Origin of the sequence: Leptospira bandrabouensis, assembly GCF_004770905.1 — a bacterium.
Lineage (GTDB): Bacteria > Spirochaetota > Leptospiria > Leptospirales > Leptospiraceae > Leptospira_A > Leptospira_A bandrabouensis.
In genome coordinates this window covers 2,028,014-2,085,684 of record NZ_RQHT01000014.1, presented here as the reverse complement: position 1 = coordinate 2,085,684, position 57,671 = coordinate 2,028,014, and the positions used below count along the sequence as shown (strand labels likewise).

Genomic DNA, 57,671 nt, shown 5'->3' with positions numbered 1-57,671 from the left:
TTTCTCCAACCGAAGAAATCCAAACGACCCAAACGGATATTATGTGTTACGTCTTTATAATCTCTAAATTTTGCGAATAAAGTATGTCTATACTTTCTTCCAAGAACCCAAACGGAAATTTGTCTTACTTTCCCTTTGATGATGTATTCATGAGGAGGATATAATTCCACACGATCCAAACCTTTAGCAGCAAAATGTGTTTTGACTCCTAAAATATGGTTTTTTTCGACTTTATCACCACCATCTTCTGGAACGGTTTTTTCATCGAATACATCTTTGATGAGCCCGCGTTGAACGAGTTTCAAAGTTCTTGTTTCTCCGAGTGGAGTGGTAGCTTTGACTCTCCAATCCTCAGCCTCTTCAAAATCATCTAAAACGATTTTTCGAAGAGGGCTATCCTCATCATTTGCAGTGTTAGCTGTATTTTGTCCGCCAGTATCTGCCTGTGCGTACAACATTCCTATTGAAAGGAAGAGGCCTAACAACAGTTTGGTCATTCCTAATTTCCCCATGAAACTCACTCCTAAAAGGCTCCTAACTCCGGGTCTTTCGTATTCTCATTATCGGATATCCGGCTTTTAAATTGATTCAAGATTTCGATCATTCGATCGATTCCTTCTGCCGGAAGAAAGATCGAGGATTTTTTGCTATTCGACCACTCCGATACTTTCAGGTAGAATCCAGCCTGGTTTTTCTTCAAATCCACCAAGAAGGTCTTATTTTGTGTTACGATCTTCTCGGTTAGGATTTCGGGGTCCACCATGCATTCCTTCTCCCTGCCTACGTAAATAGTATCGGAATCCAAAACCCATTCCTTAGCTGTATTAAGTAGAAACTGAGGAATGGAAAAGGTTTTTTCGATAGTGATCGATAAAAAATCTCAATTTGATTCGATTTTGCCTATTCTTATGCGAAGACAGGCTTTTTAAGCAAAACGTTTCCTAAGTTCCCGGGCATAAGCCAGGTCATGCGTTAACTTTCGGAGTCTGCGAATGTAATAATGGGTCACTTCCTTGTAAAATTTGAGTTCCATTTCTTTGTTTTTGGAAAACATATCTTTCAAATCGGCGTAACGAAGTTCATAAAGTTCGGAATTTTCTTTGGCTTCTACTTTGGCTGACCGTTTTTCATCATCAAAAAAAGGCAATTCCCCAAAATGGTCCCCTTCCCCGAGAGTGATGAGGTTTACGTCGTCTCCGTGGCTAGTCGCTGTGGAAATTTGCAAAGTTCCATACTTCACAATGTACATGGACTCAGCCTCCTCCCCCATATCGTACAAAACATTTCTAGGAGGTAGGTGGACTTCCCGGATTTTTTCGGCAATGTGTAACAGTTCGTCTTGGTTTAACTTTTGGAAGAGATATATTTTTTTGAGACTCTCTACTTTAGTATTCATTCATACTCCTAGGATTTCTCTGAAAATGGGGGAATTTAACGAATTTGCAAGAGAAAATTAAGTAGATAGACCCACGATTTTTTATGGACAAACGGAACGGAATAGTACTAATATTTTCAATTCTCCTCGTCTACTAGGGGGAAACGCTAGGGACAAAATGGTTCCTGGTTCCATAAAAAGGGAAATTTATGACACCTAAAAAAAAGGTATTACTGGTCGAAGACCACGCAGTCACTCGCGTCGGCGTAAAACATGTTGTGAACTCTTCGGCTGATTTTGAAGTCGTGGGAGAGGCGGAACATTCATCTCAAATTGCCCCTCTCTTAAATGATACTAGGCCTGACTTTGTTCTCCTCGATTTGCGAATTCCGGGTGAGAACGTGCTCAATATGGTGAAGGATTGGAAAAAGGATCATCCCCACTTGAAAGTGGTCACCCTCACCATGCTCGATGAACAACCGATTGTTCATTCTGCGATTGAGGCCGGTGTAGACGGATATCTTTTGAAAAGCGATGACTTAAGTAGCCTTACCAAAAACCTGAATGAAATTGCTTCCGGAAAAACTGTTTATTCCAAAAACCTAAAACTCAGTTTCAACCGCAAACCCCAAGACGGGAAAGTGGCAAACAAAAAGGAAAAACAAATTTTGACCCTGCTTGGCCATGGAAAAACCTACCAAGAAATTGGAACAGAAATTGGTCTTTCCAAACGAACTGTGGAATACCATGTAGGCCGACTCAAAGACCGTTTTAATGCAAAAACTGTGGCCGAACTCATCGGCCGGGCAAAAGAACAAATGTTAATCTAGGTTTCTAGATCTAACAATTTTTTTACGAGTTCTACCAACTTTTCATCAGGAGATGTTTTTGTTAAAAAAGCATCTCCACCGATTTCAATCACTGTTGTTTCTAGTTTATAACCAGTGTTAGGATCTGTATGGGAACTAGAAACAAGGAGAGAACGGATTTCTTCCATTTCTGAGTTGGAATACAAATCACGTAAAAAATCGATCCCTGTTTTTTCTGGCATAGAATAGTCCACGATGATGAGGTCAGGTTTCAATCTACCTACAGAAAGAAGGGCATGGTCGGGATATTCTTCCTCCCAGAGAATACAAGGTAGATCTTTTAAAACTTTTCGAATTTGTTTTCGGTAACCAGGATTATCGTCTAAAACCAAAACTATTTTCTCAAAATTAGGTAGTAATAACTCTACAGAGGTTCCCTTGTCTTCTTCGGACTGGACTATGAGTTCGGCACCGTGACGCTCTGCCACTTCTTTACAAAAGGCAAGACCCACACCCGCACCCATCTCATCTGCTGTACCTTTTCGAACAAAAAGAAATCCTTCTTCCAGAATATGGTCGGCCCAATACCTAGGCATACCAATCCCCGTATCAATCACTTTTAAACTCCAATGTTTATTGGATTCAGTTAAAGAGATTTCGACCGTTCCCGATTCTTTTGTGAATTTCACAGCATTGGTGAGTAAATTCCAGATCAAATGTTCAATTAAGTTGGGATCGCCAATCCCAATAGAAGACTCTTCCATATGAGTGATGATAGAGATATTTTTGGGACCAGCCATCTCTTGGACTCGTTCGATGAGCTGGTCTGTGATTTGGCGAAAATCAAAAAGTTGGTAATCGGGAAATACCGATGCGTTTTGGAACCTTGAGTATTTGATGAGCTCCTCCACCATACTCAGGATGTTTTTAAGGCCTGTGGAAGCCTCCCCTAATACTTGTTTGGCCCTTTCCGGCGAAAGAGAGGGTGGAGATTCGGTAAGTAAATTAAAAACAGAAGAAATTCCAAACAGTGGAGAACGGATATCATGAGAAACAATGGAGATAAATTTATCTTTGAGTTCTCCGGTTTTTTCAGCCTTTTCTTTTTCTTTTTTGAGTTCTAAGGTTTTCCATTCTACTTCTTTTCGTAAATTTAGTGTTAGGTATTCGGCAGTTTCCCAAGTATGCGCATTTTGTTTCGAAATCACGATGGCAAGGCACATACAAAAAATGGCAAACCCTAGTTCCGTGAGCATGGGCAAGTCCCAACGTTTAAAAAAAACAACAGAGTCGTAGATGGTTGCAGACAGAATGACAACTGTCCCAAATAAAATAATACTTCCAATGTATCTAGTTTCTCTTTGCAAACAAGAACGGAACGCCGCAATCAAAGCAATGAAAAGAATGAAAGCCATATACGTCTGGCTAAAGATGAGAAGTTTTGTGTACACAGCGTACGGAGTCGTAGCTATCACCAAAAACTCAATTAAAATGGGTAATAAAAGATACCTTTTGTATTTATCCGGAAAAAAGTTTCTTTGGTTTTGGAAAAAAAACAAAAGACTAAAGATTTGAATCCCACAAAATGCAATGTATTCCAATCGAATCTGAAGCATCTCGAGCCAATCAGAGGCAACAAACCAATCTCTAGACACTCGATCAAAGAGTAAAATGCGAATGAGCCAGGAAATACAAAGTAAAGAAAACCATAGCGGAGATTTGTCTTTTTTACGATGGATAAAAAGAAATAAGTGAGAGATGGCAAGGACCAAAAAGGTGGCAAAGAAAAATGCTTTTTTTCTCTCTTTGAATCTTAAGTATAATAGTGTTTTTCCCACTTCACCGAGCACAGGGGAATAATAAGGACCACCACGAGAGTAAAGGTAATTGGAAATTTGTAAGTAGATGACTGTGGAAGGAGTGGCTCGTAAAGAACGAGCTGTTTCTAAATAATAACCAACAGATCCTTCTTTGGTTTTCGATACCTTCCCCGCTTGACCAAGTAAAACAAGCCCCCTTTCCGCATTATAGTAGTAAGCTCTGTAAGCCGAAGAAGTTTCTCTTAGGTAAAACATTAAGTTAATTGGTTCGTTTACCTTCAATTTCAAACGGTAAGTGACATACCCATGTGCCGGTAGGTTTTGATTTACCCAATAGGCAGGAACCGCAAGTCTTGTGGGTTCCTTCTTTTCAAGGGCCAGGAACTCTTCTTCTGTTTCAGGAAGTTCTCCAGGAAACGCATCCCACTCCCCCGCTAATGGGAATGGATCCAAAGTTTTTGGGTCTTCCTGGGAAAGATCAAGCACCCCTTTCGTTATGGTCTTAGCCGGGCCTAAGGTGGGGATGGAACGGTTACATTGGATGAAAACAGAAAGTAAAAAAGGTAAAATGAAGAGTTGGGGAAGGGATAAAAATGGGATACGTGCCACGTCCAAACCTTACAAGGAATTTCGAAAAACTCAAATCATATTAGTACGTGTACGAGAAATTTATTCTTTCTGTCCTAATTTTTTGGACCTATCACCCCACTAGAATCTTGTCATAGAAAACATTGACGAGGGATTCAAAACTCCAAGGAATAGAGGATTCGGGGGAAGTAATGTCTAAAAAATCAGATGCATTTGTTTCTAAAATTAAGGAAGGATATCCGACCCAAGGGGCGCTTTATTTAGGCGCAGGAGTCTTCGATGGGGAAACACATAAAGAAGCTTCCGTTTCTATCCCTCTTGCCACACTCAACCGGCACGGTCTGATTGCTGGTGCCACAGGAACCGGTAAAACCAAAACCTTACAACTCCTAACGGAGGCACTTTCTGAGGCGGGAGTTCCCGTTGTGCTCATGGACATCAAAGGGGACCTTTCGGGCCTTGCCGAGTCAGGTGAAGAAAATGACAAAATTAAAGAGCGAACCAAAGCCCTTGGGATCGAGTGGAAACCTTCTTCTTATCCAGTAGAATTTTTATCCCTTTCTGCGGAACCTGGGGTTCGGCTTCGGGCCACCATTGCCGAATTTGGACCTGTCCTGATTTCTCGGATTTTGGAATTAAATGATACACAAAGTAGCGTAGTCTCTCTTGTTTTCAAATACTGTGATGACTTGGGTCTTCCCATCCTTGATACCAAAGATTTTAAAAAAGCCCTGCAGTACATCAATGATGCAGGAAAAGAAGAATTGGAAAAAGAATACGGAACCGTTTCTTCCCAAAGTATCTCTATCATCTTACGAAAACTGATCGAACTCGAAGGCCAAGGGGGGGAAGATTTTTTTGGGGAACCATCTTTTGATGTGAATGATCTTATGCTTTCAAAATCCAAAAAAGGAAATGTATCCATCATTCGCCTCACAGACATTCAAACCAAACCACGCCTATTCTCTACGTTTATGTTATCTCTTCTCACAGAAATTTATGCGACCTTTCCTGAAGAAGGAGATTTGGAAAAACCAAAACTAGTTTTATTCATTGATGAAGCCCATTTGGTTTTTGATGAAGCTTCAAATGACTTACTCAAACAACTAGAAACCATGGTGCGACTCATTCGTTCCAAAGGTGTGGGTATTATTTTTTGTACCCAATCCCCTACAGACATACCTAAAGAAATTTTAGGACAACTTGGTCTTAAAATCCAACATGCACTTCGGGCTTTTACAGCTAACGACCGAAAGGCGATTAAAACCGCTTCGGAAAACTATCCCGAAACAGAATTTTATGACACCAAAGAAGTGATCACCACACTGGGGATTGGGGAGGCTTTTATTACAGCCCTTAGCCCCAAAGGAAGTCCGACTCCACTGGTTCATACCTTGCTTGCGCCACCTGCTTCTCGGATGGGAACTTTGACACCAGACGAGCTGAATTCCAAAATCAAAAAATCTGACCTGGTGAAAAAATACGAAACCACCCTCGACCGGGAAAGTGCCCACGAAATGCTATCTAAAAAAATGGAAACCATTGCCGACGAAACAGAGGCCGCCGAAGAGGAGTCAGGTGAGAAGAAAACCAAGTCCAAACGATCCAAGGAAAAAGAAGACCCTAGTTTTGTGGAAACCCTTTCCAAAAACCCACTGGCTCGGGAAGTCGGTCGCACGGTCGCCAAAGAGGTCACTCGCGGCCTCCTTGGAATGCTCGGCGTCACTCCCAAACGAGGCTCCAAACGCAAAAAAACCGGACTTTTCGGATTCTAAGTCTCCATTAGCACTCTTCGATTGAAAGTGCTTGACGAATCCTAGGCCGAATCATTTGATGGTACCAGAGTTTAGCACTCTTTTTAGATTGTTGCTAAACTCGGAATCATTAGTAGATTGCATACAAGGAGTTACTCATGGCATCAATCAAACCTTTAGGCGACCGAGTGGTCGTAGAGCCAAAGAATGAGTCGGAAGAAAAAATCGGATCCATCATCGTACCAGACACAGCGAAAGAAAAACCACAAGAAGGGAAAGTCATCGCCGTAGGACAAGGTCGTTATGAAGACGGAAAACTCGTTCCTTTAGAGGTAAAGGTAGGAGATACAGTTCTCTACGGAAAATACTCCGGAACAGAGATCAAACAAGGCGGACGTGATCTACTCATTATCCGTGAAAGCGACATCCTCGGTGTTGTGACAAACTAAATCTAAAAGGAAATAATCAATCATGGCTAAAACAATTGAATTTGATGAATCAGCACGTAGAAAACTTCTTAGTGGAGTAAACAAACTCGCTAACGCAGTAAAGGTGACTCTCGGACCAAAAGGTCGTAACGTAGTCATCGACAAAAAATTTGGTTCCCCTACCATCACAAAAGACGGTGTGACAGTTGCAAAAGAAATCGAATTAGAAGATGCAATTGAAAACATGGGCGCGCAAATGGTGAAGGAAGTTTCTACAAAAACTAACGACATCGCAGGCGACGGAACAACCACTGCAACCATCCTTGCACAAGCCATCATCAACGAAGGTTTGAAAAACGTAACTGCGGGTGCAAACCCAATGGCTCTTAAACACGGGATTGACAAAGCAGTTCTTGCAGCTGTAGAAGAAATCAAAAAACACGCTATTAAAATCAATAGCAAAGCAGAATACGCAAATGTTGCAACTATCTCTGCAAACAATGATCCAGAAATCGGTAACCTCATTGCGCAAGCTTTTGACAAAGTAGGTAAAGAAGGTGTGATCACTGTTGATGAAGCAAAATCAATTGAAACTACTCTTGATATCGTAGAGGGTATGCAATTTGATCGTGGATATGTTTCCCCTTATATGGTAACAGATCCAGAAGCAATGATCGCTACTTTTAACGATCCATTCATCTTAATTTACGACAAAAAAATTGCTTCGATGAAAGACCTTCTCCCTGTGCTTGAAAAAATTGCACAAGCGGGAAGACCACTTGTTATCATCGCAGAAGAAGTAGAAGGCGAAGCTCTTGCTACTATCGTGGTAAACACTCTTCGTAAAACTATCCAATGTGTGGCTGTAAAAGCTCCAGGGTTTGGTGACAGAAGAAAAGCAATGTTAGAAGACATTGCCATCCTTACTGGTGGACAAGTGATTTCTGAAGACCTCGGAATGAAACTAGAAAACGCTGATGTGAAGATGCTTGGTCGCGCTAAAAAAGTGGTAGTGGACAAAGAAAACACAACCATCATCGAAGGTGCTGGAGCTTCTAAAGACATCCAAGGCCGCGTAAACCAAATCAAAAAACAAATCGAAGATACAACTTCTGATTACGATCGTGAAAAACTCCAAGAACGTCTTGCAAAACTTGCTGGTGGTGTTGCTGTGATCCACGTTGGTGCGGCTACTGAAGTCGAAATGAAAGAGAAAAAAGCTCGTGTAGAAGATGCTCTTTCTGCAACTCGTGCTGCTGTGGAAGAAGGAATTGTTCCTGGTGGTGGACTCACACTACTACGTGCACAAGATGCAGTAAAAGCTCTTAAACTTACTGGTGACGAACAAACAGGTGCTAACATCATCTTACGCGCATTAGAAGAACCTATTCGTATGATCACTTCCAATGCAGGTCTTGAAGGATCTGTGATTGTGGAACAAGCTCGTGCGAAAAAAGGAAACGAAGGATTTAACGCACTCACTATGGTTTGGGAAGACCTAATCAAAGCTGGTGTGGTTGACCCTGCGAAAGTAGTTCGTTCTGCCCTTCAAAATGCAGCTTCGATTGGAGCGATGATCCTCACCACTGAAGTGACCATTACAGACAAACCTGAGCCGAAAGATGCTGCTGGTGCTGGAATGGGCGGCATGGGAGGAATGGGTGGTATGGGAGGAATGGGCGGCATGATGTAAATCATTCGCACATTCTCTTTCCAGGTCCGTCGATCTCTTATGGAAATCGTCAGACCGAAAGACCAAAGCCTTGGAGTTACTTCCAAGGCTTTTTTTATTCCTTCAGATGTAAATGGATGATGGTGATATCATCGTGGGGAGCACCTGAAAGACCCGTAAAATAATGAAAGTTTTCAAGAATATTAGCCATTGGATCTAAAGATTGTTTGGTGATCGTTTCTAAAAAGGATCTAGCAAGACGTTTATCGCCGTATTCCAATCGGTCTGCATTTTCCTCTTCGGTAAGTCCGTCCGTATAAAATAAAAATTGGTCCCCAGGCCCAAAACTATATTCCTCTTCTCCATAAGTAAGCCCCGAAAGAATTCCAAGTGGTTTTCCTTTGGGTTTAATTTCCACAAGTTCTTTTGACTGGGCTTTCCAATGAAAAAAGGAAGGGTGGCCAGCACTGGAAACCATAAACTTCCTCGATTCCAGATCGATATAAAAGTAGGTCGCCGTTGTAAAACGACCAAAAGATTTTTTCACCAAATCTTCGTTCATTGCTGTTAGTAAAAAAGATGGATTCCCCCAATCTTTGTATGCTGTAAAAAAAGCAAACTTAGAAAGCGAAGCAATGATGGAGGCACCAAGTCCATGCCCTACGACATCCGCAATGAGTATCCCATACTTTTTTCCACCTAATGCCTGAAAGTCGTAAAAGTCCCCTCCTACCTCGTGAGAAGGTTGGTAATACACAGAAATATCCATTTGGTCCCAATGAGGAGGAGAAGGAGGTAAAATAGCACTTTGAATTCTGGCAGCGGTAATGATTTCTTTCTGTAAAGTTGCATACTTTACCTCGGAATTACGAAATAAATTTTCCCCATACAGAGTGAGACAAACTACAAAAATAAAAAATCCCCAATGGGAGGACCTTGGGACTGAATCCAAAATTCCAAGAGAGGATAAAATATCATGTGCATTGAGGATAAATAGAGCCGAAGCTCCTATCACTAACAAAATGGCCTTTGGTTTTTTGGCAGAAACTTGTCCCCAAGCAACTATGATTTGAACCACGAGTGTAGGCAAACACAACCAAACAAAAGTGATAATCGCAAGTGACAGTGGTATCGTTTCTGTAAATGCTAAAGCAAGAATCACAATCGAAAACAAAACATGAAACTGCCACAACATTCGAATGACATTCCATCTTCCAGAACCAACCAATTGTTCAAAAAAATACAAACAACTGATAGGAATTAAAAACAATGTAAAAATAAAAATGATAAAACTAGGAAGGATCGAATCATAATAGAATAATCCAAAAAATCCAGACTGTGATAAAAAGTGAATCCCCGATATAGAAGAAAACCAAGTAAACGCAAGTAGTTGTTTTTTCTTTCGCCTTTCGAAAAGATAGAAGGAAAATAATCCAAGGACTAAAAAGAAAAATCCTAAAGAGGCAAAAGACTGGCTTCTATTGGCAATAGCTTTTTGATGTTCGGTTGGATCTCCCAAAAGAGGAGGTTCCGAAAAACCAATTGGTAGAATACCTTCGGAAAAAAATACGATATAAACATAATTACCTAAACATTCTTTGGGAAGGGAGAGGATTGGCACAAAACTTCGGTTATATGTAATATTTAATTTTGGATTTGCCGAATCTTTTTCCATTGTGGAGTAAAAAAACTGAGATTGTAACTTTACCTCTCCACAATAGGCATCAAAAAAAGTAACAAGCCCATATAACAATAACGCTGATTCTTCATATCCCATCGAATCACGAAACCGTATCCGAGCTGATAAATATTTTGAACTAGATTTTTCTAAACTTACATAAGGTATAGTGTAGGTTTGGTATTCTAAGGAGAGGTCCTCTATCCCTGGACTAAAATGGACTAATTCCTCTTGTGTTAGAAATCGGTATTCCCATCCGAGAGACCACTTTAAAGATTGGTAAGGGAGAAAAGAATCAAAACAAGATACAAAAAAGATAGGGAAAATAAGAACAATGAAATATGATTTTACATAGGTTCGTTCCATTCCGATTTTTTTATCTCCAACTTCTTCTTCAAAGATTTGCGATACTTATCTTGTTTTTTCTTTCGCAGTTTTTGTAAGTCAGAGTCGGATTTAGAAGGATCCATTTCTTTTTCCAATTCCAAACATAACAAATCTCTCGCTTTATAACGGTTAAGACCTTGGGTTCTATAGACGGAACATTTGATTTGTTTCCCAGAAGGTGTGTGAACCAAATGTACGGCAGTAGAAACCTTATTTACGTTTTGTCCGCCTTTACCACTAGACTTTACAAAACGTTCTTTAAGATCCGCTTCTGTAATTCCTAGTACTTCCATCCGTCTCTGTAGTGATAAATTCTTTTCAACAGAAACGGGAAAGGTTAAGGGCATTTGAGGATAGAGTTTAAATAGATTTGGTCAAGAAATTTTTTTCCTAAGGATCAATGAGCAGATGATTCAATTTCTAAAATGCGTTTTCTAAGATCAGAAGCCGTCTCATAATTTTCAATTTGAATCGCATTGAACTTTTGTATGTAAAGTCCAATGAGTTCATCACCCATTTTTCCTGGAACCGTGAGAGCTTTTTTAAAATTATCAATATCAAGAGTAGGATGGTTGTTATGGAAGTAGTCTACGATCCTTTCCATTTTTAACCTAGTAGCTTCCCTAGCAATTCCTGATGTATTTCTAAATTCTAAGGAAAGACTTGCCAATGTTTCCAAAGGTTCACTCACCTGCTCTAGATGTTCAGTAAGACTTGTGGTTTGTGTTTTCTTTTCTTTGGCCTTACAAAACTCCACATAACGCATCACCATGGAGTTGAACTGTTCCATTCTCTCTTGGATGTATTGGTTAGCAGATTCCTTGTTCTCTGGCATTTGAAAATCCGGGAGTTGTACTACATCGTACAAATGGATGTTATCAGAGAGGATTTTCATAAGCTCCTCTTTAGAAGGAAGAGCCACTGGCGGGAAGGTAACCACCGGGTAGTTGTCCCCTATTTTTAAGAAACTAACTACCACATTCGATGCTATGATTTTACCACCGGGAGCAATCGGGTTTTCTCCGAATACATGGCAGTATGCGATTAAGTTACCTGTAGGATTTGGTTTGGAACCGCGTTCAAAATTCATAGTATATCCTTTAGACTAAGAAAGACGGAAGAAGAAACAAGTGATTTTTAATCTTCCCACTGGGCTATTTGGTCTTCCAAATTTTTTGCAATGCGGAAATAAGCCTGTTGCAATGGGGAATCTTTTGCGTCAAGTAGGGCTGGTTTTCCAGATTCTCCAGAACTCATCACATCCAAAGTCAAAGGAACAGAGCCAAGTTCCGGTACTCCTACTTGTTTCGAAAGTTTTTCCCCTCCCCCTTTGGAGAAAACATCAGTTACATGACCGCATTTAGGGCAAGCAAAACCTGACATGTTTTCCACAATTCCGAGAATTGGTACTTTTACTTGTTTAAACATCGCCGCAGCACGCCCTGCATCAAGGACTGCTACTTCTTGCGGAGTTGTCACAATCACCGCCCCGTCCAAATCAATGAGTTGGGCGAGTGACAGTTGGACATCTCCTGTTCCCGGAGGTAAGTCAATAAATAAATAATCCAACTCTCCCCAGACAACATCGTATAAGAACTGTTCAATGGCTTTTCCAAGCATGGGTCCACGCCAAACGACTGGTTGGTCTTCTGTTACAAGAAAGGAAAAAGAAATCAGTTTGATTCCATGTTTTTCAATGGGATAAATTTTATCTTCTTCGGATTTTAAAGCAACGCGACCATTGATTCCAAACATCTTACCAAGCGAAGGGCCGTAGATATCTGCATCAAGAATCCCCACCTTCTTGCCGTTACGTGCAAGAGTGGAAGCAAGGTTTGCAGTGACAGTTGATTTTCCAACCCCACCTTTTCCGGATCCGACAGCAATTACCTTTTTAACACCAATAATGCGATTTCCATCTTCCATCTTTAGGTTTTGGTCTACTTCAAATTTGATTTTGACCTTTCCTGCACCTTCGATTTTGGAAATAAGCTGTCTTGTTTGTGCTTCCAGTCCGATTTGTAATCGTCTGTCAGCATTTGGTGTTTTGATTAAGATTTCAATTCCATCATCTGTAGGAGTTACAGATGCAACCATTCCCAAACTTACGATATCTTTTTTTAACTCAGGGTGTTTTACTTGCATGAGTTGTCTTTGGATTGTTGTTAAGTCGATTTTTGAATTAGCCATAGTTTGTCCTTTTAGATGACCCCTTCCGATTCTTCGTAAAAAATTGGATTAGTCTCGATAAATTTGTCTTCGGAATAAATAAAACGACGGTAATGTGTTGATTTCTCCATCTCAATTAAGTGAAATCCACATTCATGGTTTCTATCTGAGAGTCTAGTACTCGATGCTGAGTTTACAATGGGAAAAGAAGTGTTAGGCCCTGGGAGTTTCACCCAATTGGTATGTGTATGACCATGTAAATACAACTCAGGAGGATTGGTTTTTAATTTCTCTACCACCTCAGCTCTGTTAGTCATCTGATGTGTTTTGGATTCAATTTCCGTTTTGGGATTCCAAAGGGGATGGTGGCATACAAGAACATAAGGTTCTGTAACATGGTTAAGAGTTTTATCGATGATCTCGGGAGATACGTAACCACTGGCAGTGATCCTCGGAATGGCATAATTAGAATCCCATCCTATAAACAATTTCCCACCAATTTTTTTAGAGCGAATGTATAATTTGGAATCAAGAGAGGTCCCAAGCCATTCACTGAATGTTTTTTCAAATAAGGGGTTTGGTCCAACGGCTCGTTTGTGGTAACGGTCATGATTTCCGGGAATGATAAATGTTTTTTCAGTAAGCAGAGGACTTAAAATTTCTTTTGCATTTTGAAACTCACCTGGATGAGAAACATTTGTCAAATCACCAGAGATGATAAGTGCATCATATTCTAATTTGCTAATAGCTTCAACCATAGCAGAAATCAGTACAAGTGGATGTTTTGATTTTCGTCTCAACCGGTAGCTGAGGTATCCGACAATAGCTTTTCCACGAAGAGAAAACAAAGGAAGTTTCTTCGGGAAATGTAAGTCAGAAATATGGAGGATTTTCATTCGTTAATATCCATGATTCCGAGGATATCTCCTTTTTTCACTACCGATCCTTCTTCCATTATGATTTTTTTTAGGATTCCTGAATAGGGAGATTCGACGGGAAAGGCGGCTTTGTCGGTGACAAGTTCGATCATTTCGTCCCCTTGGGATACGGAATCACCTTCCTTTCGGAGCCAACGAACCAATTCGATCTTTTCTGTATCACCCAAATCTGGAGTTTTTAAAAGGAATTCTTTCATGGACACAATCCTTTGTCACGGAATTGAAAACTGGTTTACAAAACCCTGTTTTCCCGTTTTTTTAACATAAAAGTTTAGCGAACCTCAATGGGAAACGAGAAAATCAAATATAAAGGCACCGAAATCATCGAAAACTTGGACGAGTTGATTCAAAAGGACTATTTCCATTTTGAACTAAAAGGTCTGACCAAGTCAACACGAGATATCGTCAATGAAGTAGTTCAAGGAATCTTAAACCGAGTAGGTGCAAATCCTCTTACTTCATTTCATTTGTTTAGCGGTCTGATGGAAGCCCTCTTAAATGCTGTAAAAGCAAACACGCGTTTTGTGATTTTTCAAGATGAACTTTTGAATAAACTCACAGCACAGGGACAAACTCCAGAAGAAGAAGCAGAAGAGTTACTCGACATTATTTTAGAAACAGAACCACTTCGGGATGCAATGCAACGTTACATTGTGCCAGATAAAATCAAAAAAGTGGTTCAAAAGATTCTAACTTTATCGGATAAAAAAAGATCAAAAAAACACAACCTCTCTGTAGACGAAAAAGAATTCTTAACAATTGTTAGAGAAAAGGTAAAAAAATATGATCTAAAAATTTCAATGAAAATTGAAATCAGACCAACATCAGTTTACATTCGAATTAGAAATGATTCCCCCATTATGGGAATGGATTTAAACCGAATTCGCAAAAGTAGAGAAAGACATGCGGAACTTGCCAAACAAGGAAATTCTGCTGAATTTTTCAGGCCTGACTTTTTGGATGAAAAAGAAAGTGCTGGGTTTGGAATTGCAATGATTGATGAAGGTTTTTATAACTTAGGACTTGATCCATTGGAATGTTTCGATATCCAAACCAGTAAAAAAACAACGACGGTGTACCTCAACTATCCGTTAGAGGCTCTCCAAAAGATGGAGTTTTGATACAGGTTTCAGAATTTACTTGGGAGTCTTTTGAGAAAGAATACCGAAATATTGGTGGCCTTCTCTTTGAAGACTCTCGTAATGAACCAGGTTTTACCATTTGCGATTGGTATTTTGACTTACATGAGGAAATAGAAATCCTCTATACAGAAAAAGAACCAGTCGCAGAAACCATCATAAAAAACTTATCCAAGTTAGACGACTACCGAGAGAAAGGATTTTATCCTTGTGGTGCCTTATTTTTTGAACTTGGGTATTTTTTTATCGAAGGATTGAATTTAAAACATTCTTCTCTCGCAGAAGGAACTCCCCTCCTCCAATATTCCATTTACAAACAAAAAAAAAGAATCAAGTATCCGAAACCTTCTTTTCTCAACCTTGAAAACACGGCATTAAAAAATATAACTGCCTTATGGGATAAAGAAACCTACAAAGAACGATTTAAAAAAACAAGAGAAGCACTTTTACTTGGTGAAAGTTATGAATTGAATTTATGTTTTCCCGTTTCGATTTCCATCGAAGGGGATTTGTTTTTATACTACCAATCGTTAAAAGCAAAACAAAAAACAAAATACTCTGTTTATTATCCTTTTTTAGATACAAGGACTCTCTCTTTATCACCAGAACTTTTTTTTGAAGTAAATGGCGATAAAATAAAAACAGAACCTATGAAAGGAACAATCCTTCGAGGTTTTACATCCAAACAAGATAAAGAATATAAATCACAACTCGCAACTTCTGACAAAGAAAAAGCCGAAAATGTAATGATTACGGATTTATATCGAAACGACTTGGGAAGGATCGCCAAACAAGGAACAGTGAAAGTTACCGATCTTTTTTTAATCAAAGGTCTGGAAACGGTTTGGCAGATGGTTTCCAAAGTGGAAGCCAAATTAAAAAATCCTTTTTCTTGGTTTCCCGTCCTTCAGGCACTTTTTCCTTCAGGCTCTGTGATTGGTGCACCGAAAAAAAGATCCTTTGAACTTTTACGAGAACTAGAAAACACAAACAGGGGATTGTATACAGGATCCATCTTCGTCTCGGAAATGTTAGATGGTGTTCCTTGGGTTCGTTCCAATGTTACGATTCGAACCTTACATTTAAAAAAAGAAAACAATCTTTGGAAAGGAAACTATGGAGTGGGAAGTGGGATTACAGTTCTTTCCGAAGCCGAGGCAGAGTATAAGGAATGCCTATCCAAACTAAAGTTCATCACTAACCCCAACCCTCCCTCTTTTGAAATTTTAGAAACGATACGATTCAGAAAAGGACATTATTTTTTAAAAGATCTCCACTTGGAACGAATGGAAGAAACGGCAAATCGTTTTGGTTATCCCTTTTCTAAACAAAAGGCGGAGGCCTGTTTAAAAACACATAACCATTCTTACAAAGACGAAGGTGTTTTTCGACTACGGTTTTTACTAAATGAAAAGGGAGAATTTCGTTTGGAAAGTTTTCCGCACACAAAACCTAAATTTCGCCCGAGAATCCGACTTGGACTAGCGAGTCGGCCCGTGGATTCCAACGATTTGTTTTTATACCACAAAACAACAAACAGGTCTTTTTATCAAAAGATGTTAGATGAATGCAAAACCAAATCCATTGATGACTGTGTTTTGTATGATCAGGATGGGCGGATCCTAGAAACCAATATTCGAAATCTATTTTTGAAAAAAGGAAAGTTTTGGTTTACCCCAACACTGGAAACCGGCGGCCTCCCCGGTGTGTTCCGAGAAGCGCTACTCCGAAAGGGATGGGTCAAAGAAACGGATCTTTTCCAATCAGATTTGTTAGATGCGGAAGAAATCCTTGTCGGGAATTCCCTTCGCGGTTTTGAAAAAGTGGATCTGGTTCATTAACTGATAAACATTAAAAGAAATCGAAAGAGGCAAATAGTGGATTTGCCTCTTTTAAATTATAAAATGAACCGGCTTAAGTCCTTATCTTCGATGATTCCTTTTAGTTTGGATGACACATAACTTTCGTTAATAACAACCTCTTTTTGGTCTTCAGGCAAGTCAGGTGCATCAAAACTTGTATCTTCTAATAGTTTTTCCATAATGGTATTGAGTCTTCTTGCCCCAATGTTTTCATTTTTTTCATTCATCTGAAACGCTAGTTTGGCAATCTCGGCAATCCCGTCCGTTGTGTAGTTGATTTTTACACCTTCTGTGGCAAGAAGGGCTTCATATTGTTTGGTGAGAGAAGATTTGGGAGTGGTAAGGATTTTGATAAAATCAGATTCTGTGAGTGTTTCCAGCTCCACACGAATGGGAAACCGACCTTGGAGTTCCGGAATCAGGTCAGATGGTTTTGTCATATGAAAGGCACCTGCCGCGATAAAAAGAATATGATCGGTTTTAATCGGACCAATCTTTGTATTCACTGTCGATCCTTCGACGATAGGAAGTAAGTCTCTTTGGACTCCTTCCCGGGATACATCGGCACCTTGTCTTCCTTCCCGACCGGCAATTTTATCAATTTCATCTAAAAAGATAATTCCCATCTCTTCCACACGCCTCACGGCTTCCGATTGGATTTTGTCAGCATCGATTAGTTTTTCTGCTTCCGATTCGGTGAGAAGTTTCCCAGCATCAATTACTTTTACTTTTCGTTTGCCCGATTTTTTCGGCATCAAATCACCGAGTAAACTTTGTAATTGGTTGTCCATATCTTCCATATTCCCGGCACCAAACACTTGCAACATGGGCATTCCCGTTGGCGCCGAAGGTTTGGGAATATCGATTTCAATTTCCCTATCATTTAAGATACCTTTCCGAAGTTTTTCTCTAAACTTTTCTCTAGATTCTTTATAACTGGATTGTCTTTCTTTTTCCTCTGGATTTAGGTCTTCCTCTTTTTTATGGAAGATGGGAGGTAAAATGGCATCGAGGATTATCTCTTCCGCCTTTTCTGTAGCTTTGTCTTTGACACGGTCTCGAAATTCGGCTTTCACCAAATTCAACGCACCCATTGCCAAATCACGAATCATGGATTCTACATCGCGACCAACATAACCTACTTCCGTATACTTAGTGGCTTCTACTTTTAAAAAAGGTGCACCACATAACTTTGACAGTCGACGTGCAATTTCCGTTTTTCCTACACCTGTGGGTCCAATCATAATGATATTTTTCGGATAAATTTCTTCTCTTAGAGACTCGTCGAGTTTACGACGTCTGGAACGATTGCGAAGGGCCACTGCCACAGCACGTTTGGCTTTGGTTTGCCCAATGATATGTTCATCTAATTTTTCTACAATTTGACGAGGAGTTAGTTCCTCAGCTGGATTTTGTGATCCTGCAACTTCTGCGATTATCGTAGGGTATGTCATTTTATAATTCCTCAATCACCAAATTATGGTTAGTGTATATACAAATATCCGCAGTGATCGCCATTGCCTTGGTAATGATGTCTTTTGGATCCATATCCGTGTTTTGTACAAGAGCACGAGCAGCCGAAAGCGCAAAATTCCCACCAGAACCAATGGCAAGCACTCCATCATCCGGTGAAATCACATCTCCCGTTCCGGAAATTAAAAAAGATTCATTGGCATCACAAACAATAAGAAGTGCCTCAAGCCTACGAAGCATCCGGTCCATCCTCCACTCACGAGCAAGCTCCACTGCTGCCCGAGAGACAGATCCACCATGTTCGATTAATTTTTTTTCAAAAAGTTCAAATAGAGTGAAGGCATCTGCGGCACTTCCAGCAAATCCGGCAATCACCTTACCGTTGTAAAGTCTTCTGACTTTTTTTGCGGTATGTTTCATTACCGTATTTCCCATGGATACTTGACCGTCTCCCCCTACGGCAATTTTACCGTTTTTACGAACAGAAAGGATGGTCGTTGCGTGAATTGTTTCCATAAGGATAAAATTCCAAAATGGTGAGTGTTGTCGAGAAAAATGGAGGTTACTTTCTTTTGATGAGAACCATTTGGTTCCCTACGTCAAAAGATTGGTCGAGGAAATAATAGTCCGTGAGTTCTTTAATCATAAAAAGTCCAATCCCATGTTCTCTGTAGTCGCTAAGATCAAAACTACGAAGTTCGCCCGGTTCCACTTTTTTTCCATAATCCCGCAATCGAATTTCCACACGGTCTTTATCAAATTGAAATTCAATAAAAATGGGTTTGCCTGTGTTTCCGGAATAGGCATGGCGGATGACATTCACAATGGCTTCCCCGATCACGAGTTTCAGGTCGAGTGAATCATAAAGAGAAAATCCATGTTCTAAACAAAGATTAAAAAAATAATTACGAGTATGAGATACAAAACGGGGGTTGGAAGGGATTTGGATACGGACTACTTTACCGTAGTCCGTGGGTTTCTTTTGTGTCGACATTATCCTCTCGGATGGAATTTCTTATGAACTTCCTTCAGAGTTTTATTTGCCATATGAGTATAAATTTGAGTCGTCGAAATATCGATATGACCCAAAAGTTCCTGAACCGATTTGAGATCTGCATGGTTCTCAAGAAGGTGAGTAGCAAAAGAGTGGCGAAGAGTGTGTGGTGTTACTTTTTTCTTTATTTTTGTGCGTTTGATATAATGGTTTAAAAGGCGCCATACCGACTTACGGTTGATATACGACCCTTTTTTAGAAACAAATACAAACTCACAAGTTCTTTTTTTCAAAATTTCTGTGCGACTTTCACTTAGGTATTTTTTCAAAATATCCAATGACTTTTCACCAAAAGGAACAAGGCGTTGTCTTCCCCCTTTTCCTTCTACAGTGATTGTCATGTTTTCCATGTCGATATCGGTCATTTTTAAATTACATGCTTCCGAGATACGAAGCCCAGAAGAATATAAAAGTTCAAAGATACATTTGTCACGAAGTTCGTACAAATTGTCCTCTTTGATATTACGAAAGAGTTCATCAATTTCGGTTTGAGTTAAATAATCAGGGATGGTTCTTGCAACTTCGGGAGTTTCAATTTTTTCGGTTGGATTGGAATCTAACCTTTTTTCATCTCGAAGATACTTATAAAACTGTCTGATGGCAACCACTTCTCGAGCCAATGTTTTAGCGGAAATTTTACGTTCTCTTTCTTCTTCGAGAAACCGCATAATATCATTTGCTTTTACTTCTAAGAAATTGATATGTTCCTTTTCCAAGAAGATCGCAAACTTATTGAGATCGTATCCGTAGGAATATATCGAATTATCGCTCAGTCCTTTTTCTACGGACAAGTATTCTTGAAATGTTTGTAAAAGCTGATTTTGAGAAACTGGCAATTTGGAACCCATCTTTACTCTCTTATGTTACTTAAAGAGTCGGACAAAAAGCTTAAAGAGACTTATTATTTTTTTTGCCACAAATGGCTATGTCAGGAAAAAAGGAGATGTGGTTCATAGAAACTCCCTTATTTTTTTACTCACGTTTGCCAGTCTGTTAGTCGTTAATTGCGGCCGAAAGGAAAGATCCCTTTTCGAAGAGGGTAAAAAATGGGAAATGGCTGGAGAAAAGACCAAAGCCCTCTATTATTACGAACTTTCCCTGCGTGAGAACCCTGATTACGATCCTGTTCTGAAACGAATGGGACTCCTACTTGCAGAAAGTAACCAATCCATTGCCACAGCCATTTTTTATTTGGAAAAATATCACAAACAAAAAAGGGACGACACAGAAGTACAAAGGGAACTCTTTCGGCTTTATCTTACCACAGGATACGAAAAAGAGGCATTGGAAATTTTGGAAGAAATTCGGTTCCAGGGAAAAAAAGAAACTTTGGAATTTTTCGAAACCACTTACCTTTGCCTTACTAGAGGGTTCAAACAGAAGGACTACCTACTGACCTTGGAAAAAAGTCCTCTCGCAGGGGATCCCTACTATGCGCCGTGGGTTCGGGCTTGCGAAACAAAATAGACGATGACCCCATAAACTTTAAGTCTAAACAATTAAGAACAAGATACAAAACAGGAGAAATTATGAACCATAAAGTTGTCATCATCGGATCCGGTCCCGCAGGACATACCGCAGCCATTTACGCTGCAAGAGCCAATTTAAACCCGGTGATGTATGAAGGATTTATGGCAGGAGGAGTGGCTGCCGGTGGACAGCTCACCACCACGACAGAAGTGGAAAACTTTCCCGGTTTTCCAGAGGGAATTGATGGAACCAAACTCACCCAACTATTTCGGGAACAATCGTCTAAATACGGAACGACTATCCACACCCAAACCATTACTAAAGTGGATTTTTCCAAACGCCCATTTACTCTTTGGTCAGACGATGAAGAAATCAAAGCAGAATCCGTGATCATTGCCACTGGTGCCACTGCAAAACGGATGCACGTCCCAGGGGAAGAAACCTACTGGCAACGCGGGATCTCTGCCTGTGCCGTTTGTGATGGTGCCCTCCCGATTTACCGCAACAAAGCACTTGCCGTTGTGGGTGGCGGTGATTCCGCTGTAGAAGAAGCAAACCATCTGACTAAGTTTGCATCCAAAGTGTATTTAGTGGTGAGACGTGACCAACTCCGTGCTTCCCAAATCATGCAAAAACGGGCCATGGAACATCCAAAAATCGAAATCCTTTGGAACCAAACTGTGGTAGAAGCAAAAGGTGGTCCTGGAGGCCTTACTTCCATCGTTTTAGAAAGTACAAAAGACAAATCCAAAAAGGATTTAGAAGTGGGTGGTCTTTTTTATGCGATTGGACATGTGCCCAACACAGAAGTGTTCCAAGGACAATTGGATTTAGATGAAACTGGTTATATCGTTACAAAACCGGGAACCACACAAACCAATGTGGCTGGAGTATTTGCGGCAGGGGATGTTCAGGACAAAGTGTACAGACAAGCCATTACCGCAGCAGGTAGCGGTTGTATGGCGGCTCTAGAAGCCGAACGTTGGTTAGAAGGTCACTAAGGAGTGACCTGTTTTCCATTTATGTCCAAATAGGATTTTGACTCCAAATTAAAAAATATCACCGAATCTCCCTTCGGTGATATATATTGTTTTTTCCCATCTTCCCATTCAATCAGTGTAAAATTAGAACCTCGGAAAAGTATTTGATTTCCCGGGAAAACATTTGCTTCAAAGGAATCTCCATACCAACGGTAGTTCCCTTTTTTCCAAAGATAAAAATAACTGGAATTTGGACCGAGAAAATCTCCTTCTAATTTACCTGAATATGTTTCCACATTTGCCGGAAAGATTTTTTGCAAACTAGGTAAGTCTGTATAAGATTTGATATCCACTGCCGATTCAGGTAAACTAAATCCTTTGTCTAAAAAGTTCTTATATTCATTAGGAAATTTAGAGTTCATAGTAGTAAAACCTGCTAACTGCAGTTTTTTTCCATTCCGAAGGATAGAATCTTTTTCTTTTTCAAAACGAGACAAACTATCTTTTAAAATTTGGTCGGGAGAAACACCTGTGGCGTTTTGTAAGGCAAGGAGGGGTGATACTCCTACACATGTCTCCTTTTGGTAAGAAATGATGGCTTCTTTTCCATAGGTTTCATGGATATGTTTGATAAGAAGTGGTCCAATAGAATAAGGAAGTAAATCTTTGAATTTTGCATCTAACAATGCTTTGAAGGATTTCGGAACTTTGTTTTCTCGAATTAACTTTTCTGCATCATTATAAATATGGAATTGTTTTCGCTCGTAAAATTTTGCCTCCGCATAGTTGGCAAGTCCCTCTTCAAACCAAGGATCTAAAATATCGGTTTGTGGAAATTTACCTGTTTCTGTTTGGATTTTTAGACAAGAGATTTGTTCTAAGTTGTGAACTGCCTCATGGTAAAAAGTCCCAAAATGAATGCGTCTAAGTGCATCGGAATCAAACTCCAAAACCCCAGTGGGTTGTGGCATTTTTTCCCCACAACATAAAGTAATGGAATCCCTACCTCCAAAACCACCCTCTTCGGAACCGCCGGGAATATCAGCACCAATATAATCTTTAATTTCCTCATATTTATCGAATAACAAAACAGGGATTTTTCCTCTGTTTTCCAATTGAAACTCTGATTTCATAAAAGAAAGAAAAGGTTTCATTTTAAAATTATCACCAAACACTCGTAAATACTCGGACCATTTTTCAGATCCGTAAAATACATAGTTTCCGAATTCTAATTTTGGTTTTCCAAATTTAGTTTCACTCACGAGAAGATAGTTTTCGAATGCAATTGGTTTTTGGCGAATGTAGTCGTATTCTTTTCGATGTGCCATCCAGTATTTAGTGACTTTCGTTAAATCAGGATAATTCCAGATGAGTGTCGACAAACATCCATTACATGAAGCTGGTGCCGAAACAAAACCTGTGCCCGAGGGAAAATCTAATTTAAATGTTCCGTTGGCCCACTCTGTATAAACACTACCATCCGCACGTTTCCATTGGTAATGGTTTTTGGCCCATTGGTATACTTCTCCCCCGTCTGGCCCTTGGTAATACCCAGGAGTGGGTTCTAAAAAACCTAAATGCAAATCTTCTAATTTGGGTTCCTGGAGTCTTTCTACACCAAGATAAGAACTGGGTGCAGTTTCTCCAAAATCGAAATACAATACATCGGCGCCGGGTCCCCTTTTCAGAGAAACCTTGGATCTTTCGACTTCAGAATAGATAACGGAAGTTAGGAGGACAAGTGTGTAGGTTATAATTTTACGAATCATGGGGCTTAGTGGCACTCACTTTAACGCCCCAATGATCTAAGAAAATGAGAACCCTGTCAAGTGGATTCTAAACGGCGTTTTGGTTGCGATAGGCGATCGCAATTTGCCCCGTACGAGAAATTTCGCGGATTCCAAAAGGTTTAAGCACAGAGATGATATTACTCACCTGTCTCGAATTTCCGGAAAACTCAATAAGAAGTGAGTCTTCTGTCATTTCTAAAATTTTAACATCAAATCCATTACAAATGGTAAGGGCTTCACTTCGGTTGGTTTCAGAAATCGAAAAGGAAATGAGCACCAGTTCCCTTTGTACAGAACTTGCATATGCCATGTCCTGTACTCGCAAAACATCGGGAAGTTTAAGGAGTTGGTTTTTCACCTGACCCACTATAAAATCATCCCCATTCAAAACTATGGTCATAGAGGATACATCTACATTGTCAGTCACACCAACGGCAATGGAATCAATATTGTATCCGCGACGTGTGAAAAGTCCAGAAACATGGCTCATGACGCCTGGATGGTTATTTACTAAAATACTTAGAGTGTGTTTCATTTTTTCAATTTCCCCAAGTCTTTAAATTCGATTAGGTCTTGTTGTGATTTTCCAGCAGGGATCATTGGGAATACTTTTTCTTCTGCAGGAATCATGACTTCAATGAGAGCTGATCCATTATCTTTTAAGAAAAATTCCACACCTTTCTCAATTTCAGATTTGTGTTCGATTCTCATGGCAGGAATGCCATAAGCATCAGCAAGTTTAACAAAGTTTGGATTGTATGTCCATTGCGACTCACTGAATCTCTCTTCATAAAATAGTTCCTGCCATTGACGAACCATACCAAGGAAGTTATTATTAAATAGTAAAATCTTTACACCTAACTGAGATTGTGCGATCGTTGCTAGTTCCTGAATACACATTTGAAAGGAACCATCTCCTGTAACACAAATCACAGTTTTATCAGGGTTTCCAAACTTAGCACCAATGGCCGCAGGAAGTCCGTAACCCATAGTTCCGAGTCCCCCAGAGGTTAACCAAGTATTTGGTTTATCAAATAAATAATACTGCGCTGCCCACATTTGGTGTTGCCCCACATCGGTAGAAACAATGGCTTCTCCCTTGGTTTTGGCATACACTTTTTGTAAGAAGTCTTGTGGTTTGATACTGTCCCCACTATTGTCAAAATCGAGAGGATGATTTTTCTTTAGGTTCTGAATATTTTCAATCCAAGAAGTACGGTCTCCCCCTTTCACAAAAGGAAGGATTTCGCGGATGGCATCCTTTAGATCTCCATGAAGGATATGATCTACATTCACACGTTTGTTAAACTCAGCAGCATCAATGTCTACGTGGGCGCGAACGGCATTCGGAGCAAAGTCTTGGTATTTGGCAACACGGTCATCAAACCTGGCACCTAAGTTTAAAATATAATCACATTCTAACACTGCTTTGTTGGCATAAGCAGTTCCATGCATTCCAAGCATTCCTACAGAAAGTGGATGGGTACCAGGAAAGGCACCAAGTCCCATCAGAGTTGTTGTTACGGGAGCATTTGCTTTTTCTGCCAAAGCTTTGATTTCCGCTGACGCAAAGGAATTGATCGCACCACCACCTACATAGAGTAACGGGCGTTTGGCTTGGTTCAAAGCATCTGCAAATTCTTGTGGGTCCCCTTTGACTTTTGGTCTTTCATAATGATGGGGAGCAATTTTAAGTGCAGATGCTTTTCTGACAGTTGTTTTTTCCAATTGCACATCTTTGGGAAAATCCAAAAGCACAGGGCCAGGTCTTCCACCCATTGCAATTTTGATGGCTTCTTCAAAATGGCGAGAAAGATCATCTGCTTTTTTGATCAGTGCATTGTATTTAGTAATCGGTATGGTGATTCCAAAAATATCGGCTTCTTGGAAAGCATCAGTTCCAATGGCATCTGTTGCGACTTGGCCTGTGATGGCAAGGATGGGAATGGAATCTAATTTGGCATCGGTAAGCCCTGTGATTAAATTGGTAGCACCAGGGCCGGAAGTGGCAATACAAACACCTAACTTACCTGTAGACCTGGCATAACCTTCAGCCATATGAATGGCGCCTTGTTCGTGGCGAACCAAGATGTGTTTGATTTTTTTGCTATGATAGAGTTCGTCGTAGAATGGGAGGATGGCACCACCAGGGTATCCAAAGACGATCTCCACACCCGCTTCTTCCAATAGTTCGACCATCAATCGGCCGCCAGTAATTGCTTCGGTTGTAGATGACATACCTTCCCCCCTCTTTGTCATTTCTTCAAAAAAGAGCCTGTTGTCAATGTTCTCACGTTTTTGAGTCGATTTTTACTGTCTAAAAAAGAATGCTGAAAATTGGACAGGGATATGGAAAATACAGATACCGAAAAGCCACAAGAAGATGAAAAGTTCACAAAAATAAAATCTCTAGCAAAAGAGGCTTATCGTTTTCTGGATCAGGGTCGTTTTAAGGAAGCGAAGGAACGATTAGACATATTACTGGATGAAGATCCAGCAAATACTTACGGCCTTGTTGGTCTCGGTGATTATTACGCAAAAACAAAACAACCGGAACAGGCCATCCAATACTACCGCAAATGTTTGGTTGGAGATACCACCAATAAGTTTTCCCTTATGGGACTTATGAATGCCTACAGAGATTTAAATAGCCTCAAAAGAATCATTGAAGTAGCGGAAGAATTTCACCACATAACAATTACAGACGCAAGTATCCTTTCTCGTGTTGCCGATGCTCATAGAAAATTAAAAAACTTTAAAGAATCCGAAGTGTATTACATGGAAGCACTTCAAATCAATCCAAACGATCAGTATGTGATTGTAGGACTTGGGCATTTATACTTTGCATGCCAAAGGTATGTGGATGCCATCCATTGGTGGGAAAAATTACTCTCAAGCCAACCAAACAATATCAAAATCCTAACAGAGATCGGAAACAGTTACCGCAAAATTAAAGACTTCGATAAAGCCATTCTCTATTACGACCGTGCCAAAGAACTAGATCCCAAAAACTTTTTTGCCCTCTATGGACTTGCCGAATCCTATCGTGGTAAAAAAGATTTTAAAACTGCCATCACCTATTGGGAAAAAATTCTCGAATCTGATCCCGATAACAAACTCATCATCAACCGCTATGCCGATTCCCTCCGAGGACTTGGTAATTATGACAAGGCTTTGGAATGTTTTAATAAAATCCTTGCCAGTGGGGATGACTACTTTGCCCTTCTTGGAAAAGCGGCCGCCTTACGCCTGATAGGGGACCTGGAAAAAGCCGAAGAAATTTACTTAGGACTTCTTTCTAAATCTCCGAGTGATCCAAGACCTGCCTTAGAACTTTCTGATCTTTGGGACATTATGGGTAAAAAAACACAAGCCGTGAAACTATTGGAAGATCTAGCAAAGAAAAATCCTTCTAATGAATCCATTCGTGAAAGAATTGAATATTTAAAAGATTAAGATTCCAAACCTTCGGTTATCTTTGTGAATAAAAAATAAAGAATCACCAAAACAGAAAAAAATCCAGTCACTAAAAAAGTGATTGGAGCTCCAAACAGATACCAAAGCCAACCGGCGATGGAACTTGCAAAAAATGTCGCTACACTTTGTAACCCAGTGAACATTCCAATGGCGGTCCCTACTTCTAAGTTTGGAACAAGGTTACTAATCCAGGCTTTGGAGATTCCTTCTGTAGCACTGGCATAAACTCCATATAAAAAAAACGAAAATACAATCAGATATGGATTTTGGTTGGAACCCATAAGGAAATAAACGGTGGCAAACATCCCAAGCCCAAACAAAAACATTTTTTTAAAACCAACTCGGTCAGCTAAAATCCCCAAAGGATAGGCAAACAAAGCATAAACCAAATTATAAAAAATATAAATTCCAATTACAAACTTGTCATCCAAACCAGATTCTTTCGCTTTTAAAATCAAAAACACATCGGAACTATTCCAAAAGGCAAAAACAAGAAGTCCAAAAACTAACTTTCGATAGTTGGGGTTTGTTTTTTTCCAATACGAAAGAAAAGAGAAAAAAGAAGTAACCTGGATCTGGTTTCCTTCAGACTTTTGACCAGGTTTTTCCTTTAAAAAAAAGGTGAAGCCAATCGACACAAGGCCTGGTAACAAAGCCAGATAAAATAAAAACAAATAATTTTGCGGGTTAAAGTATAAATACACTAAGGCGATACTTGGACCAAGGACAGCACCGAGAGTATCCATAGATCTGTGGAATCCAAAAACACGTGCTTTGGAAGTCTTTGTCGCCTCCTTTGATAAAATTGCATCCCTTGCCCCAGTGCGAACCCCTTTTCCAATGCGATCGAAAACACGTGCCAAAAGAACCACCAAAGGAATTTGTCCAATGGCTAATAGTGGTTTGGATATGGCACTGAGTGCATAACCCAATCGTACATAGGGAACCCGTTTCCCAGATATATCAGATAAATTTCCAAAGAAACCTTTACTATATCCGGCCACAACCTCAGTGATCCCTTCCAAAATTCCAATGAAGAGAACAGAATAGCCGATGGATTTAAGATAGATGGGGAGAACAGGATAGAGCATTTCGCTTGCGATGTCTGTAAAAAGACTCACAAGCGATAATACCCAAACGGTTTTTGATATATATTTCAAAAACGAAGGGAACCACCCTCCTTACGGAGCGATGGTTTTAAGTAGGCTTAAATCTTCTTTTTTAAATACCTTGATTGTGGTTTTATCACCTTCTTTTGGTTTGCCGGTCACATAAATTTTGTCCCCAAAAAAAGTAATTTCAGAATTTTCTTCCACAGGTTCTTCTGTTCTTTTCTCAAAAGTTAAGTCTGATTTAAAACGAGAAACATGGTATTTGTCTTTTACCTTTTCGATCACGTAGATTTTATCCTCGCGATTGATCATCGGTGTTCTCCAGAAAATATCTGCAGACTCACTTGTTTTTTTCACACCGAGTTTATCTGGGTCGAGTAACACTAGTTTATGTTTACGATTCTCTACTTTTTCTCCATCATAACCAAGAACAAGAACTCCTTGGTTGGCGATTTCTTTAAATTCCTTAGAACAAATATTGTTATAGGAACTTTTATAAAGTGCATCATCTTTTGCAGGATCGATCGCCCAAAGTTCATTCGAATAGTGACCATCTGTATCATATTTGATAAACTTCATAAAAAGAATTTTGTTGTTCACAACATTATCACTTTGTTCTTCTTTTTTCTTTAGTTCTTCTTTGGTTTGTGCGAGTTCCGATTTTAACTCTTCTACTTTTGCTTCCACTTTTTGAACGGTATCATCTTTTTTAGCGGTGTCACCAGTGGTGGTTCCGGTTCTTGCTTCTTCTTTTTTTGCGATTTGTTCTTCTTTTTTACTGAGTTCTTCTTTTTTGGCTTCTACAGCTTCGGACTTTTTCTCAGTGTCTTTTTTTTCTTGTTCGATTTGTTTGATTTCTTCGGTTTTCTTTTCGATCTCTGTTTTGTTTTTAACCGGGTCTTTTTTTAACTCATTGAGACTGGCAACCGTTTCTTGTTCCTTTTTCTTCAATGCATCTTTTTTATCTTGGAGGTCTTTTTGTTCGTTCGCGACTTCTTGTTTTTTATCTTGCAATACCTTTTTTTCTTCTTTGATTTTATCGGTTTGCAACTTGTCCATTTTTTTGGCTTCGTCTTCCATCTTCTGTTTGGTTGCAGGATCTTTTTCTTTGTCCTTCACCATTTTGTTGACGTCTTTTTCTAACTCATCAGTGGTTAAATCCTTCCCACTATCTTTTAAAATATTTCCTTCAATCGGAATGATGATTTGGGTTTTTCCTGGCCAGTTTTTATAAACTGTATCAATTCCTAATTTGTCGGGAGAAGTGGCAGCAATCACACCTTCGGTATATTTTTTAGTAAAAAACTTGGAATCTTTTCTGTGGGTAGCGTTGTAATAAAGGATGTACTGAGCCAGAGTTTCCGAGTTTCCTGCTTTGTATTGAAAAGATTTTTCCACATAGGAAGCAATGATCCGTGCTATGGAATTCACATGGTCAAAACTTTGTGATTCGGAAAGGGAAAGGATGTCGGCTCCCAATTTTCCGTCAGCACCGGGAAGCACTCTTTGGATTTTGACCCCATCCACTGTGGCCGTACTTTCTTTGGCCAAGGTTTCTGCGAGTTTGCGACCAATTTCGGTATTTTCCTGGATGATTTCGTCCGAGGCCTTACGTAAGGAACGGTTGATGAATTCGATTTTTTTGGAACCCTTAATTTCGGACTCACCGAGTGGGGCTTTGGATTGGGCTGTCAGTGAAAGACTGACAAAAGTTAGACAGATGATGATGGAACGAGAAATTCTCATTGTTTCCTCACGAAATTTGGGGTAAAGATGCCCACAAGAATAACAACCTTTGTGATTCTGCAAAGCAAGTTTTAGAATAAAAATCTATTTACCGGGGGCCTGATCTTCAAAATTCTGTGGGAGAATGCCTACATTTACGCACAGAGTCTTCAATTTTAATGCCGGCCCTGCCATGTTGCCCACAGAAGTCATGGAGGAAGCACAAAGTGAGTTCCTAAATTACAAGGGAACTGGAATGTCCGTTATGGAAATGAGCCACAGGGGAAAGGTTTTCCAAAATATTTTGGACGAATCGCTCAGTGACCTCAGGGAATTACTCGACCTACCTTCCCGTTATGCGGTGGTCTATTTTCCAGGTGGAGCCACTTTACAATTTTCTGCCATTCCCTTTAATTATTTAAAAGCAGGAGACTCTGCTGATTTTGCACTCACCGGAGTTTGGGCCAAAAAAGCTTTCGAAGAAGCAAAGAAATTTTATCCGAATGTAAAATCCATTTTTAATGGGGCCGATTCACAATATATGAAACTTCCCACCATCACTGACGAGATCGTGAATGAGGGAGCCAAATATGTTTATATCACTTCCAACAATACTATTTATGGAACTCGTTATCAAATTTTTCCTAAATTAAAAAAAGCTCCTCTTTTTGCGGACATGACAAGCGAACTTCTTAGTCGAAAACTTCCCATTGAAGACTTTTCTGTCATCTTTGCGGGAGCACAAAAAAACATTGGGCCGTCTGGACTCACACTTGTCATTTACGACAAGGAAAAATTACCAACACAGGATCACCCGATTCCTAACCTAATGAACTTTGCACTGATGGAAAAAAATGGATCTTTGTACAATACACCTCCCACTTATTCCATCTACATAGCAGGACTCGTGTTTAAATACTTAAAACGGAATGGTGGCCTTGCGGCAATGGAAGTCACAAACGAAAGGAAAGCAAAAAAATTGTATGATGCCATCGATGCATCCAAACTTTTTTATGCACCGGTTCCGGAAGAGTTTCGTTCTGCGATGAATGTAGTTTTTAGAAGCCATAACGATAGTTTGGATTCTAAATTTTTATCCCTTGCCGAAGAACAAGGGTTTGCTGGACTCAAAGGATACCGCGACGTAGGTGGATTTCGTGCGAGTATTTATAATGCGATGCCGGAAGAAGGTGTGGATGCCCTGATTTCCTTTATCAAAGAATTTGAAAGAACCCATGGGTAGTTTTCCAAAAACCAACCTTTTATTCTTTTTTATTTTTGTAGGATCAGTATCTGCCCATTCCCTTTGGATTCCCGAAGGGAACTTGGGATGGGAAGCAGCGAAAGATTGTTATGTTCCTTTAAAAAAAGAAATCCCAGCAGGTCCCATTAGTCCCAATCTTATCAATTTGGACCGGACTAAGATGGAAGAATATGCCAAAGAATCAGCAGAACTTCGCCTAAATTCACTAAACTGTTTTCTGGAAGTAGTATCCAAAACCCTTCCCGAGGATGACCCTCTTACCTCAGATTTAGGAGAGTATTTTAAGGCCTCCCTACTCTCCGGTAAGGATAAGGAAGAAATGTATTTTTCCTATGAGTGGAGGATTTTACTTTCTGATGCAAGGCCTTACCCACTCACACCGGGAGAAGTGAATCTCGCCAAACAATGGTTTGAAGCACATACAGAAGTAAAAGAGGAAATCACAAACCTCTCCATCGAATACCTATCTGAAAAAAATCCAAAAGGTAAATCCAAAAGATATTTAGATCTTTTTACTGGATATTACGGAACCTTACTCCGCGAAAGAGATAAGTTTTTACTCTCTCTTTCCTTAGAATCTTTGAAGTCTTATACAGATGCCCTGAAACAACGAAAGGAAAAAGCCGAATGAAAGAAAAAATTGGAATTGCTTCTGACCACGGAGGATTTGCTCTCAAAGAATTCCTCAGGAAAAGTCTCGAGGAAACTTATGAAATTGTCGATTACGGTACTAAGAGCGAAGAGTCCGTCGACTACCCCACCATCATTGGAGATGCCTGCCGAAAGGTTCTTTCCGGTGAAGTTCCGAAACTCATCGCCCTATGCGGAACAGGCATTGGAGCCTCCATTGTCGCCAACCGTTTCAAAGGCATTCGAGCGGCCCTTTGCCATGATGAGTTTACGGCGGAAATGTCCAAACGCCATAACAACGCCAATGTTTTGGTTTTAGGGGGAAGGGTTCTCGGAACAGATTTAGCACAGAGAATCGTAAAAAAATGGATAGAAACAGAATTCGAAGGTGGAAGGCACCAAAAACGATTGGGACAAATCGAAGAACAATCGTAGTATTATTCTTCATTTGGGGTCTACCGATCTTAGGATGGGAAGTCCCCAAAAAAGAGAATATAAACCTCGGCCTCTGGAAAAAATTTGGTGTGGTTCAAAATTCAGAGCCAGGCAAAAAGAACTTCCTCAAACCTAAAGAAAATACACCCAAACACGGCGAACTTTTTTTCGATTTTGAAGGAGAGGTATCCGAACCACAGATCACAGAATCCGGAATTCCTTATAAATCCAAATCCATATCTGTCGTTTCTTCTTCTTATTTAACGGATGACCAAACCTATTTTTTTGGCAAACGATCCGCGTATTTTTCAGGTCGAAGAAACCAAATCCATCTTTCTGTTTCCGGGAATTCTCTTTTTGGAACTCACCCCGATCCTTTTACCATTAGCATACCCATTCGTTTAGGGGAACAAGGCGCAGGTTCTGTCATTTTGGATAGAACTGTATTTGTGAAAGGGAAAAAATATGGCATCTCACTAGAGTTAAACGAAAGTAAACCAACTCTCTATGTAAATAACCTTCTCCAAAAATCGGATGGAAGGACCGCCAGTTTCATTTTAGAATCACCAGTGAAACTCAAACGAAAAACTTGGGAAGTCATCTCCATTTATTTTGATACACTCAATCATAAGTACATAATGTATCAAAATGGTATCGAAACGGCGGAATATGAAAACAAACAAGCCGATACGATAGGATTTGGATTTCCTGAAAATGATTCTACTCCCCTAGTTCTCGGGAAATCGTTTTATGGTAACTTGGATGGGTTTCATATCCATAAAGGGGAACCTGAAGTAGAATATACAAAGTTTGAGAAAGTTCGTTATGATGATGAAACCAAAATTGGTTTTATGGAAGGAAATACGGCTATTTCCCCCGTTTTAGAAACCAAATATAGCAATTCAAGTTTAACGCGTGTTCAGTGGAATGTAGAACAACCAAAAGATACAATGTTAGAACTTTACTTTCGAGGTTCCAACCAAAAGTTTGTGGATTCCAACATCCATCTTCCGTGGACAAGAATCAGATCATTAGAGAGTGACCTGCCCAAAAACAAATTCAAATACTACCAATGGAAATTATGGTTTCGCCCAGACCCAATGGGGAATTCCGTTCCCAAAGTATTAGCTTTATCCTTTGAGTATACAGAACAAACACCGCCGGATGTTCCAACAAGGTTTCGATTGGAATCAAATCCAGAACCAGGAAAACCACTTTGTTTTTTATGGAACTCCAACCACGAAAAGGAAGTTCAAAATGGCGGAGGTTATCTGATTCATTATGGCCTACTGCCCAATAGAATGTTAGGTTCTGTTTTTGTAAAAAAAGACAAAAATGGAAACTTAGCTAAAATTGATGGTAATGAAGACGAAAGTGGATTCCAAAACAAAAGATTTTGTATAACAGAAGAAACTTTGGTAAATAATATTTATATACCAGAAGGGGAACTGAATTCCGAGGATTTTAGACCACTTGCAGACCAAGTGGATGTTTCCAGAAAAGAAAAACGAGGACTTTTATTCCAACCGGGTTTAACATATTATTTTAGAATCTCATCTTACAATCGTTATTTAAACGAATGGGATTCTAAAGACCAAAGAAGTCCACTTTCCCCAGCCATTTCATTTAGTTTCCCAAAAGAAGTTTCGAACTGAAAGTAAAGGAAGGGAGGAAATCTCCCTTTCCAAATCAACAAGAACACTATCCATCCCTTCTTTTAATGCAATTGCCATTTCAATATCACAAGTCTCAGACATAAAAATTTCTGTTCTCACAGCTTCTGTATCCAAATCAAAAATAGAATCAGTAAGATCTTCAAGATAACGAAGGATTTGCTTTTTTTTCTCAAACCCTATTTCTCCTAAAAGTTGAAATAATAAAAAAATTGATAGGGCTGAGGTATAAAATCTATCGTGTTTTTCCAATGATTCAAACAAAAGGTTTTGAATTTTTGTTTTCCGTGAGGAACGTAACAAAGCAAAAAGAACGGAGGAAGATAAATAAAGTTTCAATCGAATAACTCCATTAAAGCAACAACTGCTTGTCTTTTCAGAAGTTCCGACTTTTGAATGATTTCATTTTTAAGTGCCATACGAACCAATTCTCCTTGCGAAACTCCTCTCCTTTTTGCTTCATTTTTTAATAATATCTGTTCCTCTTCCGAAAGCAGAATTTGAAATCGTTTATCTATTTTTGCCATTAGTCTTCTTCTTCCAGTTCCTTTTCTGCCTTTTCGAATTTTCGCCAATACAAACTGGCGTCTTGCCACTGCCCCAAAGATTCATAAAGGGAAGCAATATTATAATATGATTCCGTCAAACGGTAGTCTAACTTTACAGCCTTTTGAAAAAGCTTAATCGCCTTTTCTTTGTTATCCGAAAACCACTCACTAAAAGCCCAAAGATAATACCATCTTCCTAAGTTTGGATCTCTGGGACGTAATTTTTCTAAATGTAAAACATTCTCTTGGAAAAGTTTGGAAGAAAGATTATAATTTTTTTGAATGAGTTTTGCTTTATTGATTCTGTCTTCAGCGGGTTCATCAGGTTTTGGAACCGACAAATCGTTTCTATAGAGCAAGGCTTTCGCATATAATAACTTAAAATACAATTCATTTTGGCTAAGATCCAGATAACGTTCCAAATAAGGAATGGAGGAAGTTTCTTCATCTACTTTGTGAAGATTATAAATTTGTTTTTTTAGAGCCGAAGTTTCTTCTTTTTTTTTGCTACCGCCGGCCCAGATCAATTGGGTCGATAAAAATAAGATACAAACAAATCTAAAAGTATAAATAGTAGTTTTGTCCATCGTCTGGAAATTTCATCGATTTGATTTCATGTCGAAACGGTAACTCTTGTAATTTCTGAATCACGGAAAGATACAAATCTTTTGCCGTTACAATTAACATAGAATTAGGTGATGTTTCGATCAATCGATCTTTACTTTCTAAATAGGTTTGAATGGAATCAATAAAATGCTTTTTGGAACGCTCCCATTCTGGAGTTGGATTGTATTCAGGCCATTGGATTCGAAGAACCGAAGTGGCCCTTTTTCCACCAAAGGTGGCTTGCATAAAGGAACGAATCATCCAAGATAAACTATCCTTTAAAAATTCAGGTTTTCTTTCTTCTTTTTCCACAAGAACATGAAGGGCAGGAATTACCTGACGAAGTTTCTCCTGGATCATCCGTTTATGGGAATCTAAAAACTTTGCCCTTTCTTCTTTATTCAAAAGCACTAAGAAGATACCTGGAAAACCTAAAGATTCCATATGAAAAGCAATGATAGTTTCTGTTTGTAAAAGAATCTCCCAAGAAAATTTTTTAGCAATAAAACGGTCAAGCCTAACGGTATCATCAACATCAAACATTGCAAAACCGGAATCATCAAAAGGTAAATACGGATCATGGTGTAAAAAAATTAAGTTAGAACGAGTGTTATAGTCTAGACCCGAGGAAATTTGATTATGAAAGGAACCCAAGGAATCATTCAAAAACAAATAGGAAAACCTTGGTGAACCAAGTCTGGAAATAAAGTTTTTTGTATAACCAACTATCCCATCGTAAGATATTTCGTTTTCACGATAAATTTTATCTAGTAAACCATACTCCACTCGTTTTTCTTCAGGAACCAAGGTAGCAAAATTTTCGATAGAAGGTTTGGGTTTAGTTACTTCCTGTGTTTCTTCTCTTTTGGTCACTGATTGAACCAATTTCTCCAACTCAGGATTAAAAATAGTTTCTCGTTTTTTTTGTACTGCATCTAAGATGGCCACTCGTCTCCAAGTAGCAGGAGGTAAAATTTTAAAACTCGTTTTTTTCACAGGATTTGTATTCTTTATAATGGGCTCCATTTTTGTTTCAATTCCTTCTTTGTGAATCACCTCTTTTTTTATCACCACTTCTTTCTCGAATGACTCTTCGCTCACTAAAGGGGATTCCCCTAACATAACGCGATGGTCCCATTTTCTTTTGAAAGATGCCCATAAGACAAAAAATATCCAAGGTCCGATAAACAAATATCCAAAACTAAATAAATATGGAGGGAAGGAAGAATAACGATATACTGACAAACCCGATAAAAAGCCAGGTTTTCCATGTTCTTTGGCTATATAATAAGAATGAAATTTATGATGTAAAAAACCTACTGACTGTTTTTTCGAATCTAAATGAACAAACCGAGATGTGTCTTCCACTTTCCAGGTTCTTGGATTAAATAAAACCTGCTCCTTACTTTTGTTATCCGATAGTTTTGCAGAGACTAAAGGGAAATAAAACTCATCACGGTCTTTTTCTTTTTTGGCTTGTAGAAGATTGGAATCAAGAACCGCTATTAAAATAGATATGGATGAATCTTCATGGTTTCGTTTGGGAATTAAATAAACTAAATCAAATTCTGACTCCACAAGGATCGTAATCGGATGATTTTGTATCCTTTGAAATAAACCAAAAATTTCAGTGCCAAATCGATTTTGTATGGTTTTGTTTTCTTTAGATCCCTCTTTCCAAAGATAAATTTCAGATACAATTCTTTCAGTTTCGCCTTGTCCTCCACCTTCGCCAAGTCCCTCACGAAGAAGATTTTTTTCAAGAACTGAAAGTGTCTCTTCAAATTGCATTAATCGATGTTTGGTCCAAGGTTTATAATACCTGTAGTCAGGAAAAAGTTCAAAACTTTTTTGATAAAACAAAAGTAGAATAAGGTAAACAATAACTGGCAAAAGAATTCTTCTTTTAAATTGAAATCCAGGTGTATGAATGACGATCCATATAAAACGGATATAAAAAAGACCAGTAAAGGTAACAAGAAAAAGTATAAAACATCCGAAACGAATTTCATCTGCTTCTGTGTCAGCTTGCCGAAGTAAATAAACTGAAAAATTTTCTGTTTTTTCCAAAAGGAGTTTTGAATTTTCACCATCTAACTGCCAAGTAATGGTTTGTCCTTCCTTTCCAGAAAATAGTCCTAATAGTTGGTTAACCTCTCTATCCCCTGTCAAAATTGACTCATCATTGGTATAAAGAATTTTTTGTGACTTGGGATCAAAGGCCCAGTATAAATACCCGTATTCTAAATTAGCATTTTGGATTTGTTTCGGCAGTGTTGGACCAGGAGGAAAAACCACAAAAAATTTTCCCGATAAGTCTCTATAAACAAAATCACCGTTAGCCAAAGTCCGAAGTTTTCCTTCTAAAAGTCCGGTGGGATCTTGCCTGAGTTCTTGTTGAAATATTTCGTTTGTTTCATTTGTGCTGTGTATCAAACGAAGGGAATCATCATACAATCGTACATAATTAAGACCTAACGTATGTTTAATGCGATTTGTTACTTGAGAGGCACGGTAAGGTAAGGTCGATTCACGAAAAAAGAACTCTAACGTATTTAAATACTCTTTTGTCCTGTCTTCATCATAACGTTTTAATGCAGAAACTAAATTGGATTTCATTCTGTTGGGCCGAATCCATTCAAAATACCCAAACAAAATAGAGGTGACAAGGAGGGAAACAAGTAAGTATCCAAAAAGAATAGACAGGTTTCCTAAATTCCGTTTCATCATTCTAATTATCGGGTTGTCATTGGCAAAAACCAATCAGTCCAAGGAAAGGAATGATTTTTTATGTATTTTTGGATGGGGTGGGCATCGCCGGTTACGATCCCAAATCCAATCCATTCAGTCGATTTGCCAAAGGTTTTTTAGCTCCCGTTGGTGGAATTCCTAAGTCGGACGCTGACTTACCGGTTTCACCTTCGCAACTGCACTACATCAAAACAGATGCCCATATGGGTGTACCAGGCCTTCCCCAGTCAGCCACAGGCCAAACGGCACTTTGGACAGGCATTCCAGGCCCGAAAGTGCTCGAACGCCATGTCAGTGGATTTCCCACCATTACCTTACGCAAAATCATAGCCAAATATTCCCTGATCAAAGTCCTAAATGAACAGGGACACCTCAGTGATTTTTTAAATTGTTTTTCACCTCCCTACCTCAAACACGTGGAAGAAAAACCAAAACTAGTATCAGCTTCCACCTTAGTCCAGTTAGCTAGTGGACGGCCTTTAAAAAACTTCGATGACCTGAGTAACGGCAGAGGTCTTTATATGGATTTAACTCATGAAATTATGGGAACTCTCGGCATTGATATGTTAAAACCGGGAGATCCACTTCTCGAAAGAAGAGATCCCTATAAATTAGGAAAGGAATCTTTCGCAAGATTTGCAAATTACCAGTTGGCTTTGTATGAGTATTTTCTCACTGACAAAGTGGGACATGCAATGGATTGGGAAAAGGCAGAACATATCATTAAAAACTTAGAAGGTTTTTTCCGAGGACTTTTGGAAGGAATCGATCCTAAAAAAGACTTACTGATTGTTTCCAGTGATCATGGAAATATGGAAGACTTAAGTCAAAAAAACCATACGGAAAACCCGGCGGCCACCATCCTCTATGGTAAGGATGCTGACCGCTTCGCTGAAAATATACATTCGCTTGCAGACATTGTTCCAGAAATTTATAAAACTTTTGGAATGGAGGAAGCCCTCCAGAATACAAAATCGAATGAATTTCTAAGGTAGTCCGACTAAAACTCCAAATCATTTCCTGAGTCTGGTTTTGTGGAAACCGAACCAGGTTTAGATGAATAGGAATCAGACGATACATCGGAACCATCTAGATCATTGTGGTCGGTAAACTGATCGAGTGATTCTTTTTTCCATGCAATCGCCTTGTCGGTAATCTGGTTTTTAGGGTATTTATCTACAATCGTTTGAAAGATACCTGCTGCTTTTTCAAATTTACCTTGTCTGAAATAAATGGTTCCTTTTTTATACAAAGCAGCTTGATCGAGCGAATAATCACTGTTATTTAAAACTTTATTGATATAAGTAAGTGATTCAGTTTGTTTTCCCATTGCATCAAATGACAATGCGATGTAATACAAAGCTTCTTCTTCTTTTTTAGGAGTAGGATTGACACTGATTACTTTTTGGAATAACTCAACAGCCTTAGTGTATTGTTTTTTTGTATAATTATCTTTTGCGTCTTTTAAAACCGAATCCTTATACTCACCTACAACTTTTTCATCAGCACCAGCTAACTGGTCTGCGGTTTCAATGTATTCATCAAATACATCAAAGGAAGCCCAGTCTTTTCCTAGTTTCCGTAATGATCTACCCCATCCAATTCTTGATTCTGTATTGTTAGGATCTTCTTGTAACGCTAGAGTATAATTTTTACGAGCAGTTTCAAAATTACCAGTTCTGTAATAGTGGTCAGCAAGAGAAAGAAAGGATTTTGACCTTAGTTTATTATCAGAACTTGATTGCAAAACAGATTCTAAATGAACTTTTCCTTCCGACTCGTTTCCAATTTTTAAAAGCAGGTTTCCAAGCGAATAACTCAAACGTTCTTTTTCATCGGGTTTAAGATTCGTATTCTTTTTTAAGTCTTTATAAATATCAAGGGCGGGATAAAAATCCGAGTTTTTTTCCAAAGCTCTTGCTTGGTTGTATTTAATTTGGAACTCATACTTTTCAATACCACGCTTACCAGCTAACTCAGAAAAGATGGAAATTGCCTTTTCCTTACTTTGCGGGTTCGATTGTTTTAAATACTCTTCCCCTTCTGCAATTTTTTCAACAATGGCTTGGGACTGATCTTCTTTTGCAGAAATATTTGTTTGGTAATAGGCAGTAGAAAGCCCTGCCACAATAAACAAAAAACCCGCTAACGATACAATAATTCGATTCATAAATTCCCTCTACCCGCCTGACTTAGGGTTTGATTCGTCCAAAATTCCACTCGAGATGGTGAATAAGATTTAGTTTCTCGTTTCAAAAAACATTTTAATGCTTTTTTTGTATCACCAGTTTTTAAAGCACTCACCCCTAGAAAAAACATTGCCTTTCCTTTAAGGTAAGAATTAGATTCATTTTTTAAATATTCTTCCAATCTATAAACAGCTATTTCGTATTTTTTACGAAGCACTGTTTCTTTGATAATTTGATTTAAATCTGTTTGTCCCAAATCATAATTAACAGTTGCAGAAGTTTCTTCCTTAAAGTCATTTGCCTGTTCTGCATTTTCTTTCAGAGGTAAACTCTCTGTTGGTGTTACAGAATGTTCATTTTTATAAACATCTGTCTTTTCTGGCTCTTTTTTGGGACGAGACTCTGCGACAACATTTGGTTCTTCCTTAGGAGTTATGTCCTTTGAAAAATCATATTTAAAGTAGGAAACATTTTCTTTTAAATTATAATCTTCCGGGATTCCGTTTGATTTTGCAGTCACACCAAAATAGAGTTCATCTATTTCTTTCAACTCTTTGATAAAAAAATTAGTTTTAGGGTGAACAACAGTTGCTACTTTTACTACAGACCCTTGTCCAAAAGAAGTTGTACCCTGGTTGAGTGGTTTCACAGAAGCATACAAACTATAAATTGTGGATTCGTCTGCAGCTTCTGGGCTAATCCAACTAATCACCGCACCTTTCCCCACTCTTTCATAACCAAGCCCGCGAACATGCATGACTCCACCCAAATCAGCACGTGTATCGTTTGATGCCACTTCCGGTTTTGGTTTTATCGGAGATTCTTCCACGATGACTTCTGCATTATTCTTTGCAGTCTGTTTAACATAAAACACACGTAAGGTTGATTTTTTATCTTCCAAAGGAAGTGTTTCTTCGCCACCAAGTTGTTTTACGGACACTCCATAATACAATGTCTGCGACTTATCCAAATCTTGGTCTAAAAAAGTATTTACAGGATGTGTGAGTTCAGCCAATTTTTCTGCCTTTTGCATGAGAGGCAAACTTGTCAGAGGTGAATTTGACCTATATACTGTGTATAAAGTTCTCCCTGCTATGGCTCCGTTTGGTGGTGTCCAATCCAACCGAATATATTTTTTTTCTATATTTGCGGTAATTCCAGAAACCCCACCTACCATTGATTGAATTCCCACATCAGCAGGAAAGGCAGGAAATTCAGGATTTTGACCAACGACAGGAGTGCCATTTTCTTCCGCTATTTGAATTGGGGTTACCGTATAATTTTGGTTAGCAAAAAGTTTGACTTCTCTACGACGAACATCCGTTACCATAACGATTGCATAATAATAGGTTCCGGGTTTTAAATTATAATCAAAATAAACGCGAGTAGGACTAGTAGGTGAAGTTTTATATCTACCTAAAGAATCGGCAATGTACAATTTGTCTGGACTATCAATCATGACTGTGGACCGGGCCACAATGATTTCACCTTCTAGTTTGGGCGGATCCCAATCTAAACGAACCGATTTTTTATCAGGTAATAGGCTAACATGAATGGCCTTGGCAATGGAGGGATAACGACTTTCCTCAAATCCAGAGTCTCCAGAAACCGGAACGAAAGAAAAGAGTAGCACAACCATCCAGAGCTGAATCGAGAACTTCATACTTAGATTTTCGGTGGTAAAGGTCCCCTAATTGAATTTTTCGTTTGTACTTTCCCTGCTTTTCTGTGAGAATTGTCATTATGTCCGACATGGAATACTACCGTTCTCCCCATTACCAGGAATACTTACTTTCTAGCCATAGGAGAGAAGTCTGTCCACCAGAGGATGTGTATGCATTTTTCAATTGGAAGGGGCTAAATAACCTCGTGGACTTTGGTAGTGGACTAGGATTTTACTTCACTGAATTTAGAAAGTGGTTTCCCCATGTATGGATTTGGGCCGCCGAATGCCAACAAGAGATTATCGACATGATTTTACGGCGGAAACTCATGGAGGGCATTGAACAACTCACCCCTTTCCATATTGACCAGTCCGACCACCCCCTACTTCCAGAATGGGTACCTGTTCCCGAAATCATATTTGCTTCCCTTTCCCTATCTACATTCCCTAATCCTGGTTTGGCGATGGATGGACTCATTCGGTCTATGAAAGCTGGCGGGCGACTTTTTATAGTAGATTGGTCAAAAACGGAATCAGGTTTCGGTCCTAAAATTAATGAAAAAATCTCTATGGATAAAATGAAATTTCTAGCAGAAGAATACAAATTAGAAGTTACAAAATCAGGCAGAATTTCCGAACATTTTTATGGAATGGAAGTGAAAGCAAGTTCCAGTTTTATTTATGGATATTACGATCTCAAGGAAGAAGAAGACGAAGACAGCGCTGTCTTCAAACAATAATTTAAAAAACTAGAACCAATCTCTTATTTCTTTCCGCTTATGTATATATGTGGAGCAAAGAACAAAAGTCCATTATAGAGTCAACTCATCCCATCAAACAAGTGATTGCTGGTGCTGGATCCGGGAAAACGGCAACGATGGTTGGGCTTTTGGAAGAAAGAGAAAAACAAAAATCCATTCCACCAAAAAATACTCTTATAGTTACCTTTACCAAAAAAGCTACCCATGAATTTAAAGAAAGGTGCAAGAAAAAAGGTCTTTCTTTAGAGTATCATATCTCCACCTTTCATGCGTTTTGTTACTTTGCACTCAAACATTACGACCATTCAAAAGACTGGTCAAAATACAAACTACTAAGTGAATATAAAAAATGGGAGATCATAAAAGAATTCCTAAGTCCTATACAATTTGAAATTGGAGGAATCCCCTTTCCGATCTTATTTAAAAATAATGCCAAATATTTTAGAGAACTCTCCTTAGAAAAATACGTATCATTCCAAACCTCTTTCCAATTATGGAAAAATCAAAATTATTATTTTGAATTTGATGATTTGATTTTTGATTTCCTAAAGTTTCTGGATACAGAACCTGCAAATGCAGTCAAAAACAAATGGAAAACTTTGATTATAGACGAGTTTCAAGATACGGATGAAGTCCAACTCCAAATCATAAAAAAAATGGATTTTCAATCCATCACTGTAGTCGGGGATGATTGGCAGGCCATCTATGGATTTCGCGGGGCCACTCCCAAACCTTTTTTAGAATTCCCCCATCATTTTCCTAATGTGATCCAATTCTTTTTATCCACTAACTATCGTTCTAAGAACTCAATCATACAATCCTCTTTACTTCCCTTAAAAAAAAATAAAGAGAAAATCACCAAACAGGTAAAAACCTTCCGCAAAGAAAAAGGGGTTTTTCTTGTAAAAAGAATTAAAGATTCCAAAGAAGATCCTATAAAAATTTGGAAGGACTGGTATAATATGGATTCCTCTGCTGTGATCCTCACTCGCAGTAACTACAGAAAAAGAGAGTGGATCGAAAATGGAGTTCCTCCTTTGCAAGTCATGACCATCCATAGTGCCAAAGGATTAGAATTTGCCACCGTCCTACTGGATTTGGTATTTGGCTGGAGTGAAGACTTAGAAGATATAGATGAAGCGGAAGAAAGAAGGATTCTCTATGTTGGCCTTTCCCGAGCCAAAGACAATTTGGTTCTTTTAATTCCTGATCTTACCAAACCAAACCGATTAGCGGACCGGATGAGCGAAGATTTTTCTATCCGGAACCGGCTTCGAAATCGTACTTTACGGTGGGCTCGGCTCTGGTGAAGTGGTTTTACCTTGGGGGATTAGCTCAGTTGGTTAGAGCGCTACCTTGACATGGTAGAGGTCACTGGTTCGAACCCAGTATCTCCCAAGTATCGATCATCTTCGCATTTTCATTTTTTCGTATCAATTCCTTTCAGTTTCGACTTGCATCCTTTCCAATCATCCTTAAACTTCGAAGCGATGAAACCTAAGTTCCTTGCAGAAGAATTCCTATTGGCTTTGTATTTTTTAGTATTTAGTATAATCTCCGGATTTGTTATGTATTGGTCACAAAGTCCATCCGGAATCAAACTTGCCTCCCTCACCTTGTTATTTCATATCAGTTTTGCTGGTTTAAGTTTGTTACTTCGTTGGCATACTCCGTTTCGTATTTGGAAATTTTTGGTTCCTTTATCGATCCTTATGATATTTCCCGATTGGTTTCTCTCTAGCGCCTTACAAATCTTAGTTTTCCCTGAGGATGGTTTTTTGAAAATTGGAACTGTATCTGGGTATATGGCAGGACTTTGGGCCATCCCACTTTTTATCTGCGTGTATACGGGAATCAAACTGGAGGAGATGTCAGTTTCGATTGTAGGAACTTGCCTTTGGGTTGGAATTGTTGCATTAGCTATTTTTGGAACCTCGGAAGCCACTATGTGGATTTTAGGATCTTGGTATCCTCAAAATGTAAAGATGTGGGGAAAAGTCGCCTACTACGTATTAGTTCCAGAAATGGTATTAGGTGTTACAGCTTATCTTGCCTACCAAGGATTTTCGTATTCCGCTTATATCTTTCAAATTGCAATGGGTTTTTTAGTGATGCTTCTTTATATTGGAAACCTTTCTTTCTTTTACCTTCTCATTGAAAAAATTCTATAAACTAATATTTTTATTCACAATCACTCCTCTTTTCATTTTTTTAATGGGAGAGGTTTGTTTTAGACTCTTATCTAAAGCTGATACTGATGAAATTCGGTATAGACAATTACATTGTTTGTATGATTTCTCTGAAATTCGCCTTTGTCCCAATCAGAAAGCTAGTTTTATTCGAAAAGATGGAAAAACTTGGGACATCCAAACCAATGATTTGGGAGAAAGAGTTCTCTCCGAGAAAACAAAATCCGCAAAGCTCTGGTTCATCGGAGATTCTATGGCGATGGGTTATGGACTCCCCACCAACGAAACTCCCACCTATTATTTATTATCCAAATACAAATTAGAATCTCGATTACTTGCCGTGGATGCCATCGGAACTAATGGAGTTTTAAAAATCCTAAAAGAGTCTCTGAAATCCCAAAATCAAGAGAATCTTCCAGAAAAGATTTATTGGATCTGGAATCCTTCCGACTTCATTGACGATGAAAGAGAAAAAGTGGGAATCAAACGATATCTTTATCCCATTCATTACTTTCTAGCAAAAAATTCTTATTTCTATCGAATCCTACTCCCACCCCCCCAAACAAATGTGTACACTTCGTACGGTAAGCCAATCCTCTATCCCAAAAATCATATCACGTATTCCAATTTAAGAAAATTTTTTAGCGACCCATTGGTTCCTAAAGAAAAACTAACTATACTTTTCAGTTGGGGGATGTCAAAAGAAGGTTACCCCGATACCAAAGATAGGAATTATGAAATGGCTAAAGAGTTCTTTAACGAACAGGGAGTAAAAACGATAGACCTCCGTACCAAAACTGAGTTATTATTTAAAGAAAGAAAACCGGTTTATATCCCGGGCGATGGTCATCCGGGCCCTGCGCTCGCGGAACTTTTTGCCGATGCCATAGCCAAGCACTTCCTAAATTTACCTTAGAAATGCTTGATTCCCAGCATGAATTCTAAAGTTTAGAGGGATATGATTCAAAACTGGAAACGATGGGGAGCCATTGTCCTATTTTTCCCGTTGGCGTTACTTTCCTTGGAGTTGATTTTACGAGCTTCCAATCCGCCTGCCTTACGTTATTACCGCGATGTCAAACTTCTGCATGCCTACCATCCTGAATATGGAGTCACTTTAGAACCAAACGAAAGTCGTTTTGTTCGTCACTATGCCGATCTTTGGCAAGGACAGTTCACAACCAATTCTCTGGGACTGAGAGGGCAGGAAGAACCCATTCCAGGAAAACCGAAACTTGTTTGTCTTGGGGATAGTTTGGTGATGGGATTTGGTGTTTCTGATGAAGATACATTTTGTTCTAGGCTCGGTGGATTTGAAGAGAACGGATTAAGTTTCCAAACACTGAATTTAGGCGTAGATGCTTATGGTTCCCTTGGTTCCTACAAACGACTTAAAGATATGTCTACAAAAATTGACAATATCCAAACTGTTTTGTTTTTTATTTCACCTAATGATTTTACGATGCCAGAGGAATTACGTGCCCAAGGTATCCTTCCCGATGATGAAAACGATGCCCTTCATGAAAATGACCCTGTATGGAAAAAGAACTTTCGCATTCAATTTGAACTGACTAGAGTTTCTTATCTTTTGCAAGCCCTAAAACTTGCTTATGAACAAACCAAAGTTAAGTTTGCACAAACTAAATACTTAGTGAAAGCTGATACAGAATTACTTTCGACTTCTCCTCTCGTATATTTACGAGAAACATTTATACTTCCTGTTAAACAAAAGAAATGCGAAGATCAAACAGAGTTTGTTTGTCCCACTCCTCTTCAAAATTTAAATGTGTTATGTTCTGATACTCCAGTGGATCCGAATTCTCTTGAACCTCTTCCTGAAACCACTACAAGGGCCTATGATTTAATGATAACACTTTCCAAAGAAAGAGGATACAAGTTTGTTCCAGTGATCCTTCCCATGCAAATCGAAGAAGTGTATTGCCGACAATTGGGAAAATATAATGCGCTCGGTGGTTATGCCATTCGCGCCAAAAGGTATTTAGACTCCAAAGGAATCAAAACTTTGGACATTCTACCTTATACTGACAAAATGTGCGGCCGTGAATTTACAGTACATGGACAAACAAAAAAAGCAGGAATTCAAGATTACTATATTCCTGGCGATGGCCACCTAACAAAACTGGGAAATCTTTGGGCAGCCGAATCAATTGCTGAGGCCCTAAAGGAAATCAAATAATATGCTTTTTAATTCTGTTCACTATTTGATTTTTGCACCTGTTGTAATCCTTGTATATTTTTTGATTCCAAAAAGGTTCCAGGGTCTTTGGTTATTCATTGTTAGCTTGTATTTCTATGCAATCTTTCGAATTCCCTTTTTAATACTCCTCGTATTTTCCTTTGTGATTACAAAACTTGCTGTGGATTACATGGAATTTGCCTCCTCAAAAGGAAAAAAGCTCTTTTGGTTAAACGTTGCCGTTTGGAGTAATTTAAGTTTACTATTTGTATTTAAGTATTTGGATTTCTCCATAACTGTTTGGAACCAAACTTTTTCATTAACACCATGTGATCCTGAATTTGTGCAAAAATCAGGAATCCTTCTTCCTATGGGAATCAGCTTTTTTACCCTACAAGCGGTGTCTTATGCTGTTGATGTTTACAAAGGTGTGGTGGAAAGAGCCAAATCCATTTTTCATTTTGGACTTTTTCTCGCATTTTTTCCGCAACTCGTGGCAGGTCCGATTTTACGTGCCAGCGATGTCCTACACCAATTTTTAGATTCCAAAGACTTTTCCAAAGAAAACTTAAAACAAGGCCTCAAACAACTATTCTGGGGAATCTTCAAAAAAACTTTTATTGCGGATCCTATTTCTTATGTGATCGATCCTGTTTACGCAAGTCCAATGGAATACAATTGGATTGCGATGTGGATAGCAGCTTCTCTTTTTGCAGTTCAAATCTATTGTGATTTTTCCGGATACTCTGACATCGCCATAGGAACCGCAAGGATCCTTGGGTTCCATATTCCAAAAAACTTTGATCGTCCTTTTTTATCAGGCACTCTCAGCGAACTCTGGAGGCGTTGGCATATTTCCTTTAGCTCTTGGTTACGTGACTATGTGTACATCACTCTCGGCGGAAACAGAAGAGGGGAAATTATGGCTTATGTAAATTTATTCATTACAACCTTTGTTTCAGGAATTTGGCATGGAGCCGATTGGACCTTTGTATTTTGGGGAACTCTCCACTCTACGATGATGGTGGTAGAAAAATTCGTATTTAAATTTGAATCCATGCGCAATGCCTGGAACAGAGTCCCACGTTCTCTCCAACCAATTTATCCTGTTGGTATTTTTGTTTTATCTTGTTTTTTCTTTCGAGCCAAAGCAACCCCAGAAGTATCCACGGGAATGGGTATCGCCAATATCATGTTAGAACGTGCTTTTACGGGAGCATCCGGAATGTTCCCTCAGATGAGTATCAGTCTTGTGATCTTAGTTGCATTTTTATTTTTAGTAGATATTTTACAAGATCGAGATGAAGACAGATTTAAATTTATTACCGATAATTTATACTTTCTAATTCCATCTTGTATTTTACTCTATATCACTTCCTTTATTATCTATAGTGTGACCGTATCGAGTCCTTTCCTCTACTTCCAGTTCTAAATAAAAAAAGCCGGCGTATTTGCCGGCTTTGTATCATAAACGAAAGTTCTATCGATTCACTTTACGTAAGTGTTACGCTAAGTAGGAATCCAATTTGTAATAAGCGTTGAATTTTATATTCAATTAATCTTTTATTTCTGAATTAAAATTCTACTTTCGGAGCATTCTCAATTGTTTTTTGGTCTTCCACAGTGAAGGTTGCTTTTGCATCATAACCAAAGGCTTTTGCAGTAAGCACCGCAGGGAACTGACGGATGTACACATTATATTCTTTGGTTGCTTTGATAAAACGATTTCTTGCTACAGTAATTCTATTTTCTGTTCCTTCCAACTGAGCCATCAAATCAGAAAAATGTTGGTCTGATTTCAACTGTGGATAGTTTTCTTGGATCATAAGAAGTCTAGACAATGCAGATCCCAATTGACCTTGTGCTTGGTCAAACTGTTTTAAACTTTCAGGATTGTTCACCAGTTCAGGAGTTGCTTGGATGGATCCAATTTTTGCTCTTGCATCCGCAATTCCTTTCATAATGTCTTTTTCTTGGTTGGCAAATCCTTTGACTGCAGAAACCAAATTGGGTACTAAGTCAGATCTTCGTTTGTATTGGTTGAGAACTTCGGCCCAAGAAGCAGTCACTTCTTCATCCAACTCTTGGATGCGGTTATAACCGCAGTTGGTAAGCAGCGTTGCCATAAGGGAAACTAGAAAAATGGTTCGAAACATTCTTGTCATGGTGATTGTATACCTACGCTTTAGTCGGTCGGCAACACCATTTTGTTAAAAAAATTAGTATCGAAACGGTTTTATTGCCCTTGTCCAAAGACTTTCCGATTCTTGCAAATAGATTTCTAGATCGGAATCAGTGACTTTGCCATATAAATAGTCCAAAAGAGTAGAATCACCGGCAAGTAGTTCAATCGCTGGGCGATCAGAACGAAATTCATACACTCCTTTTAAATAATCAAAGTCTTTGGGGAATAACTCTGCTACTTGTTTCAAAAAGTATAATATAAAATAAAGAGAATGGAACTGTTTTGGTTTTAATACCATGAGTTGGTAACCTTCGCAAATGGAACCAACATACTTATGAAATGTAGGTAAAAATCGTAAGTTCCGTAAAATAAAATTTCCAGATTGGTGGGAAGACAATCGTCTATCCAATTCCTCTTTTGCTTTACCAACTAAATAAGGTGCTCCAAAGGTTTCGAAAGGTTTGGTTGTTCCTCTTCCTTCTGATAAATTGGTTCCTTCCAATAAACACATTCCTGGATACACCAAACAAGTATTCTGCGTTGGGATATTTGGTGAAGGAGGAACCCATTCAAAACTTGATACTGATTTTGGATGGATAACACCGACTGGAACCACTATCACATCTACCTTTAACTGGAAGGTTTCATTATAATAGGACAATAATCCGCCTGGGGTGAGACCATGTCTGTGCAAAACAGAAGTAACACCTACAAAAGACTCAAATTCTTTTTGCAGAGGAGTTCCCTCTATCTTTTTGCCAATCGGATTGGGTGAATCGATGACTAAAAAAAGTGGAGCTTTTCCTGTTTTCTGTTTTAAACGAGAAACCTCACATAAAATATAATAGGCTGTTGTTAAAAAAGTATAATACCTAGAACCAACATCTTTAATATCAATGATGATCACATCTACATTACTTAAACTTTCTTTTGGTGGGACTAAACTTGATTCTTCCTTCCCATATAGATTCACTATCTGCATATTTCCAAAAAGATATTTTAGTTCATCTCCACTCACCTGGTCTTGTAACTCGGCAAACAGTCCGTGTTCCGGCAAAAATATAGTTTTTAAATCAAAAATTTCAGAATAGGTTTGGTAATGGTATTTTCCACGAAAACCAAATGCACTTTGGTTGGTAAGAATGGCCGCCTTACAGCCGCTCAATTTATTTAGGTTTTTTAAAAACTTCATTTTGATTTTCGAATTTCTTCTTTATTTGACTGTGCCAACTCCCAAAGGCTTCGCATTTTATTTTCGTCAAAAGGTGAATCCGGTTTCAATAAATCGCGAAACTCTGTTAGTTGGAAAATAAAATCGTCAATCGATTTACGTAAAAAATCTTTATTCTCTTTAAAAATCGAAATCCACATTTCAGGATTTGATCCAGCAATTCTTGACATATCCCGAAACCCACCACCTGTAATTGGCTTGGAGATCCCTGTCACTTCTTGCATGGTCCTAAAATTGGCACCTGCCACATTCACAAGAATGGTGGATACCACATGAGGAAGATGAGAAAGGTAAGCTAAAGTTTCATCATGTGATTTCGAATCCATCTCTATGGTCCAAGATCCAACCCTTTCCCAAAAACTTCGCACCCATTCCAAACTTGTACCAGATGCCGAATTTGGTTTCGTTAAGATACAAAGTTTATCCACATATAAATTTTCTACAGCGGCATCAGGACCAGCTTGTTCTGAACCACACATCGGATGAGTAGAAATATAATTGTGAGTTTGCGTCCCGTAATAAGATTCCACAGCCGTAACCGTTGTTTCTTTGGTAGATCCTAAATCGATAAAAATGGTATTTCCAGATTTTGGAAGTGTAGGAATGATTTTTAAAATGGATTCCACAGGAGTACTAAAAACCACCAAATCATAGTTAGACCAATCAGGTAATTCCATTTCACTTTGTAAAACCACATGGTTTGCTAATTTTTTACTTAGAATTGTATGTTTACTTTTTTCGGAACGAACCACTGCCGTAATGTTTGTTTCGGGAAATTTCCCGCGAATTGAGAGGGCAAGGGATCCTCCCATAAGGCCCATTCCATAAATCATAACTCTGGAGAGGTTCATGTAGGAAAAGATCCGGCAGTTGGATAAGAACCTAATAGTTTAAACAAAGTACATTGTGATTTTACTTTTTGTAGAAGTTCAGCAATTTTTGGATCTTCTTTATGACCAATAAAATCTACAAAAAAATGGTATTCCCATAAGTTACGTTTTAGTGGCCTAGATTCAATTTTTGTTAAATTAACCGAAGCATCATTAAAAGTTTTTAAAACTGCAAACAAAGAGCCAGTTTGGTTTGGAATCGAAAACACAATCGAAGTTTTATCTTCTTTTGTTTTAGGGGATTCTGTTTTGCCGATCACAAGAAACCGAGTGGTGTTTCCCGAATAATCTTCAATCCCTTCCGCAATTACATTTAAATTATAAATTTCACCAGCTATTTTGGATGCAATGGCAAGGCCGTCTTTTCTTTCGGATACTAACTTTGCCGCCATCGCAGTAGAAGATGTATCCACAACTTCTGCATTTGGAAGGTTTGCTGAAATCCAATTGCGGCATTGTTCGTTTCCAATTCGTATCCCATAGATTTTTTTCACAAGAGAAAGATCGGTTTCAAATCCAAGCAGTGAAAACGAGATTCTTTGGTATAACTCGGAATATACGACGAGGTCTGTTTCTAAAAACATATCCAAAGTGGAACTGACTTGGCCTTCTGTGGAATTTTCTACAGGAACCACTCCGTAATCCAATTTCCCCTCTTCCACCATTCGAAACACATCTGGAATCGAAGTTTGAGGAACTGCTTCAATAGAACTTCCAAATTTGGAACGAAGTGCAGAATGAGAAAAACTTCCTTCAGGGCCTAAAAAACCAATCTTTAACGGGTGTTCTAAGGCGATAGTTCCCGACATCATCTCTCGGTAAATTGCACGAATCACAGAAGAAGGAAGTGGGCCCCCTGATAATTTTGTTACTTTTTCATATACATCTTTTTCACGATCAGGACGGTAAATAGGACCACCTGATTCTTTTTTGACACGACCAATTTCCTGGGCAAAACCAGCCCGTTTTTGAATGAGTGTTATGATTTCTGTGTCTAATGAATCGATACCAGCACGGAGTTTTTTTAGTTCTTCTTCTGCACTACTCATTTAAACCTCTTCTTGTAATTCATCCGGTAGTGTGCTTGTATCAAAATCAGGATTCATTTCAGTCTCATCAGTCACAATAATGGATTCAGGCGTAAATTCTTCAAATTTAAGTTCCTTCACTTCCACAGGTGTAGGAAGGTCTGTGAGTTTACTGAGACCAAAGTGTAACAAAAATTCGTTGGTAGTTCCATACAATGTAGGTCTACCCGGAACTTCCTTTTGTCCCACAGCTTTGACTAATTTTTTAGACATTAAACTTGCTACCATAGCGCGAGAAGAAACTCCTCGAATTTCATCCAGTTCTGTCAAAGTGATCGGTTGTTTGTAAGCAATGATGGCAAGTGTGTCTAGGGTTCCACGAGAAAGGGTTTCTCTTTTTTTATCTTTAAAGATATGAGCTAAGATTTCGCTGTATTTTTGATTGGTGATAAACTGATAACCACCGGCGATTTCTCTGAGCAAAAAACCGCCTTCTTTTTCTTGGTAATCAAGGATGAGTTCATCAAGGAGTTCCCGGGCTTCCGTTTTTTCGATCCCAGCAGACTTGGCAAGCGCAGACAATTTGATTGGATCTGAAGATAAAAAAAGAAGCGCCTCAAGAAGGCCCTTAGTATACGTTCTTTCTTCCAAATGAATCTAAACCTTGACTATTTTGATTTCACCGAAAACTGCGTGTTGGATGACTTTGCAGACTCGGATTTTAACAACTTCTAATACGGCAAGGAAGGCAGCGACGATTTCTTTTTTTTCCGGTTTTTCTGTTTCGAACAAATCCATAAAATGGATTTCCCCGTTTTTTTCTAAAAGACCCTGTAAATAGGCCATTTTATCCTCAACGGAGTATTGACTTACTCCTTCGTAGATTGGCACTAGGTCTTCCATTTCATTGGAAGACTCTTGTTCCAATATCGAATTAAATGCGGAGATTAAATCCACAAGGCTTACATCCAACCAAACTTCGGTTTCATCCAAAACTTGGTTAGTTTCCCGGGTAAACATTCCGGCCGTCAGCCTGTCCAGTTCCGCCAAACGTTGTCCGGCCATTTGGAACTTTTTGTGTTCGAGTAATTTATCGACTAGTTCTTTCGGTAGGGGTGGGTCATAATCTTCTTCCTCAAAACCGGGATCCGGTAACAAGGCTTTGGATTTTAAATATACCAAATGAGATGCCATCACGGCAAACTCGGAAGTAAGTTCAATCGATAAGGACTGACTGGTTCTCAAAAATTGAATGAAATCGGATGTGATACGCGAAAGGGAGACTTCAAAAATATCCACCTTATAACTATCAATCAGAGACCATAAAACCGTTAAAGGTCCTTCTGTCAGTCCTCCGTCCTGGTTCTGCCACCGGACGATAAACTCCGGGGATTGGGACACGATTTATAAACCTAGTGCTTTTGCTGCCGCTTGTTGCAATCTTTCTGGTGGGAAAGGTTTTACAACAAAATCCTTAACACCCATCTTGATTGCTTTTGCCAGTAAATCTTCCTGACCAAGAGCCGTTACCATAATGATTTTGGCAGAAGCATCAAATTTAATAATTTCTTTCGTTGCTTCAATTCCATCTTTTTCACGCATGGTAATGTCCATAGTAACCAAATCCGGTTTTAAGTTTTTGTATTGTTCTACCGCAATGTTACCATTCTCAGCTTCACCTACGATCTCGTGACCCGCACCAACTAACGCATCTTTTACGAGCGTTCTCATGAATTTTGCATCATCTACAACCAAAATTCTTGCCATGTTAATTCCCTCTCGACTTTAATAATTCAATCATTTTTGGTACTAAATCTTCCACTGGAAGGACAAAATCTATCCCTCCTAGTTCTACAGCAACTCGGTTCATTCCGTACACAACCGATGTTGCTTCATTCTGCGCCAAAGTAATACCACCTTTGGCGTGAATGTTGGTGATGGCTTGTGATCCATCTTTTCCCATACCAGTCATGATGATGGATAAAAGATGATCTCCCCCGTAAGCCTCAACCAAACTATCAAACAATACTTCGATGGACGGTCTATGCCCATTGACCTGCCCCGTATGGTTCAGCTCAATGACATGATCCCTTCCTTTAGTAATTACCTTCATTTGGTAATCACCGGGAGCTATATAAGCAGTGCCTGGATGTACCAGATCACCATCTTCTGCTTCTTTAACTTGTATCTTAGACAATGAATTCAATCTGTCTGCAAAGGCCTTCGTAAACCCTGCTGGCATATGTTGCACAACAAAGATAGGTTTCGTAAAGTCTTCCGGAATACTTGCAAATACAGTCTGCAAAGCTTTCGGCCCTCCCGTGGAGGTGCCAATTCCGATAGCCTCTACTTTGATTGGTTTTTGAAAACTTTTATTTAATTGGCGTTCGGTTCTCTCGGGCCTTAGGAGAACTTCGATGCTCGGCTGCTTTGAATCCGAAAACCCTTTGATTTTTGCGGACAAAACCGCAGCAATATCTTCTGGCGAAAACTGATTCCCACTGGATGGTTTAGGAATGAAATCAACAGCACCAAGTTCCAAAGCTTTAAACGTAGCATCAGCCCCATGTTGGGTTAAAACCGAAAGCATGATCACATGACTTGGTAATTTTAATTTTTTGATTTCAGCTAAGGCCGTAAGCCCATCCATGATCGGCATCTCAATATCTAAAACGATAAAGTCTGGTTTTAACTTACCGGCTAAATCAATACAATCCATCCCGGTTTTCCCGGTAGCAATCACCTGTACTTCATCCTTTTTGGTGAGGGCATCACTTAAGATATTCCTTACAAGGAGTGAATCATCAATAATGACAACTGTAGGTTTTTTATTCATGATTTATGAATCAAATCTACCAGTTCATCAAAGTCAGGTAGGAATACTAAAACACCAATTAAATTACTACCTTGGTGGTTAAATTCTGTATGCATGGACAAAAACTTGGTTCGTTCAGGTTTTACAATGTCGATTACATCCATAAAACTTCCTGTAATCATCTCCGGAACTGAAGGAAGGATTTCCTTTTTCAATTTGTTGGAAAGGGAGTTCATGACACTGGAACATACGATATTTGAAATTTCTGATAATACGGATACCATATCTTCTGATAGTTTGTGTTGGTTTCCATCTGCATACTTAGCATCTTCAGATCCAAGAAGTTCTTTTGCAATTTCAGATCCATTTTCTTCGGAAAACATCATAAGTAGGTTTCCATTGAGGTCACCTGTCATACGAATTTTCATTCCAAAAAACTGATCCATAGAATATCTAAATTCTTTTGCCAAACCCTCTCTATCAGTGAGTTTGATCTCAGGAATAAAAAGTTCTACTTCTTTACCAACTAACTGAGAGAGTACGACCCCGGCATTCATCATACCTGTATTTACAATATTCTCTAGTTTTTTGATATCTTTCGAAGACATGATCTCATTAATAGCTTCCGAATTTAAGGCAGTTACTTGATTTAATCTTTCTTCTTTTTGTTCCACAAAACCTTTTATGATTTCTGCGGCTTGTTCCCTTTCGGTTAACTTAACATTTTCGATTTTTGCGACATCAGCCAAACGATGGATTTCATCTGTTTTATGATCGATCACAAGTGTTGCTGTTGCCGATTTGGAAGATTCATTAGAATCACCGTTCACTTCTGTTTCTGTTTTGACCACTTCCGTCTTGATTTTCGGGTTAGTGACAGGTTCTTCCGTAAACACTTCTTCTTTTGGTACAATTACATGTTTTTCTACTTTATGTTTATCTTTTTTGACTCTTGACTTATCTTTAGCACGTAACTCAATCAACTTCGCATTATAGCGGTTTGTTGGATGGTTGGATTTAAACATAAATTCAGAATCAGACATTTCCAAAGAACGAATGGTCGAGGCACGTTTCATCATCTCGCCAGCCACTAATTTGTCAGTCCAATCCACTTTATCGGCAGCAATTTCCACAAGACCTGGAATGTCTAACACTAGGATGATGGTTCCATCTCCCATGATGGTGGCACCTGTAAGACCTTGGATGTCTTTGAAATTTTTACCTAAAGATTTAATTACAGTTTCATGTTTTCCAATCAGATCATCGACCATAAACCCAAGTTTTCTTGTTTTATAATTTACGATGACCACAGGAACTTCCACAATCTCTTGTTTGTCGGCAAGGCCAAGGATTCGGTTCAAACGATAAATCGGTAATACCTCTCCTCGTAAGTTGATGATCTCGTGTCCTTCTAGAGTTGTGATTTGGTCCAAGTTGACTTTAATCGTTTCGGAAACTTCCGAAAGTGGGAATGCATATACTTCCTCTTCCATAATCACAAGAATGGATGGAATGATTGCAAGTGCTTGTGGGAAAGATAGGGTGAAGGACGATCCCTTCCCTTCTTCGGAATGAATGAGAATTTTACCCTTAAACTCCTCAATGAGTTTATTGACCACGTTCATTCCCACGCCACGACCAGAAATATCAGAAATTTTATCTGCCGTAGAAAAACCTGGTGCAAATATAAATTGGAAGATATCGGATTCTGCTAAATTCTGTGCATCCGATTCGTTCACAAGCCCTCGTTCGATGGCTTTTTTCAAAATCTTTTCTTTATTTAAACCTTTACCATCATCGCGAATTTCCACAAGGATATTGGATCCACCTTGGTAGGCATTGAGTTCCACAGTTCCTTCTTCCGGTTTCCCAGAAGCTCGCCTTTCCGCAGGAGACTCAATTCCATGATCCACCGAATTTCGGATGAGATGGATGAGTGGTTCCCCAATGGCATCGATTACTTTTTTATCAAGTTCTGTGTTTTCCCCACGTAATACCAGGTTCACCTGTTTACCAGTTTCCAGAGAAAGATCACGAATGAGCCTTGTGAACCGATTGAATACAGATCCAATCGGAACCATACGGATGTTCATAATTCCAGTTTGTAAGTCTTTGGAAATCCGGTTGATTTGATCAATTTTACCTTTGAGTTCATTGAATAAGGAATCTTCACCGAACTGTGCCACTAAATCATCATAGATTTTTTGAAATCCAGAGTTTGTGATCACTAGTTCTCCCACGTTATTCATGAGTTGGTCTAGTTTGTCAGAAGAAACCTTTATAGTTCTCATGACTACTTTAGAATCCGTGACCGCCTTATCAAAGTTGGCCGAACCTTTTGTCACAAGTTTTTCTTCTGTTTCAAGACTACCAGTAGATTGGTTTGCCGAAGTTGTTTGAGATGAATTCTCTTCTCTTTTTTCAAGAGCATCCATTTCTGTTTCAGGAAGTTTGATTTCCTCAATCGAAAGAGTATCCACCATATCGATATTACATTGAACATGAAGTTCGTGTTTACCAAGTTTTGTGACAGTAACAAAAGATAATGCAAAACTTCCCTGTCCATTGTCCAAGGCATCTTCGGAAGGATTACATTTTATAATAACGCCAGATTGTTTTACGGATTGCAAAATCAAAAGAAGGCGAAGATTTTGCATGGGAGTTTCGTCTTTCAACTTTAAAGAAACTGAATAAGCAGTTTGACCGCTGTCTTCTTTCAAAGATTGACGGATCTCCGAAATTTCTTCTTCATTTAAAGTGATAGAAGAGGGAGAACTTTCTTTTGACTTCGCTGGTTCGTTTGATTTTAGAGCTGGATTTGAACCTGAACCAGATTGAGATGGAGAGGCTTCATAATCTTGCAGTTTTTTAATCATGTCTGTAAAAGGAGTTTCCACCTTTACACCATTAGCAACA

General features: G+C 39.0%; 54 protein-coding genes and 1 tRNA gene (2 of these 55 running past the window's edge). 21 read left to right on the top strand and 34 right to left on the bottom strand.

All coding sequences use genetic code 11. The annotated features are described in order from the left end of the window. From flaA2 to EHR07_RS16895, 3 genes are all read right to left on the bottom strand, one after another. Window positions 1–512 carry the 5' portion of a flagellar filament outer layer protein FlaA2 gene (flaA2, locus tag EHR07_RS16905; protein WP_015680398.1) on the bottom strand. The gene continues 205 nt to the left of window position 1, outside the view, so 512 of the gene's 717 nt are visible here — the first part of the coding sequence; the start codon lies at window positions 510–512; its stop codon lies off the left edge, out of view. A gap of 11 nt (window positions 513–523) precedes the next feature. Then, complete coding sequence (locus EHR07_RS16900; RefSeq protein ID WP_002975368.1) at window positions 524–760, bottom strand: DNA-binding protein; 237 nt, start codon at window positions 758–760, stop codon at window positions 524–526. Between the two features lie 165 nt (window positions 761–925). Next, a complete protein-coding gene (locus tag EHR07_RS16895; RefSeq protein ID WP_135746131.1) occupies window positions 926–1,396 on the bottom strand; it encodes a cyclic nucleotide-binding domain-containing protein in 471 nt (156 codons plus the stop codon). A 188-nt stretch (window positions 1,397–1,584) separates the two neighbouring features. On the opposite strand from EHR07_RS16895, the gene EHR07_RS16890 reads away from it, so the two are divergent. Further along, window positions 1,585–2,205, top strand: a complete 621-nt coding sequence (locus EHR07_RS16890; protein WP_135746130.1) for a response regulator transcription factor — start codon at window positions 1,585–1,587, stop codon at window positions 2,203–2,205. Here the strand turns inward: EHR07_RS16890 and EHR07_RS16885 are convergent. Then, entirely contained in the window at window positions 2,202–4,619 is a 2,418-nt protein-coding gene (locus tag EHR07_RS16885; protein ID WP_135746129.1) for a hybrid sensor histidine kinase/response regulator, read from the bottom strand. The two genes, EHR07_RS16890 and EHR07_RS16885, sit on opposite strands and share 4 nt — an antisense overlap. A gap of 164 nt (window positions 4,620–4,783) precedes the next feature. Between EHR07_RS16885 and EHR07_RS16880 the strand changes: the two genes are divergently transcribed. The 3 genes from EHR07_RS16880 (at window position 4,784) to groL (ending at window position 8,467) form a co-directional block, all read left to right on the top strand. Next, window positions 4,784–6,367 carry a helicase HerA-like domain-containing protein gene (locus tag EHR07_RS16880; protein WP_135746128.1) on the top strand — a complete coding sequence of 528 codons (1,584 nt, stop codon included), beginning with the start codon at window positions 4,784–4,786 and terminating at the stop codon, window positions 6,365–6,367. Window positions 6,368–6,504: 137 nt separating this feature from the next. After that, window positions 6,505–6,795 (top strand): co-chaperone GroES, encoded by a 291-nt coding sequence (gene groES, locus EHR07_RS16875; RefSeq protein ID WP_004784852.1) that lies wholly within the window; start codon window positions 6,505–6,507, stop codon window positions 6,793–6,795. Between the two features lie 22 nt (window positions 6,796–6,817). Next, window positions 6,818–8,467 (top strand): chaperonin GroEL, encoded by a 1,650-nt coding sequence (gene groL, locus EHR07_RS16870; RefSeq protein ID WP_135746127.1) that lies wholly within the window; start codon window positions 6,818–6,820, stop codon window positions 8,465–8,467. Between the two features lie 94 nt (window positions 8,468–8,561). Here the strand turns inward: groL and EHR07_RS16865 are convergent, their stop codons facing one another. The 6 genes from EHR07_RS16865 to EHR07_RS16840 all read right to left on the bottom strand — a co-directional run bounded on the left by EHR07_RS16865 (window position 8,562) and on the right by EHR07_RS16840 (window position 13,815). Then, the gene (locus EHR07_RS16865; protein WP_135746126.1) at window positions 8,562–10,490 is read right to left on the bottom strand and encodes a PP2C family protein-serine/threonine phosphatase; all 1,929 of its coding nucleotides are present in this window, start codon (window positions 10,488–10,490) and stop codon (window positions 8,562–8,564) included. Beyond that, window positions 10,472–10,804: a peptide chain release factor family protein gene (locus EHR07_RS16860; RefSeq protein ID WP_238839957.1), complete on the bottom strand. Its 333-nt coding sequence runs from the start codon at window positions 10,802–10,804 to the stop codon at window positions 10,472–10,474. Before EHR07_RS16860 ends, EHR07_RS16865 begins: the two co-directional genes overlap by 19 nt. Before the next feature lie 104 nt (window positions 10,805–10,908). Beyond that, window positions 10,909–11,601, bottom strand: coding sequence for a hypothetical protein (locus EHR07_RS16855; protein WP_135746124.1), 693 nt, complete (start codon window positions 11,599–11,601; stop codon window positions 10,909–10,911). A gap of 47 nt (window positions 11,602–11,648) precedes the next feature. Then, a complete protein-coding gene (locus tag EHR07_RS16850) occupies window positions 11,649–12,701 on the bottom strand; it encodes an Mrp/NBP35 family ATP-binding protein (RefSeq protein WP_135746123.1) in 1,053 nt (350 codons plus the stop codon). An 11-nt stretch (window positions 12,702–12,712) separates the two neighbouring features. After that, window positions 12,713–13,576, bottom strand: coding sequence for a metallophosphoesterase family protein (locus EHR07_RS16845; protein WP_135746122.1), 864 nt, complete (start codon window positions 13,574–13,576; stop codon window positions 12,713–12,715). Beyond that, entirely contained in the window at window positions 13,573–13,815 is a 243-nt protein-coding gene (locus EHR07_RS16840) for a lipoyl domain-containing protein (protein WP_135746121.1), read from the bottom strand. Before EHR07_RS16840 ends, EHR07_RS16845 begins: the two co-directional genes overlap by 4 nt. Window positions 13,816–13,902: 87 nt before the next feature. Here EHR07_RS16840 and EHR07_RS16835 point away from each other — a divergent pair, with 87 nt between their 5' ends. Beyond that, a complete protein-coding gene (locus tag EHR07_RS16835; protein WP_135746120.1) occupies window positions 13,903–14,739 on the top strand; it encodes a hypothetical protein in 837 nt (278 codons plus the stop codon). Continuing rightward, window positions 14,736–16,598 (top strand): chorismate-binding protein, encoded by a 1,863-nt coding sequence (locus EHR07_RS16830; RefSeq protein WP_135746119.1) that lies wholly within the window; start codon window positions 14,736–14,738, stop codon window positions 16,596–16,598. The genes EHR07_RS16835 and EHR07_RS16830 overlap by 4 nt, the downstream gene beginning before the upstream one ends. A gap of 56 nt (window positions 16,599–16,654) precedes the next feature. On the opposite strand, the gene hslU is transcribed toward EHR07_RS16830, so the two are convergent. Genes hslU through xerD form a run of 4 tightly spaced genes read right to left on the bottom strand, consistent with a single transcriptional unit; the run spans window position 16,655 to window position 19,994 of the window. Next, entirely contained in the window at window positions 16,655–18,073 is a 1,419-nt protein-coding gene (gene hslU / locus EHR07_RS16825) for an ATP-dependent protease ATPase subunit HslU (RefSeq protein WP_135746118.1), read from the bottom strand. Window position 18,074: 1 nt separating this feature from the next. After that, a complete protein-coding gene (gene hslV, locus EHR07_RS16820; protein ID WP_135746117.1) occupies window positions 18,075–18,608 on the bottom strand; it encodes an ATP-dependent protease subunit HslV in 534 nt (177 codons plus the stop codon). A gap of 46 nt (window positions 18,609–18,654) precedes the next feature. Next, a complete protein-coding gene (locus tag EHR07_RS16815; RefSeq protein ID WP_135746116.1) occupies window positions 18,655–19,086 on the bottom strand; it encodes an ATP-binding protein in 432 nt (143 codons plus the stop codon). Continuing rightward, complete coding sequence (xerD, locus tag EHR07_RS16810) at window positions 19,086–19,994, bottom strand: site-specific tyrosine recombinase XerD (RefSeq protein ID WP_100744606.1); 909 nt, start codon at window positions 19,992–19,994, stop codon at window positions 19,086–19,088. The genes EHR07_RS16815 and xerD overlap by 1 nt, the downstream gene beginning before the upstream one ends. Window positions 19,995–20,091: 97 nt before the next feature. On the opposite strand from xerD, the gene EHR07_RS16805 reads away from it, so the two are divergent. Both EHR07_RS16805 and trxB read left to right on the top strand, forming a co-directional pair. Then, window positions 20,092–20,613 (top strand): tetratricopeptide repeat protein, encoded by a 522-nt coding sequence (locus EHR07_RS16805; RefSeq protein WP_135746115.1) that lies wholly within the window; start codon window positions 20,092–20,094, stop codon window positions 20,611–20,613. A 62-nt stretch (window positions 20,614–20,675) separates the two neighbouring features. Then, on the top strand, window positions 20,676–21,617 hold the full coding sequence (gene trxB / locus EHR07_RS16800) for a thioredoxin-disulfide reductase (protein WP_135746114.1): 942 nt from the start codon (window positions 20,676–20,678) through the stop codon (window positions 21,615–21,617). Here trxB and EHR07_RS16795 read toward each other — a convergent pair. The 3 genes from EHR07_RS16795 to ilvB form a co-directional block, all read right to left on the bottom strand. Further along, the gene (locus EHR07_RS16795; RefSeq protein WP_135746113.1) at window positions 21,614–23,365 is read right to left on the bottom strand and encodes a peptidase MA family protein; all 1,752 of its coding nucleotides are present in this window, start codon (window positions 23,363–23,365) and stop codon (window positions 21,614–21,616) included. The two genes, trxB and EHR07_RS16795, sit on opposite strands and share 4 nt — an antisense overlap. A gap of 67 nt (window positions 23,366–23,432) precedes the next feature. Next, complete coding sequence (gene ilvN, locus EHR07_RS16790; protein WP_135746112.1) at window positions 23,433–23,921, bottom strand: acetolactate synthase small subunit; 489 nt, start codon at window positions 23,919–23,921, stop codon at window positions 23,433–23,435. Beyond that, window positions 23,918–25,624: a biosynthetic-type acetolactate synthase large subunit gene (gene ilvB / locus EHR07_RS16785; protein WP_135746111.1), complete on the bottom strand. Its 1,707-nt coding sequence runs from the start codon at window positions 25,622–25,624 to the stop codon at window positions 23,918–23,920. The genes ilvN and ilvB overlap by 4 nt, the downstream gene beginning before the upstream one ends. A 111-nt stretch (window positions 25,625–25,735) precedes the next feature. On the opposite strand from ilvB, the gene EHR07_RS16780 reads away from it, so the two are divergent. Then, a complete protein-coding gene (locus EHR07_RS16780) occupies window positions 25,736–26,842 on the top strand; it encodes a tetratricopeptide repeat protein (RefSeq protein ID WP_135746110.1) in 1,107 nt (368 codons plus the stop codon). Here EHR07_RS16780 and EHR07_RS16775 read toward each other — a convergent pair. Both EHR07_RS16775 and EHR07_RS16770 read right to left on the bottom strand, forming a co-directional pair. Beyond that, on the bottom strand, window positions 26,839–28,023 hold the full coding sequence (locus EHR07_RS16775; protein ID WP_135746109.1) for an MFS transporter: 1,185 nt from the start codon (window positions 28,021–28,023) through the stop codon (window positions 26,839–26,841). The two genes, EHR07_RS16780 and EHR07_RS16775, sit on opposite strands and share 4 nt — an antisense overlap. 21 nt (window positions 28,024–28,044) lie before the next feature. Beyond that, on the bottom strand, window positions 28,045–29,721 hold the full coding sequence (locus EHR07_RS16770; protein ID WP_135746108.1) for a P83/100 family protein: 1,677 nt from the start codon (window positions 29,719–29,721) through the stop codon (window positions 28,045–28,047). Between the two features lie 124 nt (window positions 29,722–29,845). Here EHR07_RS16770 and serC point away from each other — a divergent pair, with 124 nt between their 5' ends. The 4 genes from serC (at window position 29,846) to EHR07_RS16750 (ending at window position 33,684) form a co-directional block, all read left to right on the top strand. Beyond that, entirely contained in the window at window positions 29,846–30,943 is a 1,098-nt protein-coding gene (gene serC, locus EHR07_RS16765) for a 3-phosphoserine/phosphohydroxythreonine transaminase (RefSeq protein ID WP_135746107.1), read from the top strand. Then, window positions 30,936–31,595: a hypothetical protein gene (locus EHR07_RS16760; RefSeq protein WP_135746106.1), complete on the top strand. Its 660-nt coding sequence runs from the start codon at window positions 30,936–30,938 to the stop codon at window positions 31,593–31,595. Before serC ends, EHR07_RS16760 begins: the two co-directional genes overlap by 8 nt. After that, window positions 31,592–32,029: a ribose 5-phosphate isomerase B gene (gene rpiB / locus EHR07_RS16755; protein ID WP_135746105.1), complete on the top strand. Its 438-nt coding sequence runs from the start codon at window positions 31,592–31,594 to the stop codon at window positions 32,027–32,029. Before EHR07_RS16760 ends, rpiB begins: the two co-directional genes overlap by 4 nt. An 89-nt stretch (window positions 32,030–32,118) precedes the next feature. Beyond that, window positions 32,119–33,684: a concanavalin A-like lectin/glucanase gene (locus tag EHR07_RS16750; RefSeq protein ID WP_135746104.1), complete on the top strand. Its 1,566-nt coding sequence runs from the start codon at window positions 32,119–32,121 to the stop codon at window positions 33,682–33,684. Here the strand turns inward: EHR07_RS16750 and EHR07_RS16745 are convergent. From EHR07_RS16745 to EHR07_RS16730, 4 genes are read right to left on the bottom strand one after another with little or no spacing between them, the layout of a single operon-like run. Beyond that, window positions 33,652–34,041, bottom strand: a complete 390-nt coding sequence (locus EHR07_RS16745; RefSeq protein WP_135746103.1) for a hypothetical protein — start codon at window positions 34,039–34,041, stop codon at window positions 33,652–33,654. The genes EHR07_RS16750 and EHR07_RS16745 overlap by 33 nt on opposite strands. Beyond that, window positions 34,038–34,229: a CopG family transcriptional regulator gene (locus EHR07_RS16740; protein WP_135746102.1), complete on the bottom strand. Its 192-nt coding sequence runs from the start codon at window positions 34,227–34,229 to the stop codon at window positions 34,038–34,040. The genes EHR07_RS16745 and EHR07_RS16740 overlap by 4 nt, the downstream gene beginning before the upstream one ends. Further along, window positions 34,229–34,837, bottom strand: coding sequence for a tetratricopeptide repeat protein (locus EHR07_RS16735; protein ID WP_135746101.1), 609 nt, complete (start codon window positions 34,835–34,837; stop codon window positions 34,229–34,231). Before EHR07_RS16735 ends, EHR07_RS16740 begins: the two co-directional genes overlap by 1 nt. After that, window positions 34,809–37,586 carry a hypothetical protein gene (locus EHR07_RS16730; protein ID WP_135746100.1) on the bottom strand — a complete coding sequence of 926 codons (2,778 nt, stop codon included), beginning with the start codon at window positions 37,584–37,586 and terminating at the stop codon, window positions 34,809–34,811. The genes EHR07_RS16735 and EHR07_RS16730 overlap by 29 nt, the downstream gene beginning before the upstream one ends. 50 nt (window positions 37,587–37,636) lie before the next feature. Between EHR07_RS16730 and EHR07_RS16725 the strand changes: the two genes are divergently transcribed. Then, window positions 37,637–38,602, top strand: a complete 966-nt coding sequence (locus EHR07_RS16725) for an alkaline phosphatase family protein (RefSeq protein WP_135746099.1) — start codon at window positions 37,637–37,639, stop codon at window positions 38,600–38,602. Between the two features lie 5 nt (window positions 38,603–38,607). On the opposite strand, the gene EHR07_RS16720 is transcribed toward EHR07_RS16725, so the two are convergent. Both EHR07_RS16720 and EHR07_RS16715 read right to left on the bottom strand, forming a co-directional pair. Next, window positions 38,608–39,777 (bottom strand): tetratricopeptide repeat protein, encoded by a 1,170-nt coding sequence (locus EHR07_RS16720; RefSeq protein ID WP_135746098.1) that lies wholly within the window; start codon window positions 39,775–39,777, stop codon window positions 38,608–38,610. Further along, entirely contained in the window at window positions 39,774–41,459 is a 1,686-nt protein-coding gene (locus EHR07_RS16715) for a tetratricopeptide repeat protein (RefSeq protein WP_244288969.1), read from the bottom strand. Before EHR07_RS16715 ends, EHR07_RS16720 begins: the two co-directional genes overlap by 4 nt. 80 nt (window positions 41,460–41,539) lie before the next feature. On the opposite strand from EHR07_RS16715, the gene EHR07_RS16710 reads away from it, so the two are divergent. From EHR07_RS16710 to EHR07_RS16680, 7 genes are all read left to right on the top strand, one after another. Next, on the top strand, window positions 41,540–42,199 hold the full coding sequence (locus EHR07_RS16710; protein ID WP_135746097.1) for a class I SAM-dependent methyltransferase: 660 nt from the start codon (window positions 41,540–41,542) through the stop codon (window positions 42,197–42,199). A gap of 47 nt (window positions 42,200–42,246) precedes the next feature. Further along, on the top strand, window positions 42,247–43,530 hold the full coding sequence (locus EHR07_RS16705) for a UvrD-helicase domain-containing protein (RefSeq protein WP_135746096.1): 1,284 nt from the start codon (window positions 42,247–42,249) through the stop codon (window positions 43,528–43,530). Between the two features lie 14 nt (window positions 43,531–43,544). Then, a tRNA-Val gene (locus EHR07_RS16700) sits at window positions 43,545–43,618 on the top strand. A 92-nt stretch (window positions 43,619–43,710) separates the two neighbouring features. Further along, window positions 43,711–44,391 (top strand): DUF6989 domain-containing protein, encoded by a 681-nt coding sequence (locus tag EHR07_RS16695; protein WP_135746095.1) that lies wholly within the window; start codon window positions 43,711–43,713, stop codon window positions 44,389–44,391. Further along, on the top strand, window positions 44,375–45,325 hold the full coding sequence (locus tag EHR07_RS16690) for an LA_2486 family SGNH/GDSL-type esterase (protein WP_208739867.1): 951 nt from the start codon (window positions 44,375–44,377) through the stop codon (window positions 45,323–45,325). Before EHR07_RS16695 ends, EHR07_RS16690 begins: the two co-directional genes overlap by 17 nt. A 42-nt stretch (window positions 45,326–45,367) precedes the next feature. Further along, complete coding sequence (locus EHR07_RS16685) at window positions 45,368–46,606, top strand: LA_2490 family SGNH/GDSL-type esterase (protein ID WP_135746094.1); 1,239 nt, start codon at window positions 45,368–45,370, stop codon at window positions 46,604–46,606. Between the two features lies 1 nt (window position 46,607). Then, window positions 46,608–48,038, top strand: a complete 1,431-nt coding sequence (locus tag EHR07_RS16680) for an MBOAT family O-acyltransferase (protein WP_135746093.1) — start codon at window positions 46,608–46,610, stop codon at window positions 48,036–48,038. Window positions 48,039–48,180: 142 nt separating this feature from the next. Here EHR07_RS16680 and EHR07_RS16675 read toward each other — a convergent pair whose 3' ends face one another. The 9 genes in view from EHR07_RS16675 to EHR07_RS16635 are tightly spaced (at most 54 nt apart) and all read right to left on the bottom strand, a layout consistent with a single transcriptional unit that may run on beyond the window. Next, window positions 48,181–48,771, bottom strand: a complete 591-nt coding sequence (locus EHR07_RS16675) for a LemA family protein (protein ID WP_135746092.1) — start codon at window positions 48,769–48,771, stop codon at window positions 48,181–48,183. Window positions 48,772–48,825: 54 nt separating this feature from the next. Further along, window positions 48,826–49,983 (bottom strand): DUF1343 domain-containing protein, encoded by a 1,158-nt coding sequence (locus tag EHR07_RS16670; RefSeq protein WP_135746091.1) that lies wholly within the window; start codon window positions 49,981–49,983, stop codon window positions 48,826–48,828. Then, entirely contained in the window at window positions 49,980–50,873 is an 894-nt protein-coding gene (locus tag EHR07_RS16665) for a prephenate dehydrogenase (RefSeq protein ID WP_135746090.1), read from the bottom strand. Before EHR07_RS16665 ends, EHR07_RS16670 begins: the two co-directional genes overlap by 4 nt. After that, complete coding sequence (gene pheA, locus EHR07_RS16660; protein WP_135746089.1) at window positions 50,870–51,961, bottom strand: prephenate dehydratase; 1,092 nt, start codon at window positions 51,959–51,961, stop codon at window positions 50,870–50,872. The genes EHR07_RS16665 and pheA overlap by 4 nt, the downstream gene beginning before the upstream one ends. Then, the gene (gene scpB, locus EHR07_RS16655; RefSeq protein ID WP_135746088.1) at window positions 51,962–52,591 is read right to left on the bottom strand and encodes an SMC-Scp complex subunit ScpB; all 630 of its coding nucleotides are present in this window, start codon (window positions 52,589–52,591) and stop codon (window positions 51,962–51,964) included. A 6-nt stretch (window positions 52,592–52,597) separates the two neighbouring features. Further along, a complete protein-coding gene (locus EHR07_RS16650; RefSeq protein WP_135746087.1) occupies window positions 52,598–53,341 on the bottom strand; it encodes a segregation and condensation protein A in 744 nt (247 codons plus the stop codon). Between the two features lie 3 nt (window positions 53,342–53,344). After that, window positions 53,345–53,707 carry a response regulator gene (locus tag EHR07_RS16645; protein ID WP_002975323.1) on the bottom strand — a complete coding sequence of 121 codons (363 nt, stop codon included), beginning with the start codon at window positions 53,705–53,707 and terminating at the stop codon, window positions 53,345–53,347. A 1-nt stretch (window position 53,708) separates the two neighbouring features. Next, the gene (locus tag EHR07_RS16640) at window positions 53,709–54,776 is read right to left on the bottom strand and encodes a protein-glutamate methylesterase/protein-glutamine glutaminase (protein ID WP_135746086.1); all 1,068 of its coding nucleotides are present in this window, start codon (window positions 54,774–54,776) and stop codon (window positions 53,709–53,711) included. Then, a protein-coding gene (locus EHR07_RS16635) for a chemotaxis protein CheW (protein ID WP_135746085.1) crosses the window boundary here: on the bottom strand, window positions 54,773–57,671 show its 3' portion. It continues 311 nt past the right edge of the window; 2,899 of the gene's 3,210 nt are visible here — the last part of the coding sequence; its start codon lies beyond the right edge, outside the window; the stop codon is at window positions 54,773–54,775. Before EHR07_RS16635 ends, EHR07_RS16640 begins: the two co-directional genes overlap by 4 nt.

Excerpts from the sequence above, each read along its gene's own strand:
- EHR07_RS16850 (WP_135746123.1), bottom strand. The coding sequence starts at position 12,701 with ATGGCTAATTCAAAAATCGACTTAACAACAATCCAAAGACAACTCATG.
- EHR07_RS16845 (WP_135746122.1), bottom strand. The coding sequence starts at position 13,576 with ATGAAAATCCTCCATATTTCTGACTTACATTTCCCGAAGAAACTTCCT.
- rpiB (WP_135746105.1), top strand. The coding sequence starts at position 31,592 with ATGAAAGAAAAAATTGGAATTGCTTCTGACCACGGAGGATTTGCTCTC.
- EHR07_RS16665 (WP_135746090.1), bottom strand. The coding sequence starts at position 50,873 with ATGAACCTCTCCAGAGTTATGATTTATGGAATGGGCCTTATGGGAGGA.
- serC (WP_135746107.1), top strand. The coding sequence starts at position 29,846 with ATGCCTACATTTACGCACAGAGTCTTCAATTTTAATGCCGGCCCTGCC.
- EHR07_RS16770 (WP_135746108.1), bottom strand. The coding sequence starts at position 29,721 with ATGAGAATTTCTCGTTCCATCATCATCTGTCTAACTTTTGTCAGTCTT.
- xerD (WP_100744606.1), bottom strand. The coding sequence starts at position 19,994 with ATGGGTTCCAAATTGCCAGTTTCTCAAAATCAGCTTTTACAAACATTT.
- EHR07_RS16840 (WP_135746121.1), bottom strand. The coding sequence starts at position 13,815 with ATGAAAGAATTCCTTTTAAAAACTCCAGATTTGGGTGATACAGAAAAG.
- EHR07_RS16725 (WP_135746099.1), top strand. The coding sequence starts at position 37,637 with ATGATTTTTTATGTATTTTTGGATGGGGTGGGCATCGCCGGTTACGAT.
- EHR07_RS16880 (WP_135746128.1), top strand. The coding sequence starts at position 4,784 with ATGTCTAAAAAATCAGATGCATTTGTTTCTAAAATTAAGGAAGGATAT.
- EHR07_RS16680 (WP_135746093.1), top strand. The coding sequence starts at position 46,608 with ATGCTTTTTAATTCTGTTCACTATTTGATTTTTGCACCTGTTGTAATC.
- EHR07_RS16835 (WP_135746120.1), top strand. The coding sequence starts at position 13,903 with ATGGGAAACGAGAAAATCAAATATAAAGGCACCGAAATCATCGAAAAC.
- EHR07_RS16865 (WP_135746126.1), bottom strand. The coding sequence starts at position 10,490 with ATGGAACGAACCTATGTAAAATCATATTTCATTGTTCTTATTTTCCCT.
- ilvB (WP_135746111.1), bottom strand. The coding sequence starts at position 25,624 with ATGTCATCTACAACCGAAGCAATTACTGGCGGCCGATTGATGGTCGAA.
- groL (WP_135746127.1), top strand. The coding sequence starts at position 6,818 with ATGGCTAAAACAATTGAATTTGATGAATCAGCACGTAGAAAACTTCTT.
- EHR07_RS16640 (WP_135746086.1), bottom strand. The coding sequence starts at position 54,776 with ATGAATAAAAAACCTACAGTTGTCATTATTGATGATTCACTCCTTGTA.
- hslU (WP_135746118.1), bottom strand. The coding sequence starts at position 18,073 with ATGACATACCCTACGATAATCGCAGAAGTTGCAGGATCACAAAATCCA.
- EHR07_RS16730 (WP_135746100.1), bottom strand. The coding sequence starts at position 37,586 with ATGATGAAACGGAATTTAGGAAACCTGTCTATTCTTTTTGGATACTTA.
- EHR07_RS16890 (WP_135746130.1), top strand. The coding sequence starts at position 1,585 with ATGACACCTAAAAAAAAGGTATTACTGGTCGAAGACCACGCAGTCACT.
- hslV (WP_135746117.1), bottom strand. The coding sequence starts at position 18,608 with ATGGAAACAATTCACGCAACGACCATCCTTTCTGTTCGTAAAAACGGT.
- EHR07_RS16720 (WP_135746098.1), bottom strand. The coding sequence starts at position 39,777 with ATGAATCGAATTATTGTATCGTTAGCGGGTTTTTTGTTTATTGTGGCA.
- EHR07_RS16855 (WP_135746124.1), bottom strand. The coding sequence starts at position 11,601 with ATGAATTTTGAACGCGGTTCCAAACCAAATCCTACAGGTAACTTAATC.
- EHR07_RS16705 (WP_135746096.1), top strand. The coding sequence starts at position 42,247 with ATGTGGAGCAAAGAACAAAAGTCCATTATAGAGTCAACTCATCCCATC.
- EHR07_RS16675 (WP_135746092.1), bottom strand. The coding sequence starts at position 48,771 with ATGACAAGAATGTTTCGAACCATTTTTCTAGTTTCCCTTATGGCAACG.
- EHR07_RS16895 (WP_135746131.1), bottom strand. The coding sequence starts at position 1,396 with ATGAATACTAAAGTAGAGAGTCTCAAAAAAATATATCTCTTCCAAAAG.
- trxB (WP_135746114.1), top strand. The coding sequence starts at position 20,676 with ATGAACCATAAAGTTGTCATCATCGGATCCGGTCCCGCAGGACATACC.
- ilvN (WP_135746112.1), bottom strand. The coding sequence starts at position 23,921 with ATGAAACACACTCTAAGTATTTTAGTAAATAACCATCCAGGCGTCATG.
- EHR07_RS16670 (WP_135746091.1), bottom strand. The coding sequence starts at position 49,983 with ATGAAGTTTTTAAAAAACCTAAATAAATTGAGCGGCTGTAAGGCGGCC.
- EHR07_RS16795 (WP_135746113.1), bottom strand. The coding sequence starts at position 23,365 with ATGATTCGTAAAATTATAACCTACACACTTGTCCTCCTAACTTCCGTT.
- EHR07_RS16815 (WP_135746116.1), bottom strand. The coding sequence starts at position 19,086 with ATGTCGACACAAAAGAAACCCACGGACTACGGTAAAGTAGTCCGTATC.
- EHR07_RS16735 (WP_135746101.1), bottom strand. The coding sequence starts at position 34,837 with ATGGACAAAACTACTATTTATACTTTTAGATTTGTTTGTATCTTATTT.
- EHR07_RS16710 (WP_135746097.1), top strand. The coding sequence starts at position 41,540 with ATGTCCGACATGGAATACTACCGTTCTCCCCATTACCAGGAATACTTA.
- pheA (WP_135746089.1), bottom strand. The coding sequence starts at position 51,961 with ATGAGTAGTGCAGAAGAAGAACTAAAAAAACTCCGTGCTGGTATCGAT.
- EHR07_RS16695 (WP_135746095.1), top strand. The coding sequence starts at position 43,711 with ATGAAACCTAAGTTCCTTGCAGAAGAATTCCTATTGGCTTTGTATTTT.
- EHR07_RS16715 (WP_244288969.1), bottom strand. The coding sequence starts at position 41,459 with ATGAAGTTCTCGATTCAGCTCTGGATGGTTGTGCTACTCTTTTCTTTC.
- groES (WP_004784852.1), top strand. The coding sequence starts at position 6,505 with ATGGCATCAATCAAACCTTTAGGCGACCGAGTGGTCGTAGAGCCAAAG.
- EHR07_RS16860 (WP_238839957.1), bottom strand. The coding sequence starts at position 10,804 with ATGGAAGTACTAGGAATTACAGAAGCGGATCTTAAAGAACGTTTTGTA.
- EHR07_RS16780 (WP_135746110.1), top strand. The coding sequence starts at position 25,736 with ATGGAAAATACAGATACCGAAAAGCCACAAGAAGATGAAAAGTTCACA.
- EHR07_RS16685 (WP_135746094.1), top strand. The coding sequence starts at position 45,368 with ATGATTCAAAACTGGAAACGATGGGGAGCCATTGTCCTATTTTTCCCG.
- EHR07_RS16760 (WP_135746106.1), top strand. The coding sequence starts at position 30,936 with ATGGGTAGTTTTCCAAAAACCAACCTTTTATTCTTTTTTATTTTTGTA.
- EHR07_RS16645 (WP_002975323.1), bottom strand. The coding sequence starts at position 53,707 with ATGGCAAGAATTTTGGTTGTAGATGATGCAAAATTCATGAGAACGCTC.
- EHR07_RS16740 (WP_135746102.1), bottom strand. The coding sequence starts at position 34,229 with ATGGCAAAAATAGATAAACGATTTCAAATTCTGCTTTCGGAAGAGGAA.